General features: G+C 68.0%; 49 protein-coding genes (2 of these 49 running past the window's edge). 29 read left to right on the top strand and 20 right to left on the bottom strand.

Annotation, left to right across the window (positions count from 1 at the left end):
• The 3 genes from gph to folE2 form a co-directional block, all read left to right on the top strand.
• Positions 1–214: the 3' end of a phosphoglycolate phosphatase gene (gene gph, locus QMK61_RS04080; RefSeq protein WP_302070597.1), read on the top strand. The gene continues 461 nt to the left of window position 1, outside the view; 214 of the gene's 675 nt are visible here — the last part of the coding sequence; its start codon lies beyond the left edge, outside the window; its stop codon occupies positions 212–214.
• Positions 211–1,065 (top strand): squalene/phytoene synthase family protein, encoded by an 855-nt coding sequence (locus QMK61_RS04075; protein ID WP_302070595.1) that lies wholly within the window; start codon positions 211–213, stop codon positions 1,063–1,065. Before gph ends, QMK61_RS04075 begins: the two co-directional genes overlap by 4 nt.
• Positions 1,066–1,170: 105 nt before the next feature.
• Entirely contained in the window at positions 1,171–2,115 is a 945-nt protein-coding gene (gene folE2 / locus QMK61_RS04070; protein ID WP_302070594.1) for a GTP cyclohydrolase FolE2, read from the top strand.
• Between the two features lie 138 nt (positions 2,116–2,253).
• Here folE2 and yidD read toward each other — a convergent pair whose 3' ends face one another.
• The gene (gene yidD, locus QMK61_RS04065; protein ID WP_302070752.1) at positions 2,254–2,511 is read right to left on the bottom strand and encodes a membrane protein insertion efficiency factor YidD; all 258 of its coding nucleotides are present in this window, start codon (positions 2,509–2,511) and stop codon (positions 2,254–2,256) included.
• 82 nt (positions 2,512–2,593) lie between these two features.
• A complete protein-coding gene (locus tag QMK61_RS04060) occupies positions 2,594–3,241 on the bottom strand; it encodes a hypothetical protein (protein ID WP_302070593.1) in 648 nt (215 codons plus the stop codon).
• On the opposite strand from QMK61_RS04060, the gene dksA reads away from it, so the two are divergent.
• The gene (dksA, locus tag QMK61_RS04055; RefSeq protein WP_302070592.1) at positions 3,234–3,719 is read left to right on the top strand and encodes an RNA polymerase-binding protein DksA; all 486 of its coding nucleotides are present in this window, start codon (positions 3,234–3,236) and stop codon (positions 3,717–3,719) included. The two genes, QMK61_RS04060 and dksA, sit on opposite strands and share 8 nt — an antisense overlap.
• 139 nt (positions 3,720–3,858) lie before the next feature.
• Here dksA and QMK61_RS04050 read toward each other — a convergent pair whose 3' ends face one another.
• Positions 3,859–4,296, bottom strand: a complete 438-nt coding sequence (locus QMK61_RS04050) for a SufE family protein (RefSeq protein WP_302070591.1) — start codon at positions 4,294–4,296, stop codon at positions 3,859–3,861.
• A 216-nt stretch (positions 4,297–4,512) separates the two neighbouring features.
• The gene (gene cysS, locus QMK61_RS04045; protein WP_302070590.1) at positions 4,513–5,886 is read right to left on the bottom strand and encodes a cysteine--tRNA ligase; all 1,374 of its coding nucleotides are present in this window, start codon (positions 5,884–5,886) and stop codon (positions 4,513–4,515) included.
• A gap of 173 nt (positions 5,887–6,059) precedes the next feature.
• Between cysS and QMK61_RS04040 the strand changes: the two genes are divergently transcribed.
• From QMK61_RS04040 to QMK61_RS03975, 14 genes are all read left to right on the top strand, one after another.
• Positions 6,060–6,593, top strand: coding sequence for a glycine zipper 2TM domain-containing protein (locus QMK61_RS04040; RefSeq protein ID WP_302070588.1), 534 nt, complete (start codon positions 6,060–6,062; stop codon positions 6,591–6,593).
• Between the two features lie 379 nt (positions 6,594–6,972).
• The gene (locus QMK61_RS04035) at positions 6,973–7,980 is read left to right on the top strand and encodes an N-acetylornithine carbamoyltransferase (RefSeq protein WP_302070586.1); all 1,008 of its coding nucleotides are present in this window, start codon (positions 6,973–6,975) and stop codon (positions 7,978–7,980) included.
• 7 nt (positions 7,981–7,987) lie between these two features.
• Entirely contained in the window at positions 7,988–8,611 is a 624-nt protein-coding gene (locus QMK61_RS04030; protein WP_302070584.1) for an FMN-binding negative transcriptional regulator, read from the top strand.
• On the top strand, positions 8,608–9,081 hold the full coding sequence (locus tag QMK61_RS04025) for an OsmC family protein (protein ID WP_302070583.1): 474 nt from the start codon (positions 8,608–8,610) through the stop codon (positions 9,079–9,081). Before QMK61_RS04030 ends, QMK61_RS04025 begins: the two co-directional genes overlap by 4 nt.
• Before the next feature lie 28 nt (positions 9,082–9,109).
• The gene (locus tag QMK61_RS04020) at positions 9,110–10,312 is read left to right on the top strand and encodes an argininosuccinate synthase (RefSeq protein WP_302070581.1); all 1,203 of its coding nucleotides are present in this window, start codon (positions 9,110–9,112) and stop codon (positions 10,310–10,312) included.
• A 58-nt stretch (positions 10,313–10,370) separates the two neighbouring features.
• Complete coding sequence (locus tag QMK61_RS04015; RefSeq protein WP_345783611.1) at positions 10,371–11,714, top strand: acetylornithine deacetylase; 1,344 nt, start codon at positions 10,371–10,373, stop codon at positions 11,712–11,714.
• Positions 11,715–11,803: 89 nt separating this feature from the next.
• Positions 11,804–13,147: an acetylglutamate kinase gene (locus QMK61_RS04010; protein ID WP_302070579.1), complete on the top strand. Its 1,344-nt coding sequence runs from the start codon at positions 11,804–11,806 to the stop codon at positions 13,145–13,147.
• Positions 13,147–13,770, top strand: coding sequence for a GNAT family protein (locus QMK61_RS04005; RefSeq protein WP_302070750.1), 624 nt, complete (start codon positions 13,147–13,149; stop codon positions 13,768–13,770). Before QMK61_RS04010 ends, QMK61_RS04005 begins: the two co-directional genes overlap by 1 nt.
• A complete protein-coding gene (gene argC / locus QMK61_RS04000) occupies positions 13,767–14,747 on the top strand; it encodes an N-acetyl-gamma-glutamyl-phosphate reductase (protein ID WP_302070578.1) in 981 nt (326 codons plus the stop codon). The genes QMK61_RS04005 and argC overlap by 4 nt, the downstream gene beginning before the upstream one ends.
• A 53-nt stretch (positions 14,748–14,800) precedes the next feature.
• On the top strand, positions 14,801–16,162 hold the full coding sequence (gene proS / locus QMK61_RS03995; protein ID WP_302070577.1) for a proline--tRNA ligase: 1,362 nt from the start codon (positions 14,801–14,803) through the stop codon (positions 16,160–16,162).
• Positions 16,159–17,454 (top strand): argininosuccinate lyase, encoded by a 1,296-nt coding sequence (argH, locus tag QMK61_RS03990; protein WP_302070576.1) that lies wholly within the window; start codon positions 16,159–16,161, stop codon positions 17,452–17,454. The genes proS and argH overlap by 4 nt, the downstream gene beginning before the upstream one ends.
• 12 nt (positions 17,455–17,466) lie before the next feature.
• Positions 17,467–17,826: a cupin domain-containing protein gene (locus QMK61_RS03985; RefSeq protein WP_302070575.1), complete on the top strand. Its 360-nt coding sequence runs from the start codon at positions 17,467–17,469 to the stop codon at positions 17,824–17,826.
• On the top strand, positions 17,823–18,983 hold the full coding sequence (gene proB, locus QMK61_RS03980; RefSeq protein WP_302070574.1) for a glutamate 5-kinase: 1,161 nt from the start codon (positions 17,823–17,825) through the stop codon (positions 18,981–18,983). Before QMK61_RS03985 ends, proB begins: the two co-directional genes overlap by 4 nt.
• Entirely contained in the window at positions 18,980–20,245 is a 1,266-nt protein-coding gene (locus QMK61_RS03975; protein WP_302070573.1) for a glutamate-5-semialdehyde dehydrogenase, read from the top strand. The genes proB and QMK61_RS03975 overlap by 4 nt, the downstream gene beginning before the upstream one ends.
• Before the next feature lie 75 nt (positions 20,246–20,320).
• On the opposite strand, the gene ggt is transcribed toward QMK61_RS03975, so the two are convergent.
• The 3 genes from ggt to QMK61_RS03960 form a co-directional block, all read right to left on the bottom strand.
• Positions 20,321–22,144, bottom strand: coding sequence for a gamma-glutamyltransferase (ggt, locus tag QMK61_RS03970; RefSeq protein WP_302070572.1), 1,824 nt, complete (start codon positions 22,142–22,144; stop codon positions 20,321–20,323).
• Between the two features lie 200 nt (positions 22,145–22,344).
• Positions 22,345–23,937 (bottom strand): sulfotransferase, encoded by a 1,593-nt coding sequence (locus tag QMK61_RS03965; RefSeq protein WP_302070571.1) that lies wholly within the window; start codon positions 23,935–23,937, stop codon positions 22,345–22,347.
• A gap of 106 nt (positions 23,938–24,043) precedes the next feature.
• Positions 24,044–27,130 carry a TonB-dependent receptor gene (locus tag QMK61_RS03960; RefSeq protein ID WP_302070569.1) on the bottom strand — a complete coding sequence of 1,029 codons (3,087 nt, stop codon included), beginning with the start codon at positions 27,128–27,130 and terminating at the stop codon, positions 24,044–24,046.
• A 565-nt stretch (positions 27,131–27,695) separates the two neighbouring features.
• Here QMK61_RS03960 and QMK61_RS03955 point away from each other — a divergent pair.
• The 8 genes from QMK61_RS03955 (at position 27,696) to QMK61_RS03920 (ending at position 40,546) form a co-directional block, all read left to right on the top strand.
• Positions 27,696–29,597, top strand: a complete 1,902-nt coding sequence (locus QMK61_RS03955) for a M61 family peptidase (RefSeq protein WP_302070568.1) — start codon at positions 27,696–27,698, stop codon at positions 29,595–29,597.
• A gap of 36 nt (positions 29,598–29,633) precedes the next feature.
• The gene (locus QMK61_RS03950) at positions 29,634–29,978 is read left to right on the top strand and encodes a hypothetical protein (protein ID WP_302070567.1); all 345 of its coding nucleotides are present in this window, start codon (positions 29,634–29,636) and stop codon (positions 29,976–29,978) included.
• A 146-nt stretch (positions 29,979–30,124) separates the two neighbouring features.
• Positions 30,125–33,712: a DUF6531 domain-containing protein gene (locus QMK61_RS03945; RefSeq protein WP_302070566.1), complete on the top strand. Its 3,588-nt coding sequence runs from the start codon at positions 30,125–30,127 to the stop codon at positions 33,710–33,712.
• An 83-nt stretch (positions 33,713–33,795) separates the two neighbouring features.
• Positions 33,796–35,835 carry an RHS repeat-associated core domain-containing protein gene (locus QMK61_RS03940; RefSeq protein ID WP_302070565.1) on the top strand — a complete coding sequence of 680 codons (2,040 nt, stop codon included), beginning with the start codon at positions 33,796–33,798 and terminating at the stop codon, positions 35,833–35,835.
• Between the two features lie 842 nt (positions 35,836–36,677).
• Positions 36,678–37,184 (top strand): RHS repeat-associated core domain-containing protein, encoded by a 507-nt coding sequence (locus QMK61_RS03935; RefSeq protein WP_302070562.1) that lies wholly within the window; start codon positions 36,678–36,680, stop codon positions 37,182–37,184.
• A 426-nt stretch (positions 37,185–37,610) separates the two neighbouring features.
• Positions 37,611–38,090, top strand: coding sequence for a hypothetical protein (locus QMK61_RS03930; protein WP_302070561.1), 480 nt, complete (start codon positions 37,611–37,613; stop codon positions 38,088–38,090).
• A 135-nt stretch (positions 38,091–38,225) separates the two neighbouring features.
• The gene (locus QMK61_RS03925; RefSeq protein WP_302070560.1) at positions 38,226–38,936 is read left to right on the top strand and encodes an RHS repeat-associated core domain-containing protein; all 711 of its coding nucleotides are present in this window, start codon (positions 38,226–38,228) and stop codon (positions 38,934–38,936) included.
• 671 nt (positions 38,937–39,607) lie between these two features.
• Positions 39,608–40,546, top strand: a complete 939-nt coding sequence (locus tag QMK61_RS03920; RefSeq protein ID WP_302070557.1) for an RHS repeat-associated core domain-containing protein — start codon at positions 39,608–39,610, stop codon at positions 40,544–40,546.
• A gap of 175 nt (positions 40,547–40,721) precedes the next feature.
• On the opposite strand, the gene gltS is transcribed toward QMK61_RS03920, so the two are convergent.
• The 3 genes from gltS to dgcN all read right to left on the bottom strand — a co-directional run bounded on the left by gltS (position 40,722) and on the right by dgcN (position 44,045).
• The gene (gene gltS, locus QMK61_RS03915) at positions 40,722–41,927 is read right to left on the bottom strand and encodes a sodium/glutamate symporter (RefSeq protein WP_302070555.1); all 1,206 of its coding nucleotides are present in this window, start codon (positions 41,925–41,927) and stop codon (positions 40,722–40,724) included.
• A 91-nt stretch (positions 41,928–42,018) separates the two neighbouring features.
• Complete coding sequence (gene dgcA / locus QMK61_RS03910) at positions 42,019–43,020, bottom strand: N-acetyl-D-Glu racemase DgcA (protein ID WP_302070554.1); 1,002 nt, start codon at positions 43,018–43,020, stop codon at positions 42,019–42,021.
• Complete coding sequence (dgcN, locus tag QMK61_RS03905) at positions 43,005–44,045, bottom strand: N-acetyltransferase DgcN (protein ID WP_302070553.1); 1,041 nt, start codon at positions 44,043–44,045, stop codon at positions 43,005–43,007. Before dgcN ends, dgcA begins: the two co-directional genes overlap by 16 nt.
• Positions 44,046–44,346: 301 nt before the next feature.
• On the opposite strand from dgcN, the gene QMK61_RS03900 reads away from it, so the two are divergent.
• Together QMK61_RS03900 and QMK61_RS03895 are read left to right on the top strand one after the other, a co-directional pair.
• On the top strand, positions 44,347–45,246 hold the full coding sequence (locus QMK61_RS03900; RefSeq protein ID WP_302070552.1) for a LysR substrate-binding domain-containing protein: 900 nt from the start codon (positions 44,347–44,349) through the stop codon (positions 45,244–45,246).
• 243 nt (positions 45,247–45,489) lie between these two features.
• A complete protein-coding gene (locus QMK61_RS03895; protein ID WP_302070551.1) occupies positions 45,490–47,997 on the top strand; it encodes a TonB-dependent receptor in 2,508 nt (835 codons plus the stop codon).
• Between the two features lie 79 nt (positions 47,998–48,076).
• On the opposite strand, the gene QMK61_RS03890 is transcribed toward QMK61_RS03895, so the two are convergent.
• Positions 48,077–48,436, bottom strand: a complete 360-nt coding sequence (locus tag QMK61_RS03890) for a VOC family protein (protein WP_302070550.1) — start codon at positions 48,434–48,436, stop codon at positions 48,077–48,079.
• Positions 48,437–48,584: 148 nt separating this feature from the next.
• On the opposite strand from QMK61_RS03890, the gene QMK61_RS03885 reads away from it, so the two are divergent.
• Entirely contained in the window at positions 48,585–49,055 is a 471-nt protein-coding gene (locus QMK61_RS03885) for an Lrp/AsnC family transcriptional regulator (RefSeq protein ID WP_302070549.1), read from the top strand.
• Positions 49,056–49,109: 54 nt separating this feature from the next.
• Here the strand turns inward: QMK61_RS03885 and kynU are convergent, their stop codons facing one another.
• The 9 genes from kynU to QMK61_RS03840 all read right to left on the bottom strand — a co-directional run.
• Positions 49,110–50,390, bottom strand: coding sequence for a kynureninase (gene kynU, locus QMK61_RS03880; RefSeq protein ID WP_302070548.1), 1,281 nt, complete (start codon positions 50,388–50,390; stop codon positions 49,110–49,112).
• Between the two features lie 80 nt (positions 50,391–50,470).
• Complete coding sequence (locus QMK61_RS03875; RefSeq protein WP_302070547.1) at positions 50,471–50,989, bottom strand: hypothetical protein; 519 nt, start codon at positions 50,987–50,989, stop codon at positions 50,471–50,473.
• Complete coding sequence (locus tag QMK61_RS03870) at positions 50,986–52,020, bottom strand: amidohydrolase family protein (RefSeq protein ID WP_302070546.1); 1,035 nt, start codon at positions 52,018–52,020, stop codon at positions 50,986–50,988. Before QMK61_RS03870 ends, QMK61_RS03875 begins: the two co-directional genes overlap by 4 nt.
• A 63-nt stretch (positions 52,021–52,083) precedes the next feature.
• The gene (locus QMK61_RS03865; protein WP_302070545.1) at positions 52,084–54,183 is read right to left on the bottom strand and encodes an FUSC family protein; all 2,100 of its coding nucleotides are present in this window, start codon (positions 54,181–54,183) and stop codon (positions 52,084–52,086) included.
• Positions 54,184–54,354: 171 nt separating this feature from the next.
• Positions 54,355–54,918, bottom strand: coding sequence for an elongation factor P-like protein YeiP (gene yeiP, locus QMK61_RS03860; RefSeq protein WP_302070544.1), 564 nt, complete (start codon positions 54,916–54,918; stop codon positions 54,355–54,357).
• A 214-nt stretch (positions 54,919–55,132) separates the two neighbouring features.
• Positions 55,133–55,900 carry an SDR family NAD(P)-dependent oxidoreductase gene (locus tag QMK61_RS03855; RefSeq protein WP_302070542.1) on the bottom strand — a complete coding sequence of 256 codons (768 nt, stop codon included), beginning with the start codon at positions 55,898–55,900 and terminating at the stop codon, positions 55,133–55,135.
• Between the two features lie 78 nt (positions 55,901–55,978).
• Positions 55,979–56,569, bottom strand: coding sequence for a GNAT family N-acetyltransferase (locus tag QMK61_RS03850; protein ID WP_302070541.1), 591 nt, complete (start codon positions 56,567–56,569; stop codon positions 55,979–55,981).
• Positions 56,570–56,579: 10 nt separating this feature from the next.
• Positions 56,580–57,068 carry a GNAT family N-acetyltransferase gene (locus QMK61_RS03845; protein ID WP_302070540.1) on the bottom strand — a complete coding sequence of 163 codons (489 nt, stop codon included), beginning with the start codon at positions 57,066–57,068 and terminating at the stop codon, positions 56,580–56,582.
• Positions 57,069–57,396: 328 nt separating this feature from the next.
• Positions 57,397–57,671, bottom strand: the 3' portion of a protein-coding gene (locus tag QMK61_RS03840) for a hydroxymethylglutaryl-CoA lyase (protein WP_302070539.1). The gene runs 625 nt beyond the window's last position; the window shows 275 of its 900 coding nt (coding positions 626–900); its start codon lies off the right edge, out of view; the stop codon is at positions 57,397–57,399.

The following is a 57,671-nucleotide window of genomic DNA, read 5'->3' as shown; positions in this document are numbered from 1 at the left end:
GGCCTGCGAACATGCGAAGGTCGAACCCGCGCGCTGCCTGTTCGTGGGCGACGACCGGCGCGACGTGGAGGCCGGCCGCGCCGCCGGCCTGTACACCGTGGCGGTGCGCTGGGGCTACCTGGACGGCGGTGATCCCGACGACTGGGGCGCCGACGCCGTGCTCGACCACCCGCGCCAGCTCGCCGCCATGCTGGGCCTGGCGGAGGCCGCGTGAGCGGCATCCCCGCCTCGCAGGGCGCGCTGCAGAGCTATGTCGACAAGTGGCTGGCGGTGCAGCCGCGGCAGCGCGTCGCGCTGGCCTTCGTCGATCCCGCGACGTACCCGGGCCACGTGGCGCTGGCCGCGCTGGAGCAGGAACTGCTGTCCGCCGCCTACGGCATCCGCGAGCCGCAGGTGGCGATGGGCAAGCTCAACTGGTGGGCGGAGGAGCTTTCCGGCGCCGCCGCCAGCGGCGGCCGCCATCCGCTGACCCAGGCGCTGTTCGCCGACGACCGGGCGCGCGCCGTGCCCGCCGAGCGCTGGCTGGCGCCCGTGCTGGCCGCGATGGCGCAGCTGGAGGAGGGCACCGCGGCGGATTTTCCCGCGCAACTGGCCGCGGCTGGGGCCCTGCACGGCGCGCTGGCCGCGCTGGAGACGGCGTGGTGGTTCGGCGTCGACGCCGGTGCCGGCCGCGCCGCCCGCGTTGCCGTGCTGTCCCACCTGCTGCACGCGCTGCGCCGGCTGCAGGACGACGCGGCGCGCGACCGCCTGCCGTTGCCGATGGCGCGGCTGGCGCGCTACGGCCTCAGCCGCGGCCAGCTCGGCCAGCGCAGCGAGGCGCGCGACGCGGCGATCCGCGCCCAACTGGACGACCTGCGCGGCGCGTGGCGCGATGCGGCCGCCTTGCCCGGCCCGCTCAGCGTGTTCCGCGCGCTGGAATCGGATGCCGGCGAACAGCTGGCGAAGCGCGCCGCGCGCGCGGACGACCCGCTGGCCGTGCTGCAGCAGGGCGAGCCCGGCGCTGGTTTCGGCGTGACCTGGGCCGCCTGGCGGCATGCCCGCCGCTGGCACCGCCTGGCCGGTTGAGCCCAGGCGCGACGCAGCGTTTCCGCCCCGCTTCTATTGAGCGCGGCCGATCTGCCCCAAAATGACGGGTCTGCGGCGCCACGCGCGCCGATTACGGGAATTGCCATGCACAGCCACGAAAACACCGCCCGCCTGATGCCCGACGTCGCCACCCAGGCGCAGCCGCATCTGCGCGGCGCGCTGGACTGGGTGGGCATGGACGGCATCGAGGTGCCGGTGCGCTTCGACGCCGGCGACGGCGAGGTGCAGCGCGCCAGCGCCCAGGTCGGCGCCTTCGTCAACCTGGTCCACCCCGACAGGCGCGGCATCCACATGTCGCGGCTGTACCTGCTGGTCGATCGCCATCTCGGCGCCGGCGGGCCGCTGGACGCCAAGGGGCTCGAAGCCCTGCTGCACGCCTTCCTCGAATCGCACCAGGGGTTGGCGGACCGCGCCCGCCTCAGCATCCGCTTCGACGCGCTGGTGCGCCGCGGCGCCCTGCGCAGCGGCCACAGCGGCTGGCGCAGCTATCCGGTCTCGATCGAGGCCAGCGCGGGACCGGACGGGTTCCGGCTGGAACTGGGCACCGAGGTGGTCTATTCGTCCACCTGTCCCGCCTCGGCCGCGCTGTCGCGGCAGTTGATCCAGGAGCAGTTCGCGCGGGACTTCGCCGCCGGCCGCCCGCTCGACCGTGCCGCCGTGCTGGCCTGGCTGGGCAGCGAGCAGGGCATCGTCGCCACCCCGCACGCCCAGCGCAGCGTGGCGCGGCTGCTGGTGCGCCTCAAGGACGGCGTGCCGTTCGACCTGATCGACACGCTCGACAGGGTGGAAAAGGCGCTGGGCACCCCGGTGCAGACCGCGGTGAAGCGCGAGGACGAACAGGCCTTCGCGCTGGCCAACGGCGGCAACCTGATGTTCTGCGAGGACGCCGCGCGCCGCATCCAGCAGGCGCTGGACGCCGACGAACGCCTGGCCGACTTCCACGTGCGCGTGGAGCACCAGGAAAGCCTGCATCCGCACGACGCGGTGGCCTACGCCAGCAAGGGCGTGCCGGGCGGCTTCGGCAGCTGACGATCTGCCGGGCAGGGCGGCCGCTTCGCCTCGATCCCGCGGTGCATGCCCCAGGCCCGGGCCCGCTTGCGACTGCCATGCCTGTCGTGGGGAGGTTCGCGCTGCACGCGGCTATCCCCTCTCCCCGCCGCGCGCTTCTCAATGCACGTGGCGCGAATCGCCGCGGCAACGGACGAAGCGGAAGTGCTCGGGCACCGGATCGGGGCCGCCGTCGCACAGTGGCTGGCAGCGCAGCAGCCGCCACGCGGCCAGCAGGCCGCCGCGCCACGGGCCGAAACGGGCGACGGCGATCCGTGCATAATCGGAGCAACTGGGGTGGAACCGGCAGCGCTGTCCCAGCAGCGGACTCAGCCAGCGCTTGTAGAAGCGGAGCAGCAGCAGTATCAATCGGGTCACGGCGTTCACGCTGCGGGCACCGGTTGTGGCATGTAGTGTTGCATGGGTCCGGAAGCGTGGTTGCCGGGGTGAAGTACATAGGCTATAACACCCGGCCGCCACGGCCAAAATGGTGAAGGGATATGGCGAAAACGACACGCAGCTCCACCGCCGCCAGGCCGCAGAAAGGGAAGTCCGCGACCAAGGCCAAAGATGCACGCGCCGGCAAGCCGAAGGCCGCCGCCAAGGCGGCGCGGCCGGTCGGAAAGACCGCCGTGAAGAAGGCCGCAGCCAGCCGCAAGGCGGCGCCGAAGAAGGCGGCCGTGCGCAAGGTCGCGGCGAAGAAGCCCGCGGCGAAGCCCGTCGCCCGCCCAGCCGCGAAGAAGGCCGCCCAGCCCGCGTCGCGCAAGCCCGTCGCCAAGACGGCGAAGCCGTCGGCCGTGAAGAAGCCGGCGGTGAAGAAACCGGTGGCGGCGGCCAGGCCGGCCGCCAAGCCCGTCGCCAGGAAGGCCGTCGCGCCGGCGAAGAAGCCGGTCGCCAAGCCGACGGTCAAGTCCGCCCCCAAGCCGGTGGCCAAGCCGGCAGCACCCGTGCGCAAGGCCGCGCCGCCCGCAACACCCAAGCCCGCCGCCGCGCCGCCCGCGAAGAGCGCCGCGCCGGTCACCGCCGTGGCGTCCCCGCGCGTGGCCACCGCCACCGCACGCCATGCCTCCACCACGAAGAAGAAGACCCTGCAGTCCTCGATGAACAATTCCGCAACTGTCCTCGACAACGGCGTCACCAAGGAAGACGGCCGCTACGCGCTGCCTTCCACCATCAATATCGACCTGCCCAAGGATTACCGTCCCTCATCCGACGAGGAGTACATGAATCCGCGGCAGCTCGCCTACTTCCGCAACAAGCTGCGCGAGTGGCGCGACCAGCTGGTGGAGGAATCCCGCCAGACGATGGAGAACCTTCGCGACGAGGTGCGCGACGTGGGCGACGAGGCCGAGCGCGCCACCCGCGAGACGGAGAACTCGCTGGAATTGCGCACCCGCGACCGCTACCGCAAGCTGATCTCCAAGATCGACAAGGCGCTGCGCCGGATCGAGGAAGGCCGTTACGGCTACTGCGAGGAGACCGACGAGGAGATCGGCGTCGAACGGCTCGAGGCGCGTCCGATCGCCACGCTGTCGCTGGACGCGCAGGAACGCCGCGAACACCTGCAGAAGCAGATGGGCGACTGAAGGCGGTTCCCTTGCTCCCCTGCGCGAGCGCCTGGACCAAACCGGCATCCAGGCCGGACTTTCACAAAAAGCCCCGCCTCGAGCGGGGCTTTTTGCGGGGATTGCAGCGAGAGGCGAAGCGTTGCGGCGTTTCTCCCGCTCACGCCTTGCCCGTTGCCGCCGCGGCATGGCCCTTCAACTTCGCCAGCATCGCCGCCAGCCCGTTCGAGCGGGTGGGCGAAAGGTGCCTGGCCAGGCCGATGGCCTGGATGAACTCCGGCTCGGTGGCGAGGATCTCCGCCGCCGGGCGGTCGGAGTACACGCGCAGCACGAGCGCGATCAGGCCGGAGACGATGGCCGAGTCGCTGGCCGCGTCGAAGTGCATGCGCGCGGCGTCGCCGCTGGGCACCAGCCATACCATCGACTGGCAGCCGTGCACACGGTGCTCCTCGGTCTTCCACGCGTCGGGAAAGGGCGGCAGCTTGCGGCCGAGGTCGATCAGGTACTGGTAGCGTTCGCTCCAGTCGCCGAAGAAGGCGAACTCGTCGGCGATGTCGTGCTGCGCCTGCGCGGCGCTGGCTGTGGCGATGTCGTTCATCAGGGCATTATCGCGCATGGAGCGTGACGGGGGCAGGCGAGGCGCCGCCGGATTTTCGCGTCATGCCATGCCTTGCGGCCCCTCCCCCCCTGTGTGCAGGGGAGGTCGGGCGCGAGGTCGGGTGACCCCTCTCCGGCGCCTCCCCTGCACGCAGGGGAGGGAAGCGGCACATGGCTTTGCCCCTCCCCCTGCGAGCAGGGGGAGGTCGGGAGGGGGTCAGCTTTTCTGCACGCTCCAGCGCGTGCCCTGGGCGCCGTCCTCGATCGCCACGCCCATCGCCGCCAGTTCGGCGCGAATGGCATCGGCGCGGGCGAAGTCGCGGGCGGCACGGGCGACCTGGCGTTGCTCGATCAGCGCCTCCACCCGCGCGGCGTCGACGTCGGCGTCGACGGCCTGCTTGAACCAGGCTTCCGCATCCTGTTGCAGCAGGCCGAGCAGGGCGCCGCCGCCGAGCAGGGCGGCCTTGGCCGCGGGCGTGCGCTGCTGCCGCGCGGCGTCGGCCAGCAGGGACAGCTCGGCCAGCGCCTGCGGGGTGTTGAGGTCGTCGCACAGCGCCGCCTCCACCCGTCCGGGCACGGGCAGGCCGGCGGCGTCCACGGGCACGTCGGCCAGCTCGCGCAGCACGCGGTACCAGCCGTCCAGCGTGCTCACCGATTGCGCGATGGCGGCGTCGGACCAGTCCAGCGGCTGGCGATAGTGGCCGCTCAGCAGGCGCAGGCGCAGCGCCTCCGGCGGGTGGCGCTTCAGCATTTCGTGCAGTTGCAGCACGTTGCCCAGCGACTTGGACATCTTGCGCCCGTCGAAGGTGAGCATGCCGTTGTGCAGCCACCAGCGCGCGAAGGTCCTGCCGCCGTGGGCGCAGGTGGACTGGGCGATCTCGTTCTCGTGGTGCGGGAACAGCAGGTCGTTGCCGCCGGCGTGGATGTCGATGGTCTCGCCGAGCTGCACGGCGCACATCGCCGAGCACTCGATGTGCCAGCCCGGGCGGCCGCGGCCCCAGGGGCTGTCCCAGCCGGGCAGCTCGGGCGTGGAGGGCTTCCACAGCACGAAGTCGCCGGGCGACTTCTTGTACGGCGCCACCTCGACGCGGGCGCCGGCGAGCAGCTCCTCGGGGTCGCGGCCGGACAGCTTGCCGTAATCGGGGAAGGAGCCCACGTCGAACAGCACGTGGCCTTCGGCGGCATAGGCGTGGCCCTTGGCGATCAGGGCCTGGTTCATCGCCACGATGGCGTCGATGTGCGCGGTGGCGTAGGGCTCGACGTCCGGCGGCGCGATGCCGAGCCGGGCCATGTCCTCGTGGTAGGCCGTGGCGTAGCGGCGGGTGATGACCTCGATCGGCACGCCCTCGGCCTGCGCGGCGGCGTTGATCTTGTCTTCCACGTCGGTGATGTTGCGGGCGTATACCACCTTCGGGTAGTGCCGCCGCAGCAGCCGGGCCAGCACGTCGAACACCACCGGGCCGCGCGCATTGCCGATGTGCACGTAGTTGTAGACCGTGGGCCCGCAGACGTACATCGTCACCCGGTCGGGATCGAGCGGCGCGAACGGTTCGGTGCGGCGGGTCAGGCTGTTGTAGAGCGAGATGGGCATCGGCGGGATTCGCTGCGATTGGGGGCCGGCGGGCAGGCCAGCCCGACATCTTAACAAGGGCGGGATGCAGGCGTCGTGGAACCATTCTAAGCGCCGATTCAGCGTGGGTTTGCTGCAATTCAGGCAGACGCGCACGGAAGCGTCCGACAATCCCCGTTTCCCTGGAGGTCGACATGACCCGTGTATGGCTTTCCGCGCTGGTGCTGGCCTTCGTCGCCACCGGCGCTTTCGCGCAGGACGCGCGCTATGCCGGCCAGGACGCCGGCGACAACGCGCACTACGGCTGGGCCAACGTGCTGCGGGTGGACCCGGTGTATGGCGTGACCCGCACCGATACGCCCAGCCAGCAGTGCTACGACCAGCCGGTGGTGCGCGAGGAGCGCGGCAACAGCACGGCCGGCACCCTGCTCGGCGCGGTGGTGGGCGGCGTGCTCGGCCACACCATCGGCAAGGGCGACGGCCGCACCGCCGCGACGGTGGCCGGCGCGGTGGCCGGCGGCGCGGTGGGCAACCGCGTGTCCGACCATGGTGGCAGCTACGAGACCACCCAGACCCGCTGTCGCCAGGTCAACACGGTGAGCGAGCAGCGTCGGATCATGGGCTACGACGTGGAATACCGCTATCGCGGCGAGGTCTACGTGTCGCGCCTGAGCTACGACCCCGGCGAGCGGCTGCGCGTGCGGGTCAGCGTGACTCCCGCCGACTGACGACGCGGCGCCGCCTCCGGGCGGCGCCTTCGTTTCCGTCCGCCGTGACGGCATGTTGCACGGCAGCGGATTTCAGGTCATGATGCGCCTTCAACCACCCGGACCATCCATGTCTTCAGCCGTCTATACCGCCACCGTCCTTACCAGCGCCCGCATGGCCGCTGGCATGACCTCGCGTGCGCGCCGACCGCTGGACGAACATCCGGCCGGGTAGGCTGTCGCGCGCTGCTGTATACGTATCGACGAAGAACCCGGCCCTCGCGCCGGGTTTTTTTGTTTCGGGGCTGCACTTCACGCGGGTCCATCCGCGAAAAGCAAAAACCGGCCATCCATGGCCGGACTACTCACCAAGAGCGATCTCATCAAGGCGATTCGACCCATGACCATCCGCCATTTCCTCACCACCCAGGACTGGAGCCGCGCCGAGATCGACGCGCTGCTGGAGCAGGCCGCGGCGTTCAAGCGTTCGCCGGCGGGCACGCAGCTGGCCGGCAAGTCGGTGGCGCTGCTGTTCTTCAACCCCTCGATGCGCACCCGCACCAGCTTCGAGCTGGGCACGTTCCAACTGGGCGGCCACGCGGTGGTGCTGGCGCCGGGCAAGGACGCGTGGCCGATCGAGTTCGAGGCGGGCACGGTGATGGACGGCGACACCGAGGAGCACATCGCCGAGGTGGCGCGCGTGCTGTCGCGCTACGTGGACCTGATCGCGGTGCGCGCCTTTCCGAAGTTCCAGGACTGGTCGGTGGACCGCCAGGACAAGGTCATCAAGGCCTTCGCGCAGTACGCCACGGTGCCGGTGATCAACATGGAGACGATCACCCATCCCTGCCAGGAGCTGGCCCACGCGCTGGCGTTACGCGAGCACCTGGGCGACCTCACGAAGAAGAAGTACGTGCTCACCTGGACCTACCACCCCAAGCCGCTCAACACCGCGGTGGCCAACTCCGCGCTGCTGATCGCGACCAAGATGGGCATGGACGTGACCCTGCTGTGCCCCACGCCCGACTACGTGCTGGACGAGCGCTACATGGCGTTCGGCCGGCAGAACGCCGAGCAGAACGGCGGCTCGCTCAAGGTCAGCCACGACATCGAGGAAGCCTACTCGGGCGCCGACGTGGTCTACGCCAAGAGCTGGGGCGCGCTGCCGTACTTCGGCCGATGGGAACAGGAAAAGCCGATCCGCGACGCGCACAAGCACTTCATCGTGGACGAGGCCAAGATGGCGCTGACCAATAACGGCCTGTTCAGCCACTGCCTGCCGCTGCGCCGCAACGTCAAGGCCACCGATGCGGTGATGGACGCGCCGTACTGCATCGCCATCGACGAGGCCGAGAACCGCCTGCACGTGCAGAAGGCGGTGATGGCCGCGCTGGCCGGGCAGGGTTGAACCGCCCATGTTCACGCCGAAGCACTTTGCCGAGACGCGCACAGAGATCCTGCACGGGTTGATCCGCGACTATCCGTTCGCCACCGTGGTGGCGAACGCGGCGGACGGCCTCATCGCCAACCACCTGCCGTTCGAGCGGGTGGGCAACGTGCTGCACGGCCACGTGGCGCGCGGCAACGAACTGGCCCGGCTGGATGGGGCCGAGGTGCTGGTGGTCTTCCGTGGCCCGGACGGCTACGTCAGCCCGAACTGGTATCCGACCAAGCAGGAGACGCACCGCGAGGCGCCCACCTGGAACTACGCGGTGGCGCACGTGCACGGCCGGCTGAAGGTGGTCGAGGATGCGACCTGGCTGCGCGCGCTGCTGGAACGCCTCACCGGCCACCACGAAGCCACTGAGCCGCAGCCCTGGCACGTCGGTGACGCGCCCGCGGATTACGTCGAAAAGATGCTGCGCGCCATCGTCGGCCTGGCAATCACCGTCGAGCGCATCGAAGGCAAGTACAAGCTCAGCCAGAACCATCCGGAGCGCAACCGCCTCGGCGTGATCGCCGGCCTGCGCCGCCGCGGCGGCGATGGCGACGCGGCACTGGCCGCGCTGATGGCCCGGCAAGAGGAGTCGAACACGTGAGCCACCCACACCGTTACCGCGTCGACGTGGCATGGACCGGCAACCGCGGCAGCGGCACCGACGGCTACCGCAACTACAGCCGCAACCACGTGATCCGCATCCCCGGCAAGCCGGATCTCGCCGGTTCGTCCGACCCCACCTTCCGCGGCGACGCCACCCGGCACAACCCGGAAGACATGCTGGTGGCGGCGCTGTCCACCTGCCACATGCTGTCCTACCTGCACATGGCCACCGTGGCCGGCGTGGTGGTCGTGGCCTACGACGACAGCGCCGAAGGCACGATGGTCACCGAGGGCAATGGCGGCCGTTTCACCGAGGTCGTGCTGCGCCCGGTGGTCACCATCCGCGCCGACAGCGATCCCGACCAGGCGCTGGCCGCGCACGAGGATGCGCACCATGCCTGCTTCATCGCCAATTCCGTGAACTTCCCGGTGCGCTGCGAGCCGCGCATCGTCGTTTCCTCCGACTGACCTCTTCCCCGACCAGGATTCGCAAGCCATGAGCAAAGACATCGTCCTCGCCTTCTCCGGCGGCCTCGACACCAGCTTCTGCGTGCCCTACCTCAGGGAACGCGGCTGGGCGGTGCACACCGTGTTCGCCGACACCGGCGGCGTGGATGCCGAGGAGCGCACCTTCATCGAGCACCGTGCGAAGGAGCTGGGCGTGGCCAGCCACGTCACCGTGGACGGCGGCCCGGCGATCTGGAGCGGCTTCGTGAAGCCCTTCGTGTGGGCGGGCGAGGGCTACCAGGGCCAGTACCCGCTCTTGGTGTCCGACCGCTACCTGATCGTGGAAGCCGCGCTGAAGCGCGCCGCCGAACTGGGCACGCGCGCCATCGCGCACGGCTGCACCGGCATGGGCAACGACCAGGTGCGCTTCGACCTCGCGGTGAAGTCGCTGGGCGACTACGAGATCGTGGCGCCGATCCGCGAGATCCAGAAGGAGCACACCCAGACGCGCGCCTACGAGCAGCAGTTCCTGGAGGAGCGCGGCTTCGGCGTGCGCGCCAAGCAGCAGGCCTACACCATCAACGAGAACCTGCTGGGCGTCACCATGTCCGGCGGCGAGATCGACAAGTGGCAGGCGCCGGGCGAGGGCGCGCGCGCATGGTGCAAGCCGCGCGCCGAATGGCCGTCCAAGCCGCTGCAGGTGAAGATCGGCTTCGTAAACGGCGAAGCCGTGTCGCTGGATGGCGAGAAGCTCGCCGGCCACACGCTGTTGGCGAAGCTCAACGCGCTGTTCGCGCCCTACGGCGTGGGCCGCGGCCTCTATACCGGCGACACCACCATCGGCCTCAAGGGCCGCATCATCTTCGAGGCGCCGGGCCTGATCTCGCTGCTCACCGCGCACCGCGCGCTGGAAGAGGCGGTGCTCAGCAAGCAGCAGAACCGCTTCAAGCCCGAAGTGGCGCGCAAGTGGGTGGAGGTGGTGTACGAGGGTTTCTTCCACGACCCGCTGAAGGCCGACCTGGAAGCCTTCCTTGCCTCCAGCCAGTCCACCGTCAACGGCGAAATCGTGCTGGAGACGAACGGCGGCACGGTCAACGCCGTGGCCGTCGAGTCGAAGCACATCCTCAACGCCAAGGGCGCCACCTACGCGCAGTCGGCCGACTGGGGCGTGGCGGAGGCGGAGGGCTTCATCAAGCTGTTCGGCATGAGCAGCACGCTGTGGGCCGAGGTCAACCGGAGCGGCAAGGCATGAACGCTTCGCTCTGCTCCCCTCGCCCTGCGGGCGAGGGGCCGGGGGCGAGGGTCCGGTCATGCCGCCGCGCTTCGCTCCGCCCGAACCCTCGCCCTCCTTCGACCGGCGCAGGACAGGCCGAGTCCTCTCCCGCAGGGCGAGGGGCTTCGCATCCCGGAGTCGCGCGATGAGTGCATTGCTCGATGCCACGCTGGAGCACCTGAAGGCGCTGGTCGGTTTCGACACGCGCAACCCGCCGCGCGCGATCGGCACTGGCGGCATCTTCGACTACATCCGTGCGCACTTGCCCGGCTTCGACGTCACGGTGACCGACCACGGCGCCGGCGCGGTAAGCCTGCACGCGGTGCGCGGCCGGCCGAAGCTGCTGTTCAACGTGCACCTGGACACCGTGCCGGACTCGCCGGCGTGGAGCGCCGACCCGCATACGCTCCGCGTGACGGAAGACCGTGTGATCGGCCTCGGTGCCTGCGACATCAAGGGTGCGGCCGCGGCGCTGCTGGCGGTGGCGAACGCCAGCGACGGCGACATGGCGCTGCTGTTCACCACCGACGAGGAAGCCAACGATGCGCGCTGCATCGCCGGGTTCCTCCACGCCTTTCCCCCTCTCCCTCCGGGAGAGGGTCGGGGTGAGGGTGCGGGCGGAGCCGTGTCTTCCGCTTCGGCCGAACCCTCACCCCCAACCCCTCTCCCGAAGGGAGAGGGGAGATATGAAGCGGTGATCGTGGCCGAGCCGACCAGGGGCGAGGCGGTGCTGGCCCATCGCGGCATCCAGTCGGTATTGATGCGCTTCGCCGGCCACGCCGGCCACGCCTCGGGCGAGCAGAAGCCCGGCGACAGCGCGCTGCATCAGGCGGTGCGCTGGGGCGACGCGGCGCTGGATTTCGTGGCGGCGCAGGCGCACGAGCGCTTCGGCGGGCTCACCGGCCTGCGCTTCAACATCGGCCGCATCGAGGGTGGCATCAAGGCGAACATGATCGCGCCCAGCGCCGAGCTGCGCTTCGGCATGCGGCCGTTGCCCACGATGCATCCCGACGGCCTGCTGGAGCGCTTCCGCACGCTCGCCGAACCTGCACCCGTGCATTTCGAGGAGACCTTCCGCGGCCCCTCGCTGCCGGCGGGCGACACCGCCACGGCCGAGGCGCGCCGGCTGGCCGCGCGCGACCTCGCCGACGAACTGGACATCCCCGTGGGCAACGCGGTGGATTTCTGGACCGAAGCCTCGCTGTTCTCCGCCGCCGGCTACATCGCCTTCGTCTACGGCCCCGGCGACATCGCGCAGGCACATACCGCCGACGAGTGGGTGGCGCTCGACCAGCTCCAGCACTACGCCGAGGTGGTCTTTCGTCTTATTGAGAAGTGCGGCCATGGAAGGCCGCTTTCCGATTCTTGCGTTAAAGGATGAGTGCCAACTTGAAAAGTGCGGCCATGGATGGCCGCTTTTTGACTCTCGCGTTCAAGGACGAACGCAAAGGAAAAACCGCACAGGAAAACATGACCGTGCAAGCCCATACCCACACCCGCAAGACCATCGTGCGCCTGCTCTCGGCGATGGGCAGCGCGAAGGAAATCCAGCAGTACCTCAAGCGCTTCTCCGAACTGGACGCAAAGCGCTTCGCTGTGGTGAAGGTGGGCGGCGCGGTGCTGCGCGACGAGCTGCAGGACCTCGCCTCCTCGCTCACCTTCCTGCAGCAGGTGGGTCTCACGCCCATCGTGCTGCACGGCGCTGGCCCGCAGCTCGACGAGGAGCTGTCCGCCGCCGGCATCGGGAAGCAGACGGTGAACGGCCTGCGCGTCACCTCGCCGAAGGCGCTGGGCATCGTGCGCCGCGTGTTCCAGCAGCAGAACCTGAAGCTGGTCGAGGCGCTGCAGGCGATGGACACGCGCGCCACCTCGGTGGCCTCCGGCGTGTTCATGGCCGGCTACCTCGACCGCGACGCGCTGGGCATGGTCGGCAAGGTGGAGAGCATCAACCTCGCGCCGATCGAGGCCGGCCTGCGCGCCAACTCGATCCCGGTGATCGCCAGCCTGGGCGAGACCGACGAGGGGCAGATCCTCAACATCAACGCCGACGTCGCCGCCAACGAGCTGGTGCGCGTGCTGCAGCCGTACAAGATCGTGTTCCTCACCGGCACCGGCGGCCTGCTCGACGGCGAGGGCAGGGTGATCGACTCGATCAACCTCAGCACCGAGTACGAGCACCTGATGGCGCAGCCGTGGATCAACGGCGGCATGCGGTTGAAGATCGAGCAGATCGCCGACCTGCTGAACAGCCTGCCGCTCACCTCGTCGGTGTCGATCACGCGCCCGGCCGAACTGGCCAAGGAGCTGTTCACCCACAAGGGCTCCGGCACCCTGGTGCGGCGTGGCGAGAAGGTGCTGCGCTTCGAGTCGTGGCAGGGCGTGGACCTCGCGCGCATGCGCACGCTGGTCGAATCCAGCTTCGGCCGCGCCCTGGTGCCCGACTACTTCGAGCGCACCCGGCCGTACCGCGTCTACGTGAGCGAGAACTACCGCGCCGCGATGATCCTCACCGAGGAACATGTCGATGACGAGCAGGGACTGCCGTACCTCGACAAGTTCGCCGTGCTCGATGACGCCCAGGGCGAAGGCCTGGGCCGCGCGGTGTGGCAGGTGATGCGCGAGGAGAACCCGCGGCTGTTCTGGCGCTCGCGCCACAACAACCAGGTCAACATCTTCTACTACGCCGAATCCGAGGGCTGCCTGAAGCAGGAGAAGTGGAAGGTGTTCTGGTACGGCCTGGACGGCAACTTCGACACCATCGCCCGCTGCGTGGCGCACTGCGCCCAGCGCCAACCCACCCTGGTGGACCCATGATGACCGATATCGACCTGCCGCCCGCCTGGCGCGAGACGCCCGTGCTGGCGGGACGCCACGTTTCCCTGGTGCCGCTGGAGGCGGCGCACCTCGACGGGCTGCGCAAGGCCCGCGACCACGCCGGCCTGGACGGCTTGTGGTTCACCAACACGCCGTCGGTGGAGAGCATGCCCTCCTACCTGGCTGCCGCGCTACAGGCGCGCGACGAAGGCAAGGTGCTGCCGTTCGCCGTGCTGGACGCGCACGGCGACGTGGTGGGCACCACGCGTTTCTACGGCCTGGAGCCGTCGGTGCCGCGGATCAGCATCGGCTACACCTGGTACGCGCCGCGCGTGCAGCGCACCGGCGCCAACACCGAGGCGAAGCTGCTGCTGCTCGGCCACGCCTTCGAGACGCTGGGCTGCATCTGCGTGAACCTGGAGACCAGCACGCTCAACGCGCGCTCGCGCGCCGCCATCGAGCGGCTGGGCGCGAAGCAGGACGGCATCCTCCGCCACCACAAGCGCCACGCCGACGGCAGCCCGCGCGACACGGTGATGTATTCGATCATCGACGGCGAGTGGCCCGAGGTGAAACACAACCTGCAGACCAAGCTGCAGCAGCACGGGAATGCACCGGCATGAACACGAAAACCATCGGCATCGTCGGCGCTCGCGGCCATACCGGCACGGAGCTGATCCGCCTGATCGCGGCCCATCCGGCGCTGGAACTGGCCTTCGTCTCCTCGCGCGAGCTGGACGGCCAGCGCGTCAGCGCGCACAGCGACGCCTACACGGGCGAGCTGCGCTACGAGAGCCTCGACCCCGCCGCGGTGGCGGGCAAGCGCGCCGACGTGGTGATCCTGGCGCTGCCCAACGGCAAGGCCGCGCCCTACGTGGAGGCCATCGACGCAGCCGCGCCAGACACGCTCGTCGTCGACCTCTCCGCCGACTACCGCTTCGACAAGGCCTGGTACTACGGCCTGCCGGAACTCACCCGTGGCAAATGGCGCGGCGACGGTACCTATCAAAGCCGGCGCATCAGCAACCCCGGCTGCTACGCCACCGCGATAGAACTTTCCATCGCGCCGCTGAAGGACCTGCTGGCCGCGCCGCCGGTGTGCTTCGGCGTCTCCGGCTATTCCGGCGCGGGCACCACGCCCTCGGACAAGAACGACCCGGAAAAGCTGCGCGACAACCTGATGCCGTATTCGCTCACCGGCCACACGCACGAGAAGGAGGCCAGCTTCCAGCTCGGCCTGCCGGTGGAGTTCATGCCGCACGTGGCGCCGCACTTCCGCGGCCTCACCGTCACCACCAACCTGTACCTGGCGCGGCCGGTGAAGCGCGAGGACGTGCTGGCGCGCTTCCACCACGCCTACGACGCCGAGCCGCTGGTGCAGGTGCTGGACGAGGCGCCGTGGGTGAGCCGCATCGCGCACAAGCACCACGCCGAGATCGGCGGCTTCGCGCTGTCGGCCGACGGCAAGCGCGTGGTGGTGGTGGCCACGCTGGACAACCTGCTCAAGGGCGCCGCCACCCAGGCGATGCAGAACGTCAACCGCGCGCTCGGCCAACCCGAGCTGGCCGGCATCCCGCAGGGCGACGACGCACGACCGTGAGGCGGCCCTGCGCCGCTTCCGCCGTCGTTCCCGTCCTTGCCCGGAGTTCCGCCATGCGCCTGTCGCACTACCTCCTGCCCACCCTCAAGGAAAACCCCGCCGAGGCGCAGATCGCCTCGCACCGGCTGATGCTGCGCGCTGGCCTGATCCGCCAGGAGGCCGCCGGCATCTACGCCTGGCTGCCGCTGGGCCTGCGCGTGCTGCGCAACATCGAGCGCATCGTGCGCGAGGAGATGGACCGCGCCGGCGCGGTCGAGCTGCTGATGCCCACGCTGCAGCTGGCCGAGCTGTGGCGCGAGAGTGGCCGCTACGACGCCTACGGCCCGGAGATGCTGCGCATCCGCGACCGCCACGAGCGCGAGCTGCTGTACGGGCCGACCAACGAGGAGATGGTCACGGAGATCTTCCGCGGCTACGTGCACTCGTACCGCAGCCTGCCGCTGACCCTGTACCAGGTGCAGTGGAAATTCCGCGACGAGCAACGGCCGCGCTTCGGCGTGATGCGCGGCCGCGAGTTCCTGATGAAGGACGCCTACTCGTTCGACCTCGACGAGGCGTCCGCGCGGCGTTCCTACCAGCGCATGTTCGTCGCCTACCTGCGCATGTTCGCGCGGATGGGCCTGCGCGCGATCCCGATGCGCGCCGAGACCGGTCCGATCGGCGGCGACCTGTCGCACGAATTCATCGTGCTGGCGCAGACCGGCGAGTCGGCGGTGTTCTGCGACGACGCGCTGCTGCAACTGCCGGTGCCGGGCGAGGACGTGGACTACGCGGGCGACCTGTCGCCACTGATCGCGCAGTGGACGGCACCCTACGCGGCGACCGAGGACGTGCACGACGCCGCGCGCTTCGAGCGCGAGGTGTCGGCCGAACGGCGCGTGCTGGCGCGCGGCATCGAGGTGGGCCAGATCTTCTACTACGGCACCAAGTACTCGCTGCCGATGAAGGCCACGGTGACCGGCCCGGACGGCGTCGAGCGGCCGGTCCATGGCGGTTGCTACGGCGTGGGCGTGTCGCGCCTGCTGGGCGCGATCATCGAGGCCTGCCACGACGACCAGGGCATTGCCTGGCCCGAGGCGGTGGCGCCGTACCGGGTGGGGCTGGTCAACCTCAAGGCCGGCGACGCGCGTACCGACGCCACCTGCGCGATGCTGGAGGCGCGCCTGGCGCAGGCCGGCATCGAGGCGCTGCATGACGACACCGACGAACGCCCCGGCGCCAAGTTCGCGCGGATGGACCTGATCGGGCTGCCCTGGCAGTTGATCGTGGGACCGCGCGGGCTGGACGCCGGCACCGTCGAACTGAAGCACCGCGCCAGCGGCGAGCGCCGCGAACTCACCATCGATGCTGCGCTGCAGGCGCTGATCGCTGGACAAGCTTTCGACACGAACCGGACAGGCAGGCAAACACCATGAGCGATCTTCTGTGGCAGAAGGCGGGCGTCGCGACCAACGAGCGCATCATGCGCTTCCTGGCCGGCGACGACGTCATCCTCGACCGCGAGTTCTTCCTGCACGACATCGCCGCCAGCAAGGCGCACGTGGAAGGCCTCGCGAACATCGGCGTGGTCGGCGCGGACGAGGCCGCCGCGCTGAAGCGCGAGCTGGACGTGCTGGCGGAGGATTTCAGGAGCGGCGCCTTCGTGCTGGACGAGCGCTACGAGGACGGCCACTCCGCCATCGAGGCGCGCCTTACGGAGCGCCTGGGCGACGCCGGCCGCCGCGTGCACACCGGGCGCAGCCGCAACGACCAGATCCTGGTCGCCACGCGGCTGTGGCTGAAGGAAAAGCTCGAAGCGCTGGAAACGCATTGCCGCGCCATCGCCGAGGTCTGCCTGCAGCGCGCCGCGCAGCCGGCGATTCCGCTGCCGGGCTACACCCACCTGCAGCGCGCCGTGGTGTCGTCCACCGGCATGTGGTTCGCGGGCTTCGCCGAAGGCTTCATCGACAACGTCCTCCGCGCCCGCGGCACGCGCGAGCTGATCGACGCCAACCCGCTCGGCACCGCCGCCGGCTACGGCGTGAACCTGCCGCTGGACCGGGCGCACACCACCGCCACGCTCGGCTTCGCGCGCATGCAGGTCTCGCCCATCTACGCCCAGCTCTCGCGCGGCAAGTACGAGATGGCGGTGCTGGAGGCGATCGGCGCGGCGATGCTGGACCTGCGCCGGCTGGCCTGGGACCTGTCGCTGTTCACCACCGCCGAGTTCGGCTTCGTGTCGCTGCCGCCGGAGTACACCACCGGCAGCTCGATCATGCCGAACAAGCGCAACCCGGACGTGGTGGAACTGCTGCGCGCCAGCTATGCCAGCGTGGCGGCCGCGCGCACCGAGATCGAGCAGTTGCTGTCGTTGCCCTCGGGCTACCAGCGCGACCTGCAGTTCTCCAAGGGCTCGATCTTCCACGGCGTGCGCCACGGCTTGATGGCGCTGGAACTGGTGCCGGACCTGCTGGCGCGGCTGCAATGGAACGAGGCGGCGATGCGCGCCGCGGTCGAGCCGGCGATGTACGCCACCGACGTGGCGATCGAGCAGGCCGCCGCCGGCGTGCCGTTCCGCGACGCCTACCGCGCCGCCGCCGAGGCGGCCGCCTCGGCGGGCGCGGGGCGCACGCCCGAGGGCAGCCTGGCGCAGCGCGTGTCGCCCGGCGCGGGCGACGATCTTCGCCTGGGCGAATTGCGTGCTAGGCTTGGACGTCTGGACGTCTAAACGGAGAACTCCATGGGCGCGGTCGGTACGGGGAACGCCGGGCACTACCGCTGGGGGCAGGATTGCGACGGCTGGCACCTGCTGGCCGGCGATGACCTCAGCGTGATCGAGGAACGCATGCCGCCCGGCACGGCGGAGCAACGCCACTACCACGTGCGCGCGCGGCAGTTCTTCTACGTGCTGGAAGGCGAGGCCGTGCTGGAGCTGGAAGGCACGCCGCATCGCCTGCGCCGCGGCGAGGGCCTGCACGTGCCGCCCGGCGCGGCGCACCAGATGCGCAACGACAGCGGCGCCGACGCGCGCTTCCTGGTGGTGTCATCGCCGAAGAGCCACGGCGACCGCGTCGCCGCGCCGCTGGATGTGGCTCCATGAACGCCGCATTGCCCGGGCAGGCGTTGCCGCGCTGGCGCCGCGCCGTGCTCAAGGTCGGCAGCAACCTGCTGGCGGCCGACGGCGGCGGGCTTACCGATCGCTACGCCGCGGCGCTGGCCGGCTTCGTGGCGGCCAGCCACGCCGCGGGGCGGCAGGTGGTGCTGGTATCGTCCGGCGCGGTGGCGGCGGGACGCGCGCTGCTGCGCGAGCACGCGCCGGCGGCGGGCGACCTTGCCGCGCGGCAGGCGCTGGCGGCGCTGGGCCAGGCGCCGATGATCGCGCTGTGGCAGTCGCTGTCCGCGCGGCCGGTGGCGCAGGTGCTGCTTACCCACGACGACCTGCGCAACCGCCGCCGCTACCTCAACGCGCGCGCCACGCTGCGCGGGCTGCTGGCGCTGGACGTGCTGCCGGTGGTGAACGAGAACGACACCGTCGCGGTGGATGAGCTGAAACTCGGCGACAACGACAACCTCGCCGCCATCGTCGCCGCGCTGGTCGATGCCGACCTGCTGCTGATCGCCTCGGACGTGGACGCGCTGTACGACGCCGATCCGCGCCGCAACCCGCGGGCCGCGCCGGTCACCCGCGTACCGGCGCTCACGCCCGACGTACTGGCGATGGCCGGCGGCAGCGGCAGCGCGGTCGGCACCGGCGGCATGCGTACCAAGCTGGAAGCCGCGGGCAAGGCCGCGGCGGCGGGCATTCCCACCGCACTGTTCGGCGGCCGCGACGAGGCCGTCGTGCGCGCGCTGGCGGAAGGCCGCCTGCACGGCACCCTGGTCGACGCTTCCGCCAGCCGCATGCAGGCGCGCAAGTACTGGTTGCGCCATGCGCCGGCTGCGGCGGGGCGCATCCGCGTGGACGCGGGCGCGGCGCGCGCGCTGGCCGGCGGCCGTGCCTCGCTGCTGCCGGGCGGCGTCGCCGACGCGCTGGGCGAGTTCCACCGGGGCGACCTGGTGGAGATCGTGGACGCCGACGGCAAGGCGGTGGCGCGCGGCCTCAGCCAGTACGCCGCCGGCGAGGTGCGCCGCCTGGCCGGCCGGCACAGCCGCGACATTGGGGCCGTGCTGGGCTACAGCTACGGCAGCGAGGTGGTCCATCGCGACGACCTGGTCACGCTGGCCGGCGCCGGAACCACGGGAGGCATCGAGGCATGAGCGACATCCGAACCCAGGCGCTGGCCTGCCGCGATGCGGTGCCGATGATTGCCGCGCTGGACAGTGCCGACAAGGGCGCCTTGCTGCGCGACATGGCGGCCGCGCTGGAAGCGCGCTGCGCCGACGTGCTTGCGGCGAACGCGCGCGATATGGAACAGGCCGCGGCGAAGGGCGTGCAGGGGGCCATGCTGGACCGCCTGCGACTGGACGAGGCGCGCGTGGCGGGTATCGCCAACGCCCTGCGCGAGGTGGCCGCGCTGCCTGATCCGGTCGGCCTGGTGACGCGGCGCGAGACACGTCCCAATGGCCTGGTGGTCGAGCGCGTGCGCATCCCGCTCGGCGTAGTGGCGATGATCTACGAGGCGCGTCCCAATGTCACCGCCGACGCCGCCGCGCTGTGCCTCAAGGCCGGCAACGCGGTGATCCTGCGCGGCGGCTCCGAGGCGATCCACTCCAACACCGCGATCGCCGCGGCCCTGCACGAGGCGCTGCGTGCGCACGGCCTGCCGGAAGCGGCCGTCACCCTGGTCGGGGACCTGCGCCGCGAGACCATGGTCGAGCTGCTGCAGCTGGCCGACATCGTGGACCTCGCCATCCCGCGCGGCGGCGAGGGGCTGATCCGCTTCGTCGCCGAGCACGCCCGCGTGCCGGTGATCAAGCACTACAAGGGCGTGTGCCACCTGTACGTGGACCGCGCCGCCGACCCGCGGCTGGCGCTGGACCTGCTGGTCGACGGCAAGACCTCGCGCCCCGGCGTGTGCAACGCGCTGGAGACGCTGCTGGTCCATCGCGACGTCGCCGATGCGTTCCTGTCGCAGGCGGCGCAGGCCTTGCGCCAACGCGGTGTCGAACTGCGCGGCGACGAAGCCAGCCGTGCGCGGGTGCCGGACATGCAGCCCGCCAGCGACGACGACTACGCCGCCGAGTTCCTCGACCTGATCCTCGCCGTGCGCGTGGTGGACGGCCTGGACGAGGCCATCGCGCATATCCGCCGCTACGGCTCCGACCACACCGAGGTGATCGCCACCCGCGACGAGGCCGCGGCACGGCGCTTCGTGCAGGCGATCCGCTCGGCGGTGGTGATGGTCAACGCCTCCTCGCGCTTCAGCGATGGTGGCGAACTGGGGCTGGGCGCGGAGATCGGCATCTCCACCACGCGACTGCACGCCTACGGGCCGATGGGGGCCGAAGCGCTCACCGTGGAACGCTTCGTGGTGCGCGGCGATGGCCAGGTGCGACACGCGGAGAGCCGTGGAAGGTAACGCAGGGCATGCGGAGGCGGGCGATGGGATGGGATGGCCGCCCCCGCATGCCCTGGTACCAAGGCAACCGGCGGTTCAGTAGCCCGCGGCGAGCCCGGCCGGGCGCCTGGGGTCGTTGGCGCCTTCCAGCAGGCCGGTCTTGGGATCGACCATGATCGCCTCGTCGGCGCCGATCGCATGGCGCGTCTTGAACGTGTAGCCCATCGCTTCCAGCGCCTTCCGGGTCTGTGACGTGACCAGCCCTGGTTCGACGTAGACCACGTCGGGATACCACTGGTGGTGCATGCGTGGCGCGTCGATGGCCTGCTGCAGGTTCATGCCGTAGTCGACCACGTTGACGATGCTCTCCATCGTGGTCGAGATGATGGTAGCGCTGCCGGGGCTGCCGGTGATCATGAACGGCTTGCCGTCGCGCAGCACGATGGTGGGCGTCATCGAGCTGAGCGGGCGCTTGCCCGGCTCGACCTGGTTGATCACGCCCTGCACCAGCCCGGCACCGTTGGCCTCGCCGGGCTTGCCGGTGAGGTCGTCCATCTCGTCGTTGAGGAAGAAGCCGGTGTCGCCGGCGATCTGGCGGATGCCGAACAGGTAGTTGATGGTGTAGGTCACCGCCACGGCGGTGCCGTCCTTGTCGATCACCGAATAGTGCGTGGTGTGGTTGCCCTCGGGCTGGCCCAGGCTGCCCCGGACCTCGGACGAGGGCGTGGCCTTGTCGGGCCGGATGGTGGCGCGCACCTTGGCCAGGTGCTCGGCCGACAGCAGCTTGTCGATCGGGTTGTGCACGAAGGCCGGGTCGCCGAGGTAGGTGTTGCGGTCGGCGAAGGCGCGGCGTTCCGCCTCGACCAGGTAGTGCAGGCTCTTGCCCGAGCCGTAGCCCCATTGGCCGAGCGGGTACGGCTCGACCAGCTTGAGGATCATGCACACGGTGACGCCGCCGGAGCTGGGCGGCGGCGCGGAGACGACGGTGTAGCCGCGGTAGTCGCACTGCACCGGCTTTTCCCATTGCACGGTGTAGTCGGCGAAGTCCTGCATCGAGAGGATGCCGTGGTTGGCCTGGCTCGCCGCGACCAGCTTGCGCGCGATCGGGCCCTTGTAGAACGCGTCGGTGCCACCTTCGGCGATCTGTTCCAGCGTGTGTGCCAGCTGCGCCTGTACCAGCCGCTGGCCAGCCACGTACGGCTTGCCGTGGTCGAGGAAGATCGCCGCCACGTTGGGATGCTTGGCGAAATCCTTCACGCTGCCGTCGAGGATATGCACATCGCCGGGCTCCAGCACGTAGCCTTCCTTCGCCAGCTTGATCGCCGGCGCGATGACCTGCTTGAGCGACATCGTGCCGTACTTCTTCAGCGCCTCGTTCAGCCCCATCACCGTGCCGGGCACGCCCACGCCGAGGTAGGTGTCGGTGCTGAGCCCGGGGACCAGGTTGCCCCTGGCGTCCTGGAACATCGTCGGCGTGGCCTTCAGCGGCGCCTTCTCGCGGAAGTTGAGGAAGAGGTTGCGGCCGTCCTTGAAGTGGATGGTCATGAAGCCGCCGCCGCCGATGTTGCCGCAGCAGGGATGCACGACGGCCTCGGCGTAGCCGACCGCCACCGCGGCGTCGATGGCGTTGCCGCCCTGCTTGAGGATGTCCAGCCCGACCAGGGTGGCCAGGTGCTGCGCACTCACCACCATGCCGTGCTTCGCGGTGACCGGCTTCGCCTTGGCCAGTGCCGCCTGGGTGGCGGCGGGCGCGCTGGCGATCGCGGGCGTCGTCGGCGCGGTCTCGCGGGCATGCAGCGGCAGGCAAGCGGCGGCGATCGCGATGGCCAGGACGTGCCGCCGCCATCCCGGTCGGGCGTGGCGCGCGTTCCCCGCGCGGTTCGGGCCGGCCTGCGCTTGCGGTGTGCTGCTGTGGGACATTCGTTCGACCTCCGCGCCGTGACGGGGCAGCATAGCCACATGCGCGGCGGCGGCTCCAATGAAAAGACGGTCACGTGGCATAACCGGTAGTTGTGGGCGTGCCGCTTCAGCCGGCCCGCTGGCAGGAGCGTGCGCATGGCCTGGCGCCGATCGGAACCAAAGCCTTCGCGGCAGGGGGCGCTCCCGCGAAGGCGCCGGGTTCAGCCCGCCGGCACGCCGGCGTCGCGCAGGCGCTGGCGCAGGCGGTCCAGCTTGTCGCCGTAGCGCGCGCTGCGTGCGGTGTCGCGGCGCATCGGCTGGCGCACCTGGGCTGCGCTGGGCGCGCTCAGCACCGCGCGCGAGGTCTGGTGGAACTCGAGGCAGGCGGGGTCGAACGGCAGGCCGCAGAAGTCCAGCAGGCGACGGATGGTCGGCTCCGGTTCGGCGGCGAGCGTCTCGTATTCGAGGTCGAGCACGTGGCCCGGATACCGTTCCAGCCAGAAGCGCGTCAGGCGCAGGAAGTCGATGCAGTAGTCGGCCATCTCGTCGAGGTCGCAGGTGAAGCCGCTCTGCTCGGTGAAGCACTGGCGGAAGCACGCCAGGCAGGTTTCCACCGGATCGCGCCGCACCACCAGCACGCGCGCCGCCGGCAGCATCGCCAGCGCCGCGCCGACCAGGTACCAGGTCACCAGGCTCTTGTCGGTGAAGCGTGGCCTGGTTGCACGCCAATGCGCGGTGCGTGCCAGGTATTCGCGACCCAGGCGCTGCCAGTCTTCCGCGGTGGCGTCCGGCGCCCACAGCGGGAACGCCGAGCGGCGGCGGCGCGTTTCAGCGTCGATCACCAGCGACATGTCCTTGATCTCGTTGGCGCCCTCGACCTGCGGATGCGAGGCTAGGATCTGCTCGACCAGGGTGGAGCCGGAACGCGGCATGCTGACGATCAGGATGGCTTCGCGGCCAAGCTCCGGGTCCAGCGGCGGCGGCATGTCGCTGGCGAAGATGCGCTGGATCGCCTCGACGCGCCGGTGCTCCCCCGCGGCGTCCCAGCGCACCCGCTGGCGCCGCGACGCATTGGCGCGCCGGAATGTCTCGAAGGCCTGCACGTAGTCGCCCTGGTCTTCCAGCGCCTTGGCCAGTGTGAAGTCGAGCAGTTCGCGATGGCGCGGCGACAGCCCGTCGTGCGCCAGCGCCTGCCGCAGGCTGGCCACGTCCTTGGCGTCGAAGCGCACGGTGTTGAGGTTGGACAGGCCGAACCAGCCCTCGGCGTTGCCGGGGTCGAGGCGCAACACTTCGCGGAAGCCCGCGACGGCACCGTCGACCTGGCCCAGGCTGGCCTGCGCCTTGGCCAGCGACAGCCGGGCCGGGAGGTGCGCGGGGGCGAGTTCGAGCGCGCGCTGCAGTGCCGCGACGGCTTCCGCGGTCCGCGCCTGCCGCCACAACGCCTCGCCGAGGTTGAACCAGACCGGGCCCGACGCGGGCGCCAGCTCGCAGGCGCGGTGCAACTGCGCCATGGCCTCGTCGACTTCGCCGCGCTCGTACAGGGCGATGCCCAGGCCGAGGCGCAGGTCGGCATCGGCGGGCCATGCCGGCAGCACCCGGCGGAAGCAATCGATGGCCCGGGCGTGGTCGCCGCGGCGCTGGGCCGCGACGCCGAGCATGCGGATGGCGTCCGCGGCGTCGGGCGCCAGCGCCAGCACCTGCACGATCGAGCGCTCGGCGGCGTCGAACTGCCGCTGCCGCCATTCCTCGCGCGCCTTCGCCAGCAGGCGCGCGGCCGCCGGCGGCAGGGGCGGGGACTCGGTCGGGAGTGTCATGTCGTCACGGTCATGCGGCCTCGATGCGGCAGGCTACACAAGTCGCAGGTGGGCCGCAAAAAAACGCCGGGCGGGGGCCCGGCGAGGGGAGAGTCCGCACGCTCGCTCAGAAGTCGTAGGCCACCGAGAAACGGACGCTGCGCGGGGCACGGGTGTCCTGGATCCGTCCGTAGTCGGGATTGGGGCTGCTGGTGGTGCCGTAGAAGTCGTTGTAGAAGACCGTGGTCTGTTCGTTGAGCACGTTGAACACCGCGAGGTTGAAGTCGAGCCTGTGCTGGGCCCACGCCGGCTTGTAGTCCAGGTTGAGGTCGACGTTGCGGATCCAGGGCGTATTGCCGAGCGAGCCCGGCGGCACCGGCTTGCCGCCGCACCAGTAGTAGGTGTGCGAGCCGTGCAGGGCCAGCTCGTCCGGGCCGTAGCCGCCGCGGCAGAGCTTCGGCGTGCCCGAGGTGATGTACAGGTTGGCGCCGACCGTCCATTCCGGGGTGAGCGCGTAGGCGCCAAAGACCTTGAACTGGTGCCGGCGGCTGTTGGGCAGCACGCCGCTCGACCATTCCATGCGCTCCGGGAAGTCCCACGCGGTGGTGAGCGACTCGTACGACCCGCCCTGCTGCGAATACGTGCTCACCGGGCCTTCGTCGTTGCCCCAGGTCTTGGAGAACACGTAGTCGAACTTGGCGAACCACTTGTCGTCCCAGGCATGTTCCAGCGACAGGTCCACCGAGTAGTAGCGCCGCTCCGGACCCTTGGTGAAGCCCTGGTCCTGGCGCGTGAAGGTCACCGGCACGAGCGAGCCGTCGGGGGCCTTCATCAGCAGCCTGTTGGTCGCGCCCGGGTTGACCAGGACCAGGCTCTGCGCGTACTGGTCGCAGTCCTGCGGCGTCATCCAGGCGTAGCCTTGCGCCCGTCCCGCCGCGCACTCGTTCTGGATGGCGTCGTAGTCGTCGATGATGCGGTTCATCCGCTGGTAGGTGCCGGTGGCGCCGAACACCCAGGTGGTGCCCAGCATCTGGAACTGCTGCTGCATGCCGAGCACGTAGTTGTCGGAGAACTCGGCCTTGATGTTCTGCGAGGCGGACACGCGCGGATCCTTCGCCTGGCCGTATTCGCTGTCGACCGACACGCCCGTCGACGGATTCTGGGGCAGGGGCGTGAAACCGATCGGCGCGCCGGTCGCCGGATCGACCCCGGTGTAGGTGCCGTACACGCCGGCGTTCACCACCGGCGCGGCGATGGACAGCGCCACGTTGTCCGGCAGCGCCAGGTAGTAGCGGCCGGCGTTGCCGAACACCTTCAGGCTGGAATCGCCGTGCACGTCCCAGCTGAAGCCCAGGCGCGGCGCCCACTGCGGCTTCGTCTCGCGGATGTACGGCACGCCCGACGCGTCGTAGTTGACGAACTGGTCGTTGCGGATGCCGAGGTTCAGCAGCAGGTTGGGCGTCACCTGCCAGTTGTCCATCAGGTACTGGGCGCGCTGGGTCACGCGCACGGTGGCGACGCTGAGGTCGACGTGCTGCTGCACGTAGTAGCAGTGGTTCTTGCCGTCGGAGCCCGGGTGGCACTGGGTCGACGGGGCGACGTAGGGCGGAACGTTGGGGTCGACGCCGAACACCGGCTTGTCCGGGTCGCTTTCACCGTAGATCCATTCGTAGCCAGGGCCGGTGTTCTGCGAGCCGTCGTTGAGGTCCCAGGAATTGATGTTGTCGATGCCGGCCTGGAGATCGTGGTCGCCCAGCTTGTAGTCGAGGCTGAGGCGGTAGTTGGTGATCGACTCCCGGTGGTCCGGATCCGCGATGGTCGAGTTGACCTGCGAGTTGCGGACGCCTCCCGGCGGCACGAACGCGGGATCCTGCATGGACGCGCTGGAGATGTGCGGCAGTTCGGGATCGAAGCCGGGATAACCCGGCTGGCTCGAATAGTACTTGCCGTGCATCTTCCCGAGCGTGGCGTTCAGGGTCAGGTTGTCGGTGAGGTAGGAGGTGTAGTTCGCCACCCACATCGTGAAGGCGGTCCGGTACAGCTGGTCGAGGCCCGCGAAGCCCCCGCGCTTCAGCGTGTCGTAGTCGAAGTCGTAGATGGTGCCCGACGTCTTGTGCGAATTCTTGAGCCCGGTCAGCGTCAGGACGTTGCTGTCGTTGATGTTCCAGTTCAGCTTGCCGTACACCTTCGGGTCGTGGACGGTCACCGATTCGGAAGTCGCGCCGCCGCCGAACTCCGAGGTCGTCCTGTAGTGGCTGTCGTCCTGCTCGGCGCTCAGGAAGAAGAACAGCTTGTCCTTGATCAGCGGGCCGCTGACGTAGGCGTCGTAGATCGTCTCGCTGGAGCTGTTGCCCTTGCGGTACACGGCCAGGTCGCCGGGGCGGTTGCCCTCGTCGGTTACGAGGGGGTTGGCATAGCGGTAATTGATCGGGTCGGCGCGCAGGCTCGCCGGCTGCCACAGCGCGCGGGCGCCGAAGTGCCACTCGTTGGAGCCGCTCTTGCCGATCTGGTTGATCACGCCGCCAATGGAGCGGCCATAGCGGGCGTCGTAGCCGCTGATGAAGGTCTGCTGCTGTTCGATGGCGCCGTAGGGCAGGCTGACGCCACCCTGGTTGTTGAGCGCCTCGGTGACGTTCATGCCGTCGACGTAGTACGCGTTCTCCGCCGTGGAGGCGCCGCCGAACACGTTGAGCGGGGTGCCGAGCGGGCCGGTGCCCAGCTCGGGCGAGCCCAGGTTGACGCCCGGCGCCAGCAGGGCGATGTCTTCGGCGGTGCGCGCCATGGGCAGCTGCTGCATCTGCCTGGCGGTGATCGTGGTGACCTGGTTGGTGGTGGTCACGTCGATCGGCGGAAGCGCGTTGGCGGTGACGCTGACCGAGGTGAGGTTCACCGCGTTCGCGCCGGCGCCGGTGAAGTCCACCGCCACCGCGCCGGCCGCCGCCGGGCTGACGCCGCTGCGGCTCTGCACGACCTTGCCGTCCTGCAGCAGCGACACCGTGTAGGTGCCGACCGGCAGGGTGATCGAGTACCTGCCGGACGCGCCCACCGCGAGGCTGCGGTTGAAGCCGGCGCTGTTGGTGATCTGCACGGTTTCGCCGGCCGCCACGGGAACCGTGCCGTAGATGGTGCCGTTGGTCGCCTGCGCCCAGACCGTGCCCGCGAAGCCCAGGGCGATCGAGCCGATGGCGAGGGGCAGCGCCTTGCGCCTCGGCATGTTGCCGGAACGCGACGCGCGCGGAGATTGGCCCTTCATATGGTGTGCACTCCCCACTCTGGTGGAACGTCGGATACAGCGTTTCCGGGGCCGCGGGCGGTCCCGTCGTCTTGTGTGTCGAGGCGCCCGCCCGGCAAGGTCCGGGGGCGACGGGTATGAGCCCGGCGATCGGGGGATCCCTGCAGGTCAACAGCGGTCGTCGTGCCCTTGCCGGCCAATGGATGAACCCGTGCAGATGGATGATCCGTGCGCCAGCCCGGCGGGACGCCGGGGCGGCAGACTGAATGCGGGGAACGGCCGGGCCGGAAGGCGGTGGCGCACGCGGCGCTGCCGTGCCAGGCATCTCCCGAAGCTGCCTGGCGCCCGGCGGCGACGCGCATCGAGCGGACACCCTCCATGCCCACAATGCGGATCGAGCGTAGTCCGCGGCAGGCGAAAGCCGCCAATGAAAAAACATGCGCCCGCCATAACTGCGGGTTATGCATGTCTTCCGGCGCTTGAAAACTTTTCAGCGACGCGGTCCATTCGTGTGATGCATATCCAGTCGAGCACTCCGGGGAAACGCATGAAACGATGGTCACTGCTGGTGGGCGCCGCCGCCCTTGCCGCATCCGCGCACGTCGCGGCGAAAGCGGATGCGCACGCCTCCGCCGCGCCCGTCGAGCTGACGGTGGCGCTGCCCGACCCGGCGCAGAAGATCCTGTACGTGCACGAGGTGATGCCGGTCGAACCGGGCGAGCTGACGCTCTACTACCCGAAGTACATCCCGGGCGACCATTCGCCCGACGGTCCCATCGGCACGATGATGGGACTGCAGGTCACGGCCGGCGGCAAGCGGATCGCATGGCGGCGCGACGCCGTGGACATGTTCACCTTCCACCTGGCGATCCCCGCGGGCGTCGACCGGATCGACATCCGCTTCGAATTCCCGGAAGCGGACCGCGTGACGCCGAACCTGATGGACCTCACCTGGGACCACGTGGCCCTGTACAAGGCCGGGCTGCCGACCAGGGCGCAGATGTTCCGGCCCGCGGTGGTCATCCCGGCGGACTGGAACTACGCCTCCGCGCTCGACACCGACCGGCGCGACGGCGGGCACATCAGCTTCAAGCCGGTGCCGTTCAACACGCTGGTCGATTCGCCGGTGATCGCCGGCCGCTATTTCCGGCAGGTCGACGTCACCCCGGCGGGCTCGCCGGTGCGTCGCACGCTCGACCTGGTCGGCGACGACGCGGCCACGATCGGCATTTCGCCGGCGCAGGTGGCCGGCTACCGCAACCTGGTCGTGCAGGCGCAGGCGCTGTTCCGCTCGCACCACTACACCGGCTACCACTTCCTGCTGACGCTGAGCGACCACACCTCGACCGGCGGCCTGGAGCACCACCAGTCCAGCGACGACCGCGCGCGCGGCGGTACAAAGATGTTCGCCGACCCGGAGCATTTCATGCTCGACGCCTCGCTGCTGCCGCACGAGTACACCCACTCGTGGAACGGGAAATTCATGCGCCCGGCCAGGCTGTGGCAGCCCGACTTCGAGCAGCCCGAACACACCGGGATGCTGTGGGCGTACGAAGGCCTCACGGTCTACCTGGGCGACATGCTCACGGCGCGCAGCGGGCTGTGGTCGGCGCAGGACTGGCGCGACGCGGTGGCCTACCGCGTGGCCGCGCTCACCCATCGCACCGGCCGCGCGTGGCGTCCGCTGTCGGATACCACCACCGCCGCGCAGCTGCTCTACGACGGGCCGATGGCCTGGTCGAACTGGCGCCGCACCACCGACTTCTACCGCGAGGGCCAGCTGCTGTGGCTGGCGGTGGACACGCAGATCCGCGCGCTGAGCCACGACCGGCGCTCGCTCGACGATTTCGCGCGGCGCTTCTTCGGCGTGGACGACGGCAGCTACGTCACCCGCACCTACACGACCGCCGACGTGGTCGCCGCGTTGAACGCGGTGCAGCCGTACGACTGGAACGCCTTCCTGCACGGCTGGCTAAACGGCGTGGGCGACGAGGTGCCGTTGCTGTCCGGCCTCGAGCGCAGCGGCTGGCGGCTGGTCTATACCGACCGGCCATCGCACTACCAGGACGCGGTCGAGCACGTGGGCAACGGCGAATTCAGCGCGTCGGGCGTGGACGAGATGTTCTCGGTGGGCCTGTTCATCCGGCACGACGGCCGCATCGGCGACGTGCTGTGGAACGGCCCCGCCTTCAAGGCCGGGCTCGCGCCGGGGATGAAGCTGCTCGCGGTCGATGGCCGTAAATACAGCGCGGACACCCTGCGCCAGGCAATCGTGCAGGCGCACCAGGACAAGCAGCCGCTGCAGGTCAGCGTGCAGGTGGACGGCCTCGCCCGGACGTACACGGTGCGCTACGACGGCGGGCTGAAATACCCGCACCTGGTGCGCGTGGCGGGCACGCCGGATTACCTCGGGGAGATCCTCGCGCCGAAGTCTGCGGCCGGTCATTGATACTGACCGACTCCAACGTTCGGCACGAGCGGCGGCTTGTCGGCGGTGCATCATCGTCACTGGCTGAGCGTCCCTTCGGGTATCGGCGATCGCGGGCTTGGTGCAAGCTACTGCGCTTCTGAAGATTATTCGAAATCTTTCGCGACAAATACGCCGCCCTCGCAGGTGCGACTTCAGTCGCGATGTCTTCCGATCTTTCGAGCGCCCAGCCGAAAGCATCATGGCTTGAGTCACTTCTATCTCGAAAGCCTTGGCATGCAACAAGGCGCGGACGAGATTTTGGACAGGCTCCAGGCGCCATCAGCGCTTCTCTATCTGACCGAGCCTGGCCTCAAGAAATTCATGCAAGTTTTATCGAATATGCAAGTTTTCTCGATCTAGAAATATATTGCGACATTTGTAGTCCTTGGCCTTCATCATTGGCATCAAAAAACCGATTGCCCGAGGGATATCAAAAGAACGATCCTCGACGAAAGGTGCCCATGTGCAACGCATGGGCATGATCCAGGCTGAAAGGGGCAAGGCTGATGCACGTGCGCAACAGATGGGTCGCAAAACTGCGGCCCGGCAGGAATACCGTTTCTTTTCAGGAATCCCGGCGCTCGCTTGCGACAACGATGGCACGTTCACGGCTTGGCCTCGCCACGATGGCCTTGTGCGCGGGCTGTGTGTTCTCTTCGGGGCTGCTGGCTGACGAGGCTATAAAAGACCTGCCATCAATACAGGTGTATGGATTTGTAGACGTAGGCGATGGTGGTGCCGCCTTCCGAGTGAACTGGGGCCCTTCTGGGCGCGTCGTCACTTATATCGGTGCTGTCGCTCCGGGGGGCGGTGGCTCTCTGCATACTCCGTCCAACAAGAAACCGACGGCAAAGAGCAACCAGGATCCGAACCCTTGTGCCGGCAAGGCGAAAAGCGACCCGATCATGATCGATACGGGGGCCAAGGTAGCAACGATCACGGATTTCGCGCTGCCTGGCGAAATGGGTTTGACGTTCGTGCGGTACTACAACTCCCGTTTCAGCTGTGATGGCAGTTCGTCGTGCCAGGCGAGCATGGGAATCTGGACGACCAACCTCGACTTCAGGTTGTATGTGCAGTGCACCGCCAGCATTACGACCAATGAGGCCATGGTGGCATCGCCCGATCAACTGCCCGGTGGCGGCATGCCCGTGCCTTGCGGTCCGGCCACCTTCGTCCGGCCGGATGGCTCCATGCTCTCCTTCGATTCGACCCAGAATTTCTTCGGAACCCAAGGCGAAACCGTTCCCATGCCCGGCCCTTTCAACGGCGACGGCACGGCCACATTGAGCAACAACGGTGACGGCACCTATGCCGTGCTCGACGAGGATTCGCATCGATTGACTTTCGACAGCAACGGGAATCTGCTATCGATCAAGGACGAGTCGGGCATCGGTTGGACGATCACGCATCCGGATGCCGACACCGCGGTGGTCACGCACACCAACGGGCAGTCGTTCAAACTGCAGCGAGTCAACGCCACCAGCACCTATGGCGCAGCCAAGGAGATCGATGTCACTGACCCTGCCGGCAATGTCTATGTCTACCATTCCACCACCGGATTCGGGAATGACTTTGCCCAACCGGTGAGCCAGATCGGTGTCATCGATGCTGTGACGCTGCCGGGGTCGCCCACGACGACCATCGGTTACCAGTATTTCCCTGACGACGCCGCAACGGTCACCTATGGCCAGCTCAAGGAGGTGGATTACAACGGCGCGGCCTACGACGTGACAGCCTACGACAGTGCCGGTCGCGCCAATATGACCAGCCTGGCAGACGGAAGCGAAAAGGTATCGATCGTCTACGGCTCTAACAGCACGGGCCCGATGGCGACACTGACCAATCCCCTGGGGCACGTGGACGTCTTCCAGTACAACAGCAACAACCTGCTGACCTCCATTTCGGGCGAACCAACCGCTGGGTGCGACGCGTTCTCCGCCAGCAACACCTACGACGCCAACGGCAACATGCTGTCGTCCACCGACAACAACGGCAACGTCACGAAGTATGCCTACGATGCCAATGGCTTGTTGCAGCAGAAGATCGAAGCGGAGGGTACCGGTGCACAGCGCATCACCGACTATGCCTGGGACCCGACCGCCGGTACCGACCGGTTGCTGAGCGAAACGGTCGAGGGGTACGCCAAGACCACCTACACCTATGACAGCCACAACCGCGTGGCTTCGGTAGCGGTAACCAATCTTTCCGGCCACGGCACAGCCAATCAGACGCTCACCACGACCTACACCTATGCGCTGTACGGCAACGGTCTGGTGCATACCCTCACCGTAGTGCCTCCATCGGGGAGCGGCGACAAGACCGTCTACACCTACGACAGCCTCGGACGCCTCAGTTCCAAGGCCAATGGCCTGGGCCAGACAACCACGTACGGCAACTACAACGGACTGGATAAACCCGGGAAAGTCGTTGGCCCGAACGGTGATGAAACCGACATCGCCTATGACGCCCGCGGACGCGTAGTCACCAAGACCACGCACCCCAATGGCGGCACCGCCACCTGGTCGTATACCTACGATGGCTTCGGCCTGGAGGCGACGTCGACGGAGCCGGACGGTGTCGTGACGGCCTGGAATCGCAATGCCGACATGCGCTTGACCAGCATCACCCATACGGACAAGGAAGGCACGTCCACCGAAACTTTCGGCTACGACGCCAATGGTGATGTGACCCGTCACGTCGTCGCGCGTGGCAGTGACACCGGTCTGTCCGAGAGCATGACCTATGATGGGCTGGGCCGCCTGGTCAAAAAGGACGGCGCGAATGGCCAGGCGCAAACCTACCATTACGATCTCAATGGCAACGTGACCTCGGTGACCAACGTACTGGGCCATACCGAGGCCTATCAGTACGATGCCCTCAACCGGGTCACGAAGATCACCGAATCCGGTGGTGCCACGTTGGGTGTGCCAACTCTCAGCGTCCCGTCAAGCAGCACCAACGGAAGCTATTCGGTGGCATGGAGCAGCATGAGTGGGGCAACCAGCTATACCCTGCAGGAGCAGGTGAACAGCGGCAGTTGGAACACGGTGTACACGGGCAGCGCGACGTCCAAGGCGTTTTCCGGCAAGGGCAATGGCAACTACGGTTATCGAGTGGAGGCCTGTAACGCAGCTGGCTGCGGGGCATGGAGTGCCGTGGCCAGCGCCACGGTATTGCTGCCTCCCCCTGAACCCGCCAGCCTGAGCATACCGGCCACCAGCAGCGGTTCGGTGGCGGTCAGTTGGGCGGGGTCCAGCACGGCGACCAGTTACACCTTGCAGCATGCGGATCAGGGTGTCACCGGTTGGAGCACCATCTACTCGGGCAGTGCCACCAGTTATACCCAGCACGAGACAACTACGGGAACTTGGATCTACCAAGTAGAGGCTTGCAACAGTAGCGGTTGCAGTATCTATCGCGTCAGCAGTGGCGGAGTGACCGTCACCATTCCGCCGGCCAGTGCCCCGAGCCTGAGCGTACCAGCGACCAACAGCTCCGGCAGTTATACGGTGAGCTGGGGCAGTGTGGGCGGAGCAACCAGCTATACCTTGCAGGAGCAGGTCAACGGCGGTGGCTGGAGCACAGCCTATAGCGGCAGCGCCACCAGCAAGGCATTTACCGGCAAGAGCCGCGGAACAAGCTATGGCTACCGCGTGGAGGCATGCAATGCTGGTGGATGTAGTCCCTGGAGCGCCACCCATACAGTGGTGTTGGTACCGGCGGCACCGAGCAGCATCTCGGTGCCGGCCCAGGCGCTTTACCCCGGCGGCACGACGATTTCCTGGGCAGCCGTCAGTGGGGCGACCAGCTACAACCTGCAAAGGACCTTCGTCGCGACGGGGGCAACGTCGACGATCTACACCGGCTCGGCGACAAGCCACGCCGACGTCACCATACCACCTGGCCAGTATGACTATGCCGTGGATGCCTGCAACGCCGCAGGGTGCTCGGGCTGGACACGAGGCGGGCCGCTGACGTCCATCCCCAATTGTCCCGAGAGTTCCGCGGCAGAAACAGCGGGTTCCATGGAGCCTCTCGCCATCAAGTGCCCCAACGCCTTGCCGGCAGCAATCAAGGCGAATACACCATGATGCGGCTGACCGTGGAGCGGGCAAGCAGGCAGGAGGCCTCTCGAAAGGGGGGCGAGGCGTGCAACGGTCTGGGGAAAGCGACGATGAACAGGGCAGTGTGCGGCGTGATGCGCGGGATGCGGGGTCTGGCAAAAGCAGTAGCCATGCTGTGCGCATGCGGGAGTACTGCCTTGCCAGCCATGGCATCGACCACGGTGACGACGGTCACCTACGACGCAGGTGACCACGTGACCCGCGTGACCGATCCGCGCGGCCTGGTAACCACCTACACCTACGACGGACTGGGCCAGTTGTGGCAACAGGTGAGCCCGGACACGGGCACCACCAGCTACGCCTACGACAGCGAGGGTCGTCGTACCTCGATGACCCGGGCAGGCGGCACGGTGACCACCTACGGCTACGATGGCCTGGGCCGGGTAACGAGCATCAGTGCCGGCGGCCAGATGCAGGGCTTCGCTTACGACAGCTGCCCGAACGGCCTCGGCCGGCTATGTACGGCAAGCGACGGCACGGGAACGACGGCGTACAGCTATACGCCGGAAGGCTGGGTAAGCGGACGCGGCTTCACCATCGGCAGCACCAGCTATACGCTGAGCTACAGCTACGATGCCGAAGGCCACGTGACGGCGGTGCTGTACCCGGACGACAACGAAGCCGCCTACAGCTACACTGATGGCGTGGTGTCGGGCGTCACGCTGACGGTGAACGGTACCCCTGTATCCGGGGCGAGTGCGATCACGTACCGCCCGGGCGACCGGATGATGTCGGGCTGGACCTCGAGCAACGGTCTGACGAATACCTTGAGTTACGACAGCGACGGTCGACTGACAAAGATCGCCGTGCCGGGCATCGAGAGCCTGGGTTTCAGCTACGACACGGCCAACCGCATCACGACCATCGCCAACGGCATCGACACCGGCCAGAGCGAGACGTTCGACTACGACGACCAGTCGCGCCTGACGGGGGTATATGGTGGGTCGGATTCGGAGCGCTACGGCTACGACGCGGACGGGAACCGGACGAGCCAGACGATCAACGGGACGAGCGCGACGTTCACCTATGGCGCCACAAACAACCGGCTGACGGGGATCAGCGGCGCGGTGACGATGGGCTACGGGTACGATGCTCAGGGCAACACCACGACGGAAAACAACGCCGCGACCTACGGCTACGACCCGTTCAACCGGCTGAGCAGCGCGGGTGGCGCCACGGACTATGTTGGCCCCGAGGGGCAGCGGTTACGCAAGATCAGTAGCGCAGGTACGACGTACTTCGCGCCGGATGCCGGCGGATCGCTGCTGGCGGAGGACGCCAACGGGGCGTGGGTGGACTACGTGTGGCTGAACGGCCGGCTGATCGGGCGGATCGCGGGGACGACGGTGGACGCGATCCACGACGACCAGACGGGGCGTCCGCAGGTGGTGACGGACGCGAGCGGGTCGGTGGTGTGGAAGGCGACGAACTACCCGTTCGAGCGGGTAGTGGCGCTGGACAGCATCGGCGGGCTCAACCTGGGCTTCCCGGGGCAGTATTACGATGCGGAGCGCGGGTTGTGGAACAACGGGTTCCGGGATTACAACGCGAGCCTGGGGCGGTATATCGAGTATGACCCGACCGGACTCAATGGGGGTGTTAATGGTTATGCCTACGTAAGGAACAATCCGCTGATGTACACCGATCTGTTGGGTTTATGTCCAGATCAAACAAAGTGTTCCGCTGCGCGTGCATTGCTAGCATCAGTGGGTGCGCAGCTTTCCTCCGAAGGTAAGGCTCTCACTTGGGGTGGCATAGGAGTGGTCGCTGCATCTGGCGTGGCCGGAATTTTCGCCCCGGAAGCTGCGCCGGTAGAAATTGATGCAGCTGCGGCTGGCGCTAGCATGGTTGAATTTGGCGGAACGGTATCTACTGTGGGTAGTGCACTGACAGGATATGCTGCCGCTGGATTTAAGGGGGCAGCAGAGGAGGCTGCTGTTAGTTTTGTCATAGGGAAAATTAATAAACTAGCCACTGGTCTGGGGGCTACGAAAGGCGTGAGTGAATCTACACTGGGTGGAGTTTCTGGCTTGCTTGATCAAGCATCGGACGGAATACTCGAGTTGGAGGCCGCATGCGATGAGAATTAGCCCGCTCGAGGAAAGGGTTCTGTTTTCTGCAATAGCGGTAGTTGCGCTATTCAGCCTTGTAAAAGGTTTGAGAACTGGGTGTGCTAGTACTTTCATTCCTGGCGAATTCAAGAGGACTGAAAATCCATTTGCTTATTGGACTGCAATTGCTATGTCCATCTTAGCATTGGTTTCATCTCTTTACGTTCTTGTTACTTCATTTTGAATGCAGCCTCATGCTTTGAGATATTCAGACGTATAGATCTTTTCTTGCTAACCCCAACGTTTCTCGCATCGTATATCATGGGGTGGTCGGTGACTCTCTTTATGCCGCGCTTGAATGTCATTCAAAGTGATGATGGTTATTCTAATTGAAATAATGGGGCGTGTTGGCCTTCGCTACGTTGAAGGGGGTGTGTTCTGAGCTTGGATTCAGAGTTTCTTGCAGGTCCGGCTGGATTGATAATATATTCTGGTCCTATAAAATTAGTCTCATCGTCGCAATAGGATGAGACTATTTCTTTAGAAGACCGTGCGGCCTTCAAGTTCCGTGGTATGAGATCCAAGTTGTATGAATAGGCAAGGAAGGTTGTCAGGAATAATTGTTCGCTTCTTGTATTCGGCTTGTAGCCTTTACTAGCGGCAGGGTCTAGCTATAGGCTGAAAGCTGGATCATGGTGAGATTTCTCGATTAGCGGTATCGCCCACTCGCTCACCTACAGCTACACCCGAGGCGTGGTGTCGGGGGTGTCGCTGACTACGGGTACGATGCTCAGGGCAACACCACAACGGAAAACAACACCGCGACCTACGGCTACGACCCGTTCAACCGGCTGAGCAGCGCGGGTGGCGCCACGGACTACGTGAATCCGGAAGGACAGCGGCTGCGGAAGACCACGGGCAGCGGTACGACGTACTTCGCGCCGGATGCCGGCGGATCGCTGCTGGCGGAGGACGCCAACGGGGCGTGGGTGGACTACGTGTGGCTGAACGGCCGGCTGATCGGGCGGATCGCGGGGACGACGGTGGACGCGATCCACGACGACCAGACGGGGCGTCCGCAGGTGGTGACGAACGCGAGCGGGTCGGTGGTATGGAAGGCGACGAACTACCCGTTCGAGCGGGAGGTGGCGCTGGACAGCATCGGCGGGCTCCACCTGGGTTTCCCGGGGCAGTACTACGATGCGGAGCGCGGATTGTGGAACAACGGGTTCCGGGATTACAACGCGAGCTTGGGTCGGTATATCGAGAGTGATCCGTTAGGATTGAAAGGCGGAATAAACAGTTATACCTATGCGGGAGGTAATCCGTTGAGTGCTATAGATCCGCTTGGCTTAATGGCAAATATAATTTGTTCTGGAACAACGTAACGATAGAGGTTGATCTGTCGTTTCACGGGCAAGAGGCTTCGGAAGAGAATATAAGTAGAATTATAAATGCGGTGGAGGCCGGCTGGAGTGGCGACTTCGGAAAATGGCATGTAACTACGACTGTTAACGCTGTCCAATTTGCTCCAAGTGCGTACAATTCAATTAACGTAGTGCGAGGGCCAGTTAGATCAAATGCCGAAAACTGGAGCGTTCCAGGCGTGTGGGGAGATAATACCTACGTTCATGAAGCTGGCCACGTGATTCTGGGTCGTACCTATGGAGATGGGTTTGGCCATGACAGTCTTCCTAGATCGATTATGACAGCGACTGATCCATTGGATGGAAGGTCGGTGCTGCCGCAGCATATTCAAGCCGCCATAGATAATGGGGCAAACCACGTTTCTGGGTGTGGGTGTGGAGGCTGACGTGAATATCAAAAAAATCCTATTTATCGTTATTTTATTGGCGTGCCACTGTTGTTTTGCCAAAGGATTACGGCCAATTTCATCAAATTATGGAATTTGCCTTAAAGGGATGGAAGGATTGAGGATCACCGTCAATGGCCCCGTGGATGTTGAATTTGCCACTTTATTCCATGGGGAACGTATCATTGGTAGGTTTGAGATCACTACTCTCGGACCGACATATAAGCTCTCTAGCGATGAGCTCAGGCGATGGGCGAATGGAGACCTGGTTGTTGTTGCGACTGGCAATGACTACGTTGGTGTGAGAAAAATTCAATCCTCCGGGGGGTACGATAGTGCCTACGTGTACTTTAGGAAAAACCCGCGCTGGGTCGGTACGCCACACAAAATTGATTTAATGAAGGCCTTGTCGTCATGCGACTTGAGGGCGGCTTTCAATTATGATTCACCTCCAAAGTTCGACGGTAAACCTACTCGGTAAACTAACGGCTAACAGTAACGGCTAACAGGATCAGGTTCAGTTATTTCCAAAATCGTTGCTTCGTCCCTCGATCTTATTCAATGGTTAGCGATGAGCCAGGATTTCGGTTATAACGACTAATCCCGGCTGTCGTTGATGTGCTTAATCAACCAAGACAGCATCGGCGGGCTCAACCTGGGCTTCCCGGGGCAGTACTACGATGCGGAGCGCGGGCTGTGGAACAACGGGTTCCGGGATTACAACGCGAGCCTGGGGCGGTATATCGAGTATGATCCGACCGGACTCAGCGGGAGTATTAATGGCTATGCCTATGTGGGTGGAAATCCATTGAGCCTCACGGATTCACTAGGTCTTTGCCCGTCACAGAGATGTCTCAATGCCTTGAAAACAGCTGGCCAAAGCACCCAGGCACTTCAAAATGTATCCGAAAATTGGAATACAATTGTTTCCGCTGCGGCAGACAATGGTATTGACCCTGCGTTGCTGGCGGCAGTTGGGGTTCGTGAAACCGGTTTCAATAATATAGCTCAGGTTGGCGGCGGCCAAGGCGCGGGTGTATTTCAGATAGATTTGGGGGCCAATCATTTCGTAAGCTCCTCACAAGCCTACAATATCAACTACTCTGCAAACTTTGCAGCAGGCATGTTGGCGCATAATATGCAAACAATTGCAGCTCTTGATCCAAATTTCACGCATGACGAACTCATGCATGCAACGGCTGCATCTTATAACCTTGGGCCGTTCAAAGGCGGGATTAGTGGAAACCCAAACACCATTGATATTGGGTCGGCACATAACAACTACGGTCAAAATGTCATCGATCTTATGAATTGTTTTGATTACTAGAAGCTGGGCAAAGGTATGCGATTCCAACTGGGCTTGCTATAACCTAACACTTGGTGGGTGCAACGTGCGAATTACGATTCCTCTCTCAATATGCGTGCTATTGGCTTGTTTTAGTGGTCGGTGCTACAGCTTTGATAACACATTGCCCAGACCGTTCAAAGTTGCGCTTTCAAATGTGAAGGCGTTGACGGATGTTCCGGTTCTGCTGCCAAGCATTCTCCCTTCAGAGTTCAGTAGTGCAATCCATTACGCTAATGGAACGGGTGACAAAAGTAGTTATGAAATTGATCTTTATTTTGAGGAAGGGATCGGGGATGCTGGCTTTGCTGGCTATTTTTCTGGAGAGTTAACCGACAAAGCTCTGGTAGTGGGGCATAGAGTTGCACTTGATCATAAAATAACGGGTTATTTTATAGCTAGCAGATGCGGTGGGTCTTGTTCTCCAAGTCAGATTGAGTGGAATGTACATGGTGCCCGATACACAGCCCAGCTGCGCTTAAATGTTAAGGATGTCAATCTTCAGCGGGAGACCATGATCAGGATTGCCAATTCTGCGATAGATGCTGGACCGAGATAGGTAAGAATTACAGTAACGATATCAGGGTATTTCCTGCGGGAAGGGTGTGGTGTGGAAAGGTGCCAGGAACATTTCTCCCGTCATTACGCCAGGCGTGGAAAGCCTGAGCTTCAGCTACGACACGGCCAACCGGATCGCGGGCATCGGGAACGGGATCAATGGTGCGTTGAGCCAGGACTTCGACTACGACGACCAGTCGCGGCTAGTGTCGATGTACTCGGCGACGCTGGCCGCCAGCTACAGCTACGATGCCAACGGCAACCGGATCGCCAGCGTGCAGGGCGGGGCCAGCAACAGCACAGGCTACAGCGCCACCAGCAACCAACTGGTGAACACCACGGGAACCAACCCGCAAACCTACGGCTACGACGCGCTGGGCAACCTCACCACGCTAAACGGCAGCACAGCCTACCAGTATGACGTCTTCAACCGGATGAGTGCGGCGGGCGGCATGTGCTACTACGTGAACCCGGAAGGGCAGCGGCTGCGCAAGGCGGGGGGCCTGGGCACGACGTACTTCGCGCTGGATGCCGGCGGATCGCTGCTAGCGGAGGACGACAACGGGGCGTGGGTGGACTACGTGTGGCTGAACGGCCGGCTGATCGGGCGGATCGCGGGGACGACGGTGGACGCGATCCACGACGACCAGACGGGGCGTCCGCAGGTGGTGACGAACGCGAGCGGGTCGGTGGTGTGGAAGGCGACGAACTACCCGTTCGAGCGGGTAGTGGCGCTGGACAGCATCGGCGGGCTCAACCTGGGCTTCCCGGGGCAGTATTACGATGCGGAGCGCGGATTGTGGAACAACGGGTTCCGGGATTACAACGCGAGCCTGGGGCGGTATATCGAGTATGACCCGATCGGACTCAGCGGGGGTATTAATGGCTATGCCTATGTGGGCAGTGATCCACTCACGTTGACCGATCAGTTTGGTCTATGCGATCAGCAGAAATGTACTGCCGCTCGTGCATTGGTAGCGTCGCTAGGCAAGCAACTTTCGGCTGCGGGGAAAGCCACACATGGACTGGAATAGGGCTTGTTGCTGCATCAGGGATAAGCGCTATTTCTGCTCCAGAAGGCGCGCCTGTTCTCTCATGGGGTTGGGGTTGGCGCCTCTAGCTAGTGGAGAGGCGTTTTTTATTGGTGCAGGCGGTGAAGACGGAGCGGCATGGTCTGGATGCCGATATGAGCACTTATACGGTGCAGCCCTACTTCCAGAAATTCACGAAGCCCGTGATGATGATCGCGTTGGTGAAGTCGATCAGGAACGCACCGACCACCGGTGCCACCAGGAAGGCGCGCGGGGCGCGGCCGAAGCGTTCGGTCAGCGAGCTCATGCCGGCCACGGCGTTGGCCGTCGTGCCCAGCATGAAGCCGGTGAAGCCGCTGGCCATGACCGCGGCGTCGTAGTCGCGGCCCATCAGCCGCAGCAGCGGCCAGCAGCAGAACGCCAGCACCAGGACCGACTGCGCCGCCAGGTTCACCAGCAGGGGCAGGGCCAGCCCGGCCAGGTCCCACAGGTGCAGGTTCATCAGCGCCACGACGAGGAACAGCGAGAGGCTGGTGTTGCCGATCAGCTCCATGCCGCGCACCGACAGGCCGAACCAGCCGAAGCGGTCGTCGAGGTTGTGGACCGCCGCGCCCACCAGCATCGCGCCGATGTAGCCGGGCAGCGTCACGCCGAGCTTGCCGAAGCCCGCGCTGATCCAGGCGCCGATGCCCATCGCAAGCAGGATGAAGACCAGGCTTCTCAGCCCTGCGTATGCCGGGTCGGAAACGCGGTCCGTCGCTGCGACGGGCGCCGGTGCTGGCGCCTGCGCTTCGTCGTCCGGCTGCGCGCAGGCCGGATGCAGGCCGAGGCGCTCGATCAGCAGCGCCCCCAGCGTCGAGCCGAGGATCGAGCCGCAGACGATGCCGGCCATGGCGTTGGCCAGCGCCACGCTCTGCGCCCCGTGCACGCCGGCTTCGACGAACAGCGGCGCGAAGGCGAGCCCGGTGGCGGGTCCGCCCGCCAGGGTGACCGAGCCGGTGACCACGCCGAACAGCGGCGGCAGGCCGAAGGCCCTGGCCATGCCGATGCCCAGCAGGTTCTGCACCACTGCCAGGCCGCTGGCCAGGCCGAGGAACAGCAGGATCTGGCGGCCGCCGACCCTGAGCAGGGACGCGCTGGCGTTGAAGCCGATGCCGGTGAAGAACGCGACCATCAGCGGTTGCTCGAGCGTGGTGTCGAAACGCACCGGGGTGACGCCCCAGTGCCGGCACGCGAGCATGAAAAGCGCCACCAGCAGGCCGCCGATCACCGGCGCCGGAATGCTGAAGCGCATCAGCACCGGCACGCGGCGGCGGATCGCGTAGCCGACCAGCAGGAACAGGCCGCCGCAGGCCAGGGTCTGGATCGAGTCGAGTGTCAGCACGCGCAGGTACCCCGGTCGACAGCGGCGACGATGCGGGCGGCTGGCGGCGCGCGCCGGCGTGGCCCGGAAACGGACGGCGTCGCGCCCGCGCTCATCCGCCCCAGAACCCGGCGGCGGGTGGCTGCAGCCTCCCGTCGCGCAGGGTCACGCCACCGGGAAGGTCGTCCTTCAGCCAGAGCGGGCCGTCGAGGTCGACGAACGCGGCCTCGCGCGCGATCTCCAGCGCCGGGGCGATGCCCAGCGAGGAACATACCATGCAGCCGACCATGACCCGGAAGCCTCCGTCGCGCGCGGCGCGCAGCAGGCGCCAGGCCTCGGTCAGCCCGCCGGTCTTGTCGAGCTTGATGTTGACCGCCTGGTAGCGGTCGCGCAGCCGGGGCAGGTCGGACGCCACGTGGCAGGACTCGTCGGCGCAGACCGGGATCCGGCCGGACCAGTCCGCCAGGTCCTCGTCGCGATCCGCGGGCAGCGGCTGTTCCAGCAGGTCGACGGCGGCGCGCTCCAGCGCCGGCTGCATGTCGCGCAGCGCGCGGATGTCCCAGCTCTCGTTCGGGTCGACGATGAGGCGGGCGGCCGGGGCCGCGCGGCGCACCGCGTCCAGCCGCGCGACGTTGGCGGTGGTGTCGGCGTCGAGCTTGAGCTTGAGCAGCCCGGCGCCGGCGTCGCCGGCGAGGCGCGCCGCCGCCTGCGCCATGTGCTCCGGCGTGTCGATGCCGAGCGTGACCGCGGTGACCACGGGCGCCGGGGCCGGCCGCGCCAGCCGCGCGTGGACGGGGACCGAGGCCAGTCGCGATTCGAGGTCCCACAGTGCCGTGTCCACCGCGTTGCGGGCGGCGCCCGGCGGCAGGCGCGCCTGCAGCTCGTCGCGCCCCATGCCGGCGGCGAGCGCGGGGCGCAGCGCCTCGATCTGCGCCAGCACCGACGCAACGGATTCGCCGTAGCGCGCGTAGGGCACGGATTCGCCGCGCCCGCCCTGGCCGCCCTGCCGCAGCTCCACGACCACCACCTCGGCGGCGTGCCTGGTGCCGCGCGAGATGCGGAAGGGCGCCGCCAGCGGGAAGCTGCAATGCCGGACGCTCAGCTCGCGAAGCATGCGACGAGGTTGTCCACGATGGCTTCGACGCCCATGCTGACCGGGTCCTGGCAGGGCAGGCCGAAGCGGTCGCCGATTTGCCGGCAGGCCGCCGCGGCTTCGTCGGCCGGCATGTTCGACGTGTTGAGCGCGATGCCGACGGCCCTGACCGCGGGATTGGTGAGGCGCGCGGCGGCGAGGTTGGCCTCGAGGCAGTCGCCGAGGTCCGGGATCGGGTAATCCGGGAGCCCGCGCATGTGCCGCCGCGTCGGCTCGTGGCAGAGCACCAGGGCGTCGGGCCTGGAGCCATGCAGCAGGCCGAGCGACACGCCGGCGTAGGAGGGATGGAACAGCGAACCTTGGCCCTCGATGAGGTCCCAGCCATCGTCCGGGCGCGCCGGCGAGATCGCCTCGGCGGCGCCGGAAATGAAGTCCGCCACCACTGCGTCGACCGGGATGCCCGCGCCGGCGATCAGGATGCCGGTCTGCCCGGTCGCGCGGAAATCCGCCGCGCAGCCGCGCTGGCGCAGCGCGCGCTCGATCGCCAGCGCGGTGTACATCTTGCCGATCGAGCAGTCCGTGCCCACCGTCAGCAGCCGTCGCCCCGCGCGGGGCCTGCCGGTGCCGACCGGGATGTTCGGCCGCGGCTCGCGCGCGTCGAACAGGGCACGGCCGTTGCGGCGCGCGGCGGCCACGATGTCGGGGTTGTCGCGCAGCTTGTGGTGCAGGCCGGCCGCCACGTTCATGCCGGCGTCGAGCGCGGCGACCGCGTCGGCGACGATCTCCGGCCCCATCACGCCGCCGGCGTTGGCCGCGCCGATCACCATGGTGTCGGCGCCCGCGGCCCGGGCCTGGGCCAGGCCCAGGTCGGGCAGGCCCAGCGTCACCGTGCAATCGGGCCGGCGATGCTGGCCCAGGCACCACTGCGGCCGCCAGTAGGCCAGCCCCCGGGCGGTCTTGATCGCCAGGTCGTCGGTCGCGCTGCCCAGGTACAGCAGGTACGGCGGTCCCCACCGGACGGCGGCTTCTTCGCCTTGGTTCGACATGCGGGCGGTTGCTCCATGTTGGCGGATCGCCGCGGAGCCGGAGTGCGTGGCAGTCGCACGGCGGCCGCAGCCGGAAAGGTCCCTGCACGCCCGGGTTGCCCGGCCGCGTCTTGCGGCCGGCCCATCGCGTTGCGCCGAGCATAGTCATCGACGGCGGCATGTCGCCAATGAAAAGACGGGTACGTGGCATAACCGGCGGTTGTGGATGCCGCCGGCGCCGTGCGCGGCCGGCGGGTTTGCCTGCGAAAACGTTCTGTGCTGCACTCGATGCGATCGTCGCCGCACGGGACCGGAAGGGGATATGCGCCTGCGCTACATCGAGCTGTTCCACGCCGTCCTCAGCACGGGCAGCCTGACCGGGGCGGCGAACCTGCTGAACATCTCGCAGCCGGCCGCGAGCAAGGCCCTGCAGCAGGCTGAGAACCACCTGGGCTTTCCCCTGTTCAGCCGCGTCCGCGGGCGGCTGCAGCCGACGCAGCAGGCGCTGCTGATGCGCCACCATATCGACCGCATCATGCGCGAGCTGTACGACCTGCAGCGCCTGTCGGTGAACATCATCCGGCCGGAAAGCCGTCCGCTGCGGGTGACCTGCACGCCCACGCTGGCGCAGGCCCTGGTGCCCGACGCGATCGCCCGGCTGGGGCAGGCATATCCCGGGACGATCGTCGAGCTGTTCACCCAGCACTCGGCGGTGATGTGCGAGTCGCTGATGCTGCGCGAGGCCGACATCGGCCTCACCCTGCAGGACATCGGCCATCACGGCCTGAAGCAGGAGCCGCTGTGCCGCGGGAACATCATGGTGATCGCGCCGCCGGGCTGGTGGCCGGCGCGCGAGCTGGAGCGGCCGTTGCCGATCAGCGCGCTGGCCGATCAGCCGATGATCGGCATCACCGTGCAGGACGCGCTGGGCAACATGTTGCAGAGCCACCTGGCCAAGATCGAGCCCGCGCCGCGGATCAACGTCTGGGTGCAGACCTACCAGCTGGCGTGTTCGCTGGTCGCGCGCGGCGGCGGGCTGGCGCTGGTGGATCCCTTCACCGCGCGGTGCAGCCGCGAGCCGGTGCAGACGCGTCCGCTGAAGCTGCAGCTGGACGTCGCGCTGTACGCCGTCTACCGGCCGGACAGCCCGCTGAACTGCGTGCAGGCGCGCTTCCTCGACCACGTGCGGGAACTCGCGCAGGGCATGTTGCCGGGCGCCTGAGCGCGGTGCCCGCGGCATGCGGAGGCCACAACCTCCAGTTATGCGACGTGCCGGTCTTTTCATTGGAAGTCGCTTCGCGCCCGTGACTATGCTCGACGCGCATCGCGGGCGGTCGTTGCGCCACCCGCATGTGCCGTCGGGGACATGGTGGAAATCCGGGAACACGCCCGCCAGGGGCGCGTGCGCCGTGTCCCTGCCCACGCGGACCGCATGCTGCCGCTGAAGTCACATTGGGGAGTTCCAATGAACGAGCGTCTCGGCCGAATCATTCCCGCCCTGCTGGCCGCGTCGGCATTGTCCGCGCTGTCCGGGCCGTTGCCGGCGCAGGATGCGCCGCCGGGCGCCGCGGGGCAAGGCGGAAAGGACGTAAAGACGTCCAAACCATCCCAGGGTCCGAAACAGTCGAAGATCGCCGACCTGTCCACGGTGATCGTGACCGGCACGCGCGCCGGCAACCGCACGGTGAGCAGCTCGCTGACGCCGATCGACGTGATCCCGGCGTCGGTGCTGAAGCAGACCGGCACGATCGACCTGAGCCAGGCGCTGGCCCGCACCGTGCCGTCGATGAACTTCCCGTTCGCGTCCGCCTCGGACACCTTCGCCTTCCAGCGGCCGTTCGAGCTGCGCGGCCTGTCGCCGGACCAGGTGCTGGTGCTGGTGGACGGCAAGCGCTGGCATTCCGGTGCGCTGCTGCTCAGCCTCGGCCAGATCGGCCAGGGTTCGCAGGGCGTGGACCTCAACACCATCCCCATGTCGGCGATCGACCACGTCGAGGTGCTGCGCGACGGCGCGTCCGCCCAGTACGGCTCGGACGCGCTGGCCGGCGTGGTCAACATCATCCTCAAGAAGGGCGCCCGGGGCGGTGGCGTGCAGCTCGACGCCGGCGAGTATTCGGCGGGCGACGGCCGGCAGGCGCAGGGCTCGGCCGATCTCGGTTTCCCGCTGGGCGGCGACCGGGGCTGGATGCGGCTGGCGGCGGAAATCAGCAACCAGGACCCGACCAACCGCGCGGGCGTGGACCGCCGGCCCGGCTTCACCCAGCTGGGGCAGAAGTTCCAGTTCGGCGCGGTGTCGTTCAAGAACCAGAACCTGCTGCTCAATGCGCAGTACGACGTGGCGCCGGGCGTGGAGTTCTACGCGTTCGGGCACTACGGCCGCCGCGTGGGCGAGCCGCGCGGCTTCTTCCGCTACGGCACCAACACGCCGTCGCCCAACAACCCGCTGATCGGCCTGGTCTATCCGGACGGCTTCCTGCCCAAGGAGCACGGCGACTCGATCGACCGCTCGCTGGTGGCGGGACTGCGCGGCACCGCGGGCGCCTGGCACTGGGACGTGAGCGGCAACTACGGCGGCAACAAGGTCTTCTACAGCACGCTCAACACCGTCAACTACGCGCTGCTGCACGATTTCGGCGACGCCCAGGCCGGCTTCTTCGACGGCGAGCTGGCATCGACGCAGCAGACCTTCGACGTCGACCTGTCGCGCGACATCCAGCCCGGCTGGCTCGCCAACCCGCTGACGTTCTCGGTGGGCGGGCAGTGGATGCGCCAGGCCTACGACGTGCGGGCGGGCGAGCTGGGTTCGTACTACGTGGGCGACTCGGGCGTGAGGGGCGGCGCGCAGGGCTTCGCAGGCTGGGGGCCGCAGGACGCCATCTCCGTGGCACGGCACAGCACTGCCGGATACATGCAGCTGGAAGGCAACCTCACGGACAGGCTGAGCGCGTCCGCGGCGGTGCGCCACGAGCACTACTCGGACTTCGGCGGCACCACCTCGGCGGCGCTGTCGGGCCGCTTTGACTTCACCGACGCGTTCGCGCTGCGCGCCAGCGCCTCGACCGGGTTCCGCGCGCCGGGGCTGGGCCAGCAGCACTACTCGGAGACGACCTCGTCGTACTTCGGCCCCGGCAACTCGCTCGGCCTGCCGGCCGGCATCTACCTGCGCGGCCTGGTGCCGGTGGACAACGCGATCGCCCGGCTGCTCGGCAGCGAAGCGCTGAAGCCGGAGCGCTCGCGCAACTACACCTTCGGCATGGTGTGGAACCCCACCCGCGCGTTCAGCCTCACGGTCGACGCCTACCAGATCACCGTGCGCAACCGCATCGCGCTGTCCAGCACGCTTTCGCTCTCGACGCCGGCGGTCAAGGGCTACCTCGCGGCCAACGGCGTGACCAACCTGCAGTACAGCGGCATCTCCTACTTCACCAACGCCGGCAACGTGCGCAGCCAGGGCGTCGACTGGGTGTCCAGCTACTACAGCGACTTCGGCGACAAGGGCACGCTGACGACCACGCTGTCGGCCACCTACAACAGGAACAAGGTCACCGGCGTGCGTCCGAACCCGGCGGTGCTGGATTCGCTGGGCGCCAGCTTCCAGCGCCTCAACCGCAGCGCCATCAAGGGCCTGCTCGCCGACACCGCGCCGTGCAGCAAGGTGATCCTGACCGAGACCTACCACCGCGGCCGCTGGGCCTTCACCGGCACGCTGACGCGCTACGGCCGGATCACCGAGTACGGCTCGACCAGCTACCTGGACGACGTGGTGTATCCGCACAAGTGGCTCCTCGACCTGGCGGCCAGCTACAGCGTGGACCGGTGGTCGTTCACGCTGGGCGCGGACAACGTGTTCAACACCTACCCGAAGCGGGTGCCGGAGGACCAGGACAACGACGGCGTGTTCCCGTACTCGTCCAGCTCGCCGTTCGGCTTCGAGGGCGCCTACGTGTACGGCAAGGTCGGCTACCACTGGTAGAGGCGGTGCCGCCTCCTCCGATGGGCCGTGGCCGGCGTCCTGCATCCGCCGCCCGCGGCAGGCGGCGCGGGCCGGCGGGTCATTCCGCGCGGTGGCAGACGAACTCCACCAGCCGTCCGTCCGGGTCGCGCAGGTAGGCGGCGTAGTAGTGCGGATGGATGTGCGGCGCCAAGGCCGGCGCGCGGTCGAGCCTGTGTCCCGCCTGGCGCGCCGTCTCGTAGACGCGGTCGACCAGGGACCGGCTGGCGGCGCCGAAGGCGAAATGGACGTGCGTCGACGGCTCGCCCGCCACGAGGAAGAAGTCCAGGTCGCGGCCGTTGCCGTAGCCCTTGGCCGCGTCGTCGACCTTGCGCTCGTAGCCCAGCGGGGCCAGCACGTCGTCGTAGAAGCGCACGCTGGCGCCGAGGTCGCGGGTCTTGAGTTCGAGATGGTCGATCATGGCGGTTCCGGTCGGTATCGGGACGATGGGGGAGTGCCGCAGGCCGTGCCGGCGGGTGCGAGCATCATCCGGGTCCGCGGCGCGGCCTGGCCGCGTCGTGCGCCGGTTTGCGGTTGCCTCGCCGCGTTTTCCGCGGCTATCGTGAAGCATGGCCGAAGAACCCATGCTCGACGATTTCGACCGCGAGATCCTGCGGCGCGTGCAGCGCGACGCCCGCGCCACCGGCGAGGACATCGGCGCCGACATCGGGCTGTCGGCCGCGGCCGTGCAGCGGCGGCTGAAGCGCCTGCGCCAGGCGGGGGTGATCACCGCGGAAGTCGCCCTGGTCGCCCCGGCCGCGGTGGGGCAGGCGATGGGCTTCGTGGTGTCGGTGGAGATGGAGCGCGAGCGGGCCGACGTGCTGGACGCCTTCCGCCGCGCGGCGCGCGCCGACCCCAACGTGCAGCAGTGCTACTACGTGACCGGCGCGGCGGATTTCGTGCTGGTGGTGACCGCGCGCGACATGGCCGACTTCGAGGCGTTCTCGCGCCGCCTGCTGTTCGACAACGCGAACATCCGCCGCTTCACCACCAGCGTGGTGATGGCGCGCGACAAGGTGGGGCTGGCGGTGCCGGTCTAGCCGCCCTGGCGGAGCGGCCGCGGGCCACCGCTGCCGGAGGCAGCGCGCCGGGCTTCAGCCGGCGCGGGCCCAGGCGCGCACGGCCTCCGCGAACGCCAGGCAATCGGCGTAGCGGTTGTACAACGGCACGGGCGAGATGCGGATCACGTCCGGCTCGCGCCAGTCGCCGATCACGCCGTGCGCCATCAGGTGCTCGAACAGCGCGCGCCCGCGTTCGCGCCCGCCGCGCACGCGGATGGAGAGCTGGGCGCCGCGGCGCGCCGGGTCGGCGGGCGTCACCACGTCCAGCACGTCGGCGAGCTGCGTGTCCACCAGCCACTCCAGGTAGCCGGTGAGCCGCAGCGACTTCTCGCGCAGTCGCGCCATGCCGGCGCGGTGGAACACCTCCAGCGACACCCGCAGCGGCGCCAGCGCCAGGATCGGCGGGTTGGACAGCTGCCAGCCGTCGGCGCCGGGCGTGGGCACGAACTCCGGGCCCATCTGGAAGCGGGTGGCCTTGTCGTGGCCCCACCAGCCGGCGAAGCGCGGCAGCGCGGTGTTCGCGTGGCGCTCGTGCACGAAGGCGCCGCCCACCGCGCCGGGGCCGCTGTTGAGGTACTTGTAGCTGCACCAGATGGCGAAGTCGGCGCCGCTGTCGTGCAGCCGCAGCGGCAGGTTGCCCACGGCGTGGGCGAGGTCGAAGCCCACCATGCAGCCGTGCCGGTGGCCCAGTTCGGTGATGGCCTGCAGGTCGAAGGCCTGGCCGGTGCGGTACTGCACGCCGGGCAGCATCAGCAGCGCCACGCGGTGGCCGTGCTCGGCCAGCGCACGCTCGATCGCGGCCATCGACAGCGTGCCGTTCGGCTCGTCGGCCTCCAGCTCGATCAGCGCCTCGGCCGGGTCGAAGCCGTGGAAGCGCACCTGCGATTCCAGCGCGTAGCGGTCGGTGGGGAAGGCGCCGGCTTCCATCAGGATGGCCGGGCGCGCAGCGGTGGGACGGTAGAAGCTCACCATCATCAGGTGCAGGTTCACGCCCAGCGTGTTCATCGCCACCACCTCGGACGGCCGCGCGCCCACCACCTCGGCCAGGTGGTCGCGCACGAACTCGTGGTAGTCCATCCACGGCAGGCGACCCTTGAAGTGGCCCTCCACGCCCAGCTCGCCCCAGTAGTCCAGCTCGGCTTCCACCGCGGCGCGCACCGCGCGCGGCTGCAGGCCCAGCGAGTTGCCGCAGAAATAGGCGCTGTCGCGGCCCTCGTGCGGCGGGATCAGGAACTCGTCGCGGAACGCGCGCAGCGGATCGGCCGCGTCGGCGGCCTGCGCCCAGGCGGTGGTGGCTTCGTAGGCAGGGGACATGGAACGTCTCTGGCGGTGCGGAAAGGCGGAGGGCGGCGTCCACCCGTCCCGCCCCCGCGCGGCGGGGGCGGGCGGAACGATCAACCGTGCAGCTGGGCGGCGAGCGCGTGGCAGCCCTTGTCGAAGGCGGCCATCCAGGCGGCGCCGGCCTGGGTCTGCGCGGGGCGCACGCAGCGCAACTGCACCGCGCGGTTGCCCTGGTACCAGTAATACTCGACGTAGGCGAACTGCGCGCCGTTCTCCTGCGCGGTGTAGGCATTGCCGTTGGCGTCGTCCGCGGGCAGCGGCGCGGCGTGGTAGCCGGTGAGGCCGCGCGCCTTGGCGTCGGCGGCGTTGCGGTAGCTGTTGAACGCGGACAGGTCGCCCACCTGCTTCACGGTGACGGTGACGCGCGCCAGGCTGGTGGCCGCAGTGGGCGAGGGGTCGGGCACCTGGAACACGTGCACCTCGGGGTCGCCCTGGGTCTGCATGATGTCCAGCCAGTTGGCCGGCGTGGTGAAGTGGACGCTGCCGCCGGCCATGCTGACGTCGGCGGCGCGGGCGCCGGCGGCGGCGAGCAGCAGGGCTGCGGTCAGGGCGAAGGTGTGGCGCAGGTTCATGCCGTCTCCCGGGGACGTGCGTCGTGGACGAAGCGGCGGGCCGGCAGGCCCAGCCACTCCAGTGCGGTACCGTGGAACAGCCGCGCGCGGGTGGCGTCGTCGGGCGTTAGGGCCTCGATGCCGCTGCCGGGCTGTTGTTCCCCCAGGGGGAAAGGATAATCGGTGCCGAGCATCACGCGCTCGACGCCCGTCACATCCAGCAGGTAGCGCAGCGCGTGGTCGTCGTGGACGCAGGTGTCGAAGTACAGCCGCTTGAAGTATTCGCGCGGGTTGCGCGGATTGTCGGTGGCGACCAGGTCGGGGCGCATGCGGAAGCCATGCTCGATGCGGCCGATGGTGTACGGGAAGCTGCCGCCGCCGTGGGCCAGCATCACGCGCAGCTTCGGCAGCCGTTCCAGCACGCCGCCGAAGATCAGGCAGCAAGCCGCGCGCGACTGCTCGGCCGGCATGCCGACCAGCCACGGCATCCAGTACCTGGGCATGGTGTCGGCGCCCATCATGTCCCACGGGTGCACCATCACCGCGGCGCCGAGGTCGGCGGCGGCCTCGAAGAACGGGAACAGCTCCGGCGCGTCGAGGTTCCAGTCGTTGCAGTGCGAACCGATCTGCACGCCGGCCAGGCCCAGCTCGTCGATGCAGCGTTCCAGCTCGCGCACGGCCAGCGCGGGCGACTGCAGCGGCACCGTGCCGAGGCCCGCGTAGTGGCGCGGGAAGTCGCGGCACATGCCGGCCATGTGGTCGTTGAGGTGGCGGTGCAGCTCCAGCGCCTGGTGGCCGGGCGCCCAGTACGAGAACAGCACCGGCACGGTGGAGATCACCTGCACGTCCACACCGAAGCGGGCATAGTCGTCGATGCGCGTCTGCGGGTCGAAGGCCGAATCCCACACCTCGCGGAAGAACTTGCCGTCCTTGTAGATGCGGTGGCGGCCGTCGGTGTGGGTCATCACCGGGAAGCGGTCATTGCCGTACTTGGCCGCGAGGTTGGGCCAGTCGCGGGGCAGGATGTGCGCGTGGGTGTCGATCTTGAGCATGCGGCGAGTTTAGGCCCTCGCAAGGCCGAGGTCGTGCCGCATGTGCACATGCAAGGGGTGGGCTCAGGCCGCGTTGCCGGCGCGGCCGTCGGCCGCCACCTGCGGACTGCGCGAGGTGACGTGGGCCAGGGTGTCCACATTGTCCGTCAGCCGGTCGCAGACGCGTGCCAGCAGTTCCGCGCGGGCCGGGTCGCCGGACTGCGCGAGGCGGGCGGCCAGCTCGCGCTGCAATGCGCGCAGGTCGGGCAACGAAACCGGTGCACGGCGTTCGCGCAACGCCGTGGCGACCGCGCGCAGCGCTTCGGCGGCCCGGGCCATGAAGCCGAAGGCAGCGTCGGCCTCGGGCGGCGGGTCGTGGTCGTCCAGCAGCGCCTCGAAGGACATCGCCGTGCGCGCCAGCCGGTTGCCGTTGGCGAACAGCGCGTTGGCCAGGTCCAGCAGCGCGGCCGGGGTGGCGGGCTCGGCGCGCATGCGCTCCAGCGAGGCCTGCGCGTTGCTGCGCGCGGTGCGCGCCGCGGTGCGCGCCTCGCGGTGGGCGTCGCGCTGGTCCGGCCGCGCCAGGGCGGCGAGGTAGTCGGCGTAGGCGGTGAGCATGTCGGCCAGCGCGGCGCGCGCCCGGCCACGTTCCCAGGTGGGCCACGCCACGTAGGCGAGCAGCGCCATGCCGCAGCCCAGCGCGGTGTTGATCACGCGGTCGGTCACCGCGGCGCCGGGCGCCACGCCCTCGTAGGACAGCAGGATCACCACGGTGCCGGTGAGCGCCGCCACGGCGATGCCGTAGTGCGCGGTGGCGAGGTAGCGGAACGCCATGCACAGCAGCGCCATCAGCGCCAGGTGCGCCCACGGCTGGTCCGGCGTGACGAACAGCAGTGCGGTGGTCAGCACCAGGCCGAGCACGGTGCCGACCACGCGCAGCAGGCCGAAGTTGAAGGTGGCGGCGAAGTCCGGCCGCAGCACGATGGCGGCGGTCATCGGCAGCCAGTAGCCGTGCGGCAGCTGCCACAGCCGCGAGACCAGCAGCGCCAGGCTGAGGCAGACGGCGCAGCGCACCGCGTGGCGGAATGCCACCGAGCGCATGGTGAGGCTGGCGCGCAGCGTGGCCAGCACGGCGCTGCCGCGCAATGCGCGCGGCAGGCGGGTCTCCGCCGCGGCGGCGCGCTCCTCGCCACGGCTGCCGGCCCAGTCGGCGTTGCGCACGGCGGCGGCGAGCTGGCCCGACAGCGCGTGCAGGTGCGCCTGCAGCCCGGCTGGCCCGGCGCCCGGCGGCAGCGCCTGCAGCGTGGCGCGCAGGGTCTGCAGGGCGTGTGCGGCGCGCGCCGGGCTCTCGCCCTGTTCCAGCGCCTCGGCCACGCCCTGCAGCACGCGTGCGGCGTCCTCGCGGAACATCGCATGGGCATCCGCGTGCGCGTGCAGCTCGGCGATGGCGACCAGCTCCAGCCGGATCCGCTCGGCCAGTTCCAGCAGCACGCCGAAGGCTTCCATCGCGCGGCCGTGCGCGCGGTGCGGGCCGAGCAGGGTCTGCTGCAGGGTGGTCATCGCGTCGGTGAGCGCGGGCACGTCGTCGTCGTCGTGCGCCTGTTGCCGCGCCAGCGTGGCCAGGCCGCGGTACACCACGCAGAGCGCGTTGCGCTCGGGCCAGTAGCGCTGCAGCGGCCAGGCGGCCACCGAGAACAGGGTCAGCAGCAGGCCGCCGGCGAAGATCAGCGCGGCCGCGCCCAGCGCGCCGGGCAGCGAGGGGATCGGCTCGGCGGCGGTGACCACCAGCAGGATCATGCTGGTCATGCCCACCCGCGCGATGTCGGTGCCGAACACCACCAGCAGCCCGCCGAAGAAGCCGCAGGCCAGCGTGGCCAGCAACATCGGCAGCAGCTGGCCGCCGATCAGGAAGCCGCACAGCGAGGCCAGCCCGGCCGCCAACGAGGCCAGCAGCAGGCGCGAGATGCGCTGCCGGTACGGGCCGGGCTGGTCGGAGAACATGGTGTCCAGCGCGCCCGCGCCCACGCCCAGGCCGATCGCGGTGTGCCCGGTGGCGATGCCCACGCCCAGCGGCAGGATCACCGCCGCCGTGTTGCGCACGACCACCCGCAGCGGCACGTCGGGGCGCCTGGTGCGGGTCAGGCTGTCGAGGACGTGGCTGCGGAGCGAGTAGGTGCCGGAGGTCATGCGTGCATTCTGCACCACGCGGCACGCGGGGCGTGCGCGGATTTCAACGGCAGGTTTCCGGAGTGCGCGGGCGTTGCCGGCGAAAGGTGGATGCGGGGTGTGCGTGGCGGCGATGCCGGCCCTCTCCCCAACCCCTCTCCCGCAAGCGGGAGAGGGGCTTCCACGGGAAGGTCAGGCGCGGCCGGCGAACTCGCCGGTGACGGTATTCACCCACACCTTCTCGTCGTTGGTGATGTACTCGGGCACCTGGATCTCCACCCCGGTGTTGAGCCTGGCCGGCTTGGTGCGCTTGGTGGCGCTGGCGCCCTTCAGTTCCGGCGCGGTGTCCACCACGGTCAGCACCACGCTGGTCGGCACCTGCAGGCCGACCGGCGCGTCGTCGATCAGCTGCACGTAGTAGCCCTCCACGTCCTCGACGATGTAGCCGGCGTTGTCGCCGACCAGCTCGGGACCGAGCAGGTACTGGGTGTAGTCCTCGGCATCCATGAACACGAAGGCGTCGCCGTCCTTGTAGGAGAAGTGGGCGGCGCGGCGCACCAGCTCCATCTCCCTCAGGTCGTCGTCGGCGCGCAGGCTGAGGTCGTACTTGCGCCCGCCCGGGATGGAGTACAGCGTGAAGCGGAAGGTGACGTTGCCGCCACGCGCGGTGGGCGCGCTGCGCTCGATGTCGCGCACCTGGTACACGGTGCCGTCGTGCTCGACCACGTTGCCTTTCTTGACGTCGGAAGCTTTCATGGGTGTGGAGTCGCGTGATGGGTGATGGTGGGCCTGTCATTCCGGCGCAGGCCGGAATCCAGTCGAATACTCGTGCGTAGCACGCAAAACCTGTTTCGAATGCTTCGCACGGTGCATTTCACTGGATTCCGGCCTGCGCCGGAATGACGGCGGGGAAACCGGATCCCGTGTCATCGGCCATCCATGGCCTGCACGGGATGAGTTCATCCTGAACTCACTTCGGCTGCAAACGCACCGCGCCGTCGAGGCGGATCGTCTCGCCGTTGATGTAGCGGTTGCCGAGGATGAAGGCCACGGTCTGCGCGAACTCCTCCGGCCTGCCCAGGCGCGAGGGGAAGGGGATCGAGGCGGACAGTGATTCCTGCACCTGCGGCGGCATGCCGTCCACCATCGGGGTCCAGAAGATGCCCGGGGCGATGGTCGCCACGCGGATGCCGAAGCGCGCCAGCTCGCGCGCCATCGGCAGGGTCATGCCGACCACGCCGCCCTTCGACGCCGAGTAGGCGGCCTGGCCGATCTGGCCTTCGTAGGCGGCCACGGAGGCGGTGTTGACGATCACGCCGCGCTCGCCGTCCTCGCCCGCCTCGTTGTACTGCATCAGCGCAGCGGCGGCCTTGGCCACGTTGAAGCTGCCGACCAGGTTCACCATCACCGTGCTGGCGAAGGTGGAGAGCGCCATCGGGCCTTCCTTGCCCAGCACGCGGCCGGCGCCGAGGATGCCGGCGCAGTTCATCACCACGTTGAGCCCGCCCATCGCGTCGCGGGCGGCGGCCACGTTGGCGGCCACGCCGTCCTCGCTGGTGACGTCGGTCCTGAAGAAACGCGCCGACCCGCCCAGAGCCTGCGCGGCGGCCTGACCCTTGTCCTCGTTGACGTCGAACAGCGCCACCTGCGCGCCCTGCGCCACGAGATGCTGCGCCACCGCGTGGCCGAGACCGGACGCGCCGCCGGTGATGACCGCCTTGACCTGATCGAGCTGCATGGTGCGTCCTCGCGAAATCCAAAACGTCAATGGTAGCGCAGGGTCCGTCGGGCGTGACGGCGGCGTCCGTCCGGCGGATCAGGTCGCCCGCGCCGCCCGTTCGACCAGCGCCATCCAGGCGGGCTGTTGCATGAGGCCGGCGAACGGGACGACCGTGGGTGGAGGGGCCGCGGCGGGCTGCAGCTCCTTCTGCCACACGCCGACGTCCCACCACTGCCCCAGCTTCCAGCCGCACTGGCGCCACACGCCGGCAGGTTCGAAGCCCAGCGACTCGTGGAAGCCCACGCTCACCGGGTTGGGCACGGTGATCACCCCCACGGCCTGGTTCAGCCCCTGCAGGCGCAGCGCGTCGAGCAGGACGGCGTAGAGGCGGCGCGCGATGCCGCGGCGCTGCGCGCCGGCGGCCACGTAGATCGAGGTCTCGGCGATCCAGTCGTAGGCGGCGCGCTCGCGGAAGCGGCCGGCATAGGCGTAGGCCAGCACGTCGCCGTCTTCTTCCCACACCAGCCACGGGTACTGCGGCAGGCGGGCGCGGATGCGTTCGCGCATGGCCTCGACGTCGGGCAGCACGGTCTCGAAGGTGGCGACGCCGCCGGTGACGTGCGGCGCATAGATGGCGTGGATGGCGGCGGCGTCGTCGTCGCGGGCGATGCGGATGGGATAGGTCATGGGGCGCCCGTCACAGGTCGCGGATGTAGAAGCGGTCGCAGCCGTGATGGCCGGTGCCGCCCATCGGCGCGCACAGCGGCGCGAAACCGTGGCGGCGGTACAGCGCCTGCGCGGCGTCCATGCCGGTCAGCGTCTCGATGTAGCAGCGCCGGAAGCCGAAGCCGCGCGCGGCGCCGAGGCAGCGCTCCATCATCGCGGGGCCGGCGCCGATGCCGCGCGCCGCGGGCAGGAAATACATCTTGCGCAGTTCGCATACGTCGGCGTCGCCGCCGGCCAGCGGGGCCACGCCACCACCACCCGCCACCGCGCCGTCGCGTTCCAGCACGAAGTAGGCGCTGCGCGGCTGCGCGTAGGCGGCGTGCATGCCGTCCACCTCCGGATCGTGGATGGCGAAGCCCGGGCCGTCGGCGCCGAACTCGGGCATCACGGCGCGGATGATCGCGGCCACCGCGGCGTCATCGCGCGGTTCGATGGGGCGGATCAGGAAGGGCGGTGTCATGGCGACTCTGGCGGCTGGGAACGGCCGATTATTCCATTCCGGCGCGTGAGTACCAGTGGCATCCGTAACGGCGGGGGCGGAGCGGTTTCTTGCTCCTCCCCCTGCTTGCAGGGGGAGGCTGGGAGGGGGTAGGCGGGCTGGCCGCGAGGCTGGGTGACCCCTCCCCGACCCTTCCCTGCAAGCAGGGGAGGGCGATGGCGGCGTTACGCCGCGGACTTGATTCCTCCCCCTGCTTGCAGGGGGAGTTGGGAGGGGGTAGGCGGGCTGGCCGCGAGGCTGGGTGACCCCTCCCCGACCCTCCCCTGCAAGCAGGGGAGGGAGATGGTGGCTATGCCGCGGTGCGCGCCCGGGTGACGCGGCTGGCGGTGTCCTTGTGCAACTGCGCGGCCAGCCAGGCGCCGGTGGCGACCAGCAGGTCGAGATCGACGCCGGTCTGCATGCCCATGCCGTGCAGCATGTACACCACGTCCTCGCTGGCCACGTTGCCGGTGGCGCCCTTGGCGTAGGGACAGCCGCCGGTGCCGGAGACGGCGCTGTCGACCACGCGCACGCCTTCCTCCAGGCAGGCCAGGATGTTCGCCAGCGCCTGGCCGTAGGTGTCGT

It is taken from the genome of Fulvimonas sp. R45, assembly GCF_030504985.1.
Classification (GTDB): domain Bacteria; phylum Pseudomonadota; class Gammaproteobacteria; order Xanthomonadales; family Rhodanobacteraceae; genus Rhodanobacter_A.
This window is presented reverse-complemented; position numbering and strand designations above follow the sequence as displayed.

Excerpts from the sequence above, each read along its gene's own strand:
- dgcA (WP_302070554.1), bottom strand. The coding sequence starts at position 43,020 with ATGCTTCGCGAGCTGAGCGTCCGGCATTGCAGCTTCCCGCTGGCGGCG.
- QMK61_RS04040 (WP_302070588.1), top strand. The coding sequence starts at position 6,060 with ATGACCCGTGTATGGCTTTCCGCGCTGGTGCTGGCCTTCGTCGCCACC.
- argH (WP_302070576.1), top strand. The coding sequence starts at position 16,159 with ATGAGCGATCTTCTGTGGCAGAAGGCGGGCGTCGCGACCAACGAGCGC.
- QMK61_RS04010 (WP_302070579.1), top strand. The coding sequence starts at position 11,804 with ATGACCGTGCAAGCCCATACCCACACCCGCAAGACCATCGTGCGCCTG.
- QMK61_RS03895 (WP_302070551.1), top strand. The coding sequence starts at position 45,490 with ATGAACGAGCGTCTCGGCCGAATCATTCCCGCCCTGCTGGCCGCGTCG.
- QMK61_RS04030 (WP_302070584.1), top strand. The coding sequence starts at position 7,988 with ATGTTCACGCCGAAGCACTTTGCCGAGACGCGCACAGAGATCCTGCAC.
- QMK61_RS04035 (WP_302070586.1), top strand. The coding sequence starts at position 6,973 with ATGACCATCCGCCATTTCCTCACCACCCAGGACTGGAGCCGCGCCGAG.
- QMK61_RS03945 (WP_302070566.1), top strand. The coding sequence starts at position 30,125 with ATGCACGTGCGCAACAGATGGGTCGCAAAACTGCGGCCCGGCAGGAAT.
- QMK61_RS03955 (WP_302070568.1), top strand. The coding sequence starts at position 27,696 with ATGAAACGATGGTCACTGCTGGTGGGCGCCGCCGCCCTTGCCGCATCC.
- kynU (WP_302070548.1), bottom strand. The coding sequence starts at position 50,390 with ATGTCCCCTGCCTACGAAGCCACCACCGCCTGGGCGCAGGCCGCCGAC.
- QMK61_RS04015 (WP_345783611.1), top strand. The coding sequence starts at position 10,371 with ATGCCGCCGCGCTTCGCTCCGCCCGAACCCTCGCCCTCCTTCGACCGG.
- proS (WP_302070577.1), top strand. The coding sequence starts at position 14,801 with ATGCGCCTGTCGCACTACCTCCTGCCCACCCTCAAGGAAAACCCCGCC.
- QMK61_RS03900 (WP_302070552.1), top strand. The coding sequence starts at position 44,347 with ATGCGCCTGCGCTACATCGAGCTGTTCCACGCCGTCCTCAGCACGGGC.
- QMK61_RS03855 (WP_302070542.1), bottom strand. The coding sequence starts at position 55,900 with ATGCAGCTCGATCAGGTCAAGGCGGTCATCACCGGCGGCGCGTCCGGT.
- folE2 (WP_302070594.1), top strand. The coding sequence starts at position 1,171 with ATGCACAGCCACGAAAACACCGCCCGCCTGATGCCCGACGTCGCCACC.
- yeiP (WP_302070544.1), bottom strand. The coding sequence starts at position 54,918 with ATGAAAGCTTCCGACGTCAAGAAAGGCAACGTGGTCGAGCACGACGGC.
- argC (WP_302070578.1), top strand. The coding sequence starts at position 13,767 with ATGAACACGAAAACCATCGGCATCGTCGGCGCTCGCGGCCATACCGGC.
- QMK61_RS03865 (WP_302070545.1), bottom strand. The coding sequence starts at position 54,183 with ATGACCTCCGGCACCTACTCGCTCCGCAGCCACGTCCTCGACAGCCTG.
- QMK61_RS03890 (WP_302070550.1), bottom strand. The coding sequence starts at position 48,436 with ATGATCGACCATCTCGAACTCAAGACCCGCGACCTCGGCGCCAGCGTG.
- QMK61_RS04020 (WP_302070581.1), top strand. The coding sequence starts at position 9,110 with ATGAGCAAAGACATCGTCCTCGCCTTCTCCGGCGGCCTCGACACCAGC.
- QMK61_RS04005 (WP_302070750.1), top strand. The coding sequence starts at position 13,147 with ATGACCGATATCGACCTGCCGCCCGCCTGGCGCGAGACGCCCGTGCTG.
- QMK61_RS03985 (WP_302070575.1), top strand. The coding sequence starts at position 17,467 with ATGGGCGCGGTCGGTACGGGGAACGCCGGGCACTACCGCTGGGGGCAG.
- QMK61_RS03940 (WP_302070565.1), top strand. The coding sequence starts at position 33,796 with ATGAACAGGGCAGTGTGCGGCGTGATGCGCGGGATGCGGGGTCTGGCA.
- proB (WP_302070574.1), top strand. The coding sequence starts at position 17,823 with ATGAACGCCGCATTGCCCGGGCAGGCGTTGCCGCGCTGGCGCCGCGCC.
- QMK61_RS03885 (WP_302070549.1), top strand. The coding sequence starts at position 48,585 with ATGGCCGAAGAACCCATGCTCGACGATTTCGACCGCGAGATCCTGCGG.
- QMK61_RS03845 (WP_302070540.1), bottom strand. The coding sequence starts at position 57,068 with ATGACACCGCCCTTCCTGATCCGCCCCATCGAACCGCGCGATGACGCC.
- QMK61_RS03925 (WP_302070560.1), top strand. The coding sequence starts at position 38,226 with ATGTGCTTAATCAACCAAGACAGCATCGGCGGGCTCAACCTGGGCTTC.
- QMK61_RS03870 (WP_302070546.1), bottom strand. The coding sequence starts at position 52,020 with ATGCTCAAGATCGACACCCACGCGCACATCCTGCCCCGCGACTGGCCC.
- cysS (WP_302070590.1), bottom strand. The coding sequence starts at position 5,886 with ATGCCCATCTCGCTCTACAACAGCCTGACCCGCCGCACCGAACCGTTC.
- QMK61_RS03875 (WP_302070547.1), bottom strand. The coding sequence starts at position 50,989 with ATGAACCTGCGCCACACCTTCGCCCTGACCGCAGCCCTGCTGCTCGCC.
- dgcN (WP_302070553.1), bottom strand. The coding sequence starts at position 44,045 with ATGTCGAACCAAGGCGAAGAAGCCGCCGTCCGGTGGGGACCGCCGTAC.
- QMK61_RS03965 (WP_302070571.1), bottom strand. The coding sequence starts at position 23,937 with ATGACACTCCCGACCGAGTCCCCGCCCCTGCCGCCGGCGGCCGCGCGC.
- QMK61_RS03850 (WP_302070541.1), bottom strand. The coding sequence starts at position 56,569 with ATGACCTATCCCATCCGCATCGCCCGCGACGACGACGCCGCCGCCATC.
- QMK61_RS04050 (WP_302070591.1), bottom strand. The coding sequence starts at position 4,296 with ATGAACGACATCGCCACAGCCAGCGCCGCGCAGGCGCAGCACGACATC.
- dksA (WP_302070592.1), top strand. The coding sequence starts at position 3,234 with ATGAACAATTCCGCAACTGTCCTCGACAACGGCGTCACCAAGGAAGAC.
- QMK61_RS03975 (WP_302070573.1), top strand. The coding sequence starts at position 18,980 with ATGAGCGACATCCGAACCCAGGCGCTGGCCTGCCGCGATGCGGTGCCG.
- QMK61_RS03960 (WP_302070569.1), bottom strand. The coding sequence starts at position 27,130 with ATGCCGAGGCGCAAGGCGCTGCCCCTCGCCATCGGCTCGATCGCCCTG.
- ggt (WP_302070572.1), bottom strand. The coding sequence starts at position 22,144 with ATGTCCCACAGCAGCACACCGCAAGCGCAGGCCGGCCCGAACCGCGCG.